The 57,324-nt window shown below is 71.6% G+C and carries 50 protein-coding genes (2 of these 50 only partly in view); 32 read left to right on the top strand and 18 right to left on the bottom strand.

Going from position 1 to position 57,324, the window contains the following annotated elements:
• The 6 genes from menC to Q9R08_RS15310 all read left to right on the top strand — a co-directional run.
• Positions 1-907 carry the 3' portion of an o-succinylbenzoate synthase gene (gene menC / locus Q9R08_RS15335; RefSeq protein ID WP_308868979.1) on the top strand. 227 nt of this gene lie to the left of the window's left edge, so only the last 907 of its 1,134 coding nucleotides appear in the window; its start codon lies beyond the left edge, outside the window; the stop codon is at positions 905-907.
• 5 nt (positions 908-912) lie between these two features.
• Entirely contained in the window at positions 913-1,836 is a 924-nt protein-coding gene (locus Q9R08_RS15330) for a hypothetical protein (protein WP_308868978.1), read from the top strand.
• Between the two features lie 26 nt (positions 1,837-1,862).
• A complete protein-coding gene (locus Q9R08_RS15325) occupies positions 1,863-3,215 on the top strand; it encodes an alpha-hydroxy-acid oxidizing protein (RefSeq protein WP_308868977.1) in 1,353 nt (450 codons plus the stop codon).
• Positions 3,216-3,268: 53 nt separating this feature from the next.
• Entirely contained in the window at positions 3,269-5,143 is a 1,875-nt protein-coding gene (locus Q9R08_RS15320) for a vWA domain-containing protein (protein ID WP_308868976.1), read from the top strand.
• Positions 5,144-5,153: 10 nt separating this feature from the next.
• The gene (locus Q9R08_RS15315; protein ID WP_308868974.1) at positions 5,154-6,185 is read left to right on the top strand and encodes a hypothetical protein; all 1,032 of its coding nucleotides are present in this window, start codon (positions 5,154-5,156) and stop codon (positions 6,183-6,185) included.
• 69 nt (positions 6,186-6,254) lie between these two features.
• A complete protein-coding gene (locus Q9R08_RS15310; protein ID WP_308869110.1) occupies positions 6,255-7,640 on the top strand; it encodes a glycine--tRNA ligase in 1,386 nt (461 codons plus the stop codon).
• 187 nt (positions 7,641-7,827) lie between these two features.
• Here the strand turns inward: Q9R08_RS15310 and Q9R08_RS15305 are convergent, their stop codons facing one another.
• Complete coding sequence (locus tag Q9R08_RS15305; RefSeq protein ID WP_308868973.1) at positions 7,828-8,427, bottom strand: TetR/AcrR family transcriptional regulator; 600 nt, start codon at positions 8,425-8,427, stop codon at positions 7,828-7,830.
• Between the two features lie 62 nt (positions 8,428-8,489).
• Here Q9R08_RS15305 and Q9R08_RS15300 point away from each other — a divergent pair, with 62 nt between their 5' ends.
• The 5 genes from Q9R08_RS15300 (at position 8,490) to Q9R08_RS15280 (ending at position 13,122) form a co-directional block, all read left to right on the top strand.
• Positions 8,490-9,272: an SDR family NAD(P)-dependent oxidoreductase gene (locus Q9R08_RS15300; protein ID WP_308868972.1), complete on the top strand. Its 783-nt coding sequence runs from the start codon at positions 8,490-8,492 to the stop codon at positions 9,270-9,272.
• A 144-nt stretch (positions 9,273-9,416) separates the two neighbouring features.
• A complete protein-coding gene (locus Q9R08_RS15295) occupies positions 9,417-10,175 on the top strand; it encodes an SDR family NAD(P)-dependent oxidoreductase (RefSeq protein WP_308868971.1) in 759 nt (252 codons plus the stop codon).
• A gap of 192 nt (positions 10,176-10,367) precedes the next feature.
• Positions 10,368-11,006 (top strand): TetR/AcrR family transcriptional regulator, encoded by a 639-nt coding sequence (locus tag Q9R08_RS15290; protein ID WP_308868970.1) that lies wholly within the window; start codon positions 10,368-10,370, stop codon positions 11,004-11,006.
• A 281-nt stretch (positions 11,007-11,287) separates the two neighbouring features.
• Positions 11,288-12,304, top strand: coding sequence for an ATP-binding cassette domain-containing protein (locus Q9R08_RS15285; protein WP_308868969.1), 1,017 nt, complete (start codon positions 11,288-11,290; stop codon positions 12,302-12,304).
• Entirely contained in the window at positions 12,301-13,122 is an 822-nt protein-coding gene (locus Q9R08_RS15280; protein ID WP_308868968.1) for an ABC transporter permease, read from the top strand. Before Q9R08_RS15285 ends, Q9R08_RS15280 begins: the two co-directional genes overlap by 4 nt.
• Positions 13,123-13,307: 185 nt before the next feature.
• Here the strand turns inward: Q9R08_RS15280 and Q9R08_RS15275 are convergent, their stop codons facing one another.
• The 3 genes from Q9R08_RS15275 to Q9R08_RS15265 form a co-directional block, all read right to left on the bottom strand.
• Positions 13,308-16,358, bottom strand: a complete 3,051-nt coding sequence (locus tag Q9R08_RS15275; RefSeq protein ID WP_308868966.1) for an ATP-binding protein — start codon at positions 16,356-16,358, stop codon at positions 13,308-13,310.
• 63 nt (positions 16,359-16,421) lie between these two features.
• Entirely contained in the window at positions 16,422-16,844 is a 423-nt protein-coding gene (locus tag Q9R08_RS15270; protein WP_308868965.1) for a DUF1801 domain-containing protein, read from the bottom strand.
• Positions 16,844-17,425, bottom strand: a complete 582-nt coding sequence (locus Q9R08_RS15265; protein WP_308868964.1) for an HhH-GPD-type base excision DNA repair protein — start codon at positions 17,423-17,425, stop codon at positions 16,844-16,846. The genes Q9R08_RS15270 and Q9R08_RS15265 overlap by 1 nt, the downstream gene beginning before the upstream one ends.
• A gap of 61 nt (positions 17,426-17,486) precedes the next feature.
• Here Q9R08_RS15265 and Q9R08_RS15260 point away from each other — a divergent pair, with 61 nt between their 5' ends.
• The 7 genes from Q9R08_RS15260 to Q9R08_RS15230 all read left to right on the top strand — a co-directional run bounded on the left by Q9R08_RS15260 (position 17,487) and on the right by Q9R08_RS15230 (position 22,998).
• Positions 17,487-19,049, top strand: a complete 1,563-nt coding sequence (locus tag Q9R08_RS15260; protein WP_308868963.1) for a protoporphyrinogen/coproporphyrinogen oxidase — start codon at positions 17,487-17,489, stop codon at positions 19,047-19,049.
• 99 nt (positions 19,050-19,148) lie between these two features.
• A complete protein-coding gene (locus tag Q9R08_RS15255; RefSeq protein ID WP_308868962.1) occupies positions 19,149-19,538 on the top strand; it encodes a hypothetical protein in 390 nt (129 codons plus the stop codon).
• Positions 19,539-19,542: 4 nt separating this feature from the next.
• Positions 19,543-19,944 carry a phage holin family protein gene (locus Q9R08_RS15250; protein ID WP_308868961.1) on the top strand — a complete coding sequence of 134 codons (402 nt, stop codon included), beginning with the start codon at positions 19,543-19,545 and terminating at the stop codon, positions 19,942-19,944.
• A complete protein-coding gene (locus Q9R08_RS15245) occupies positions 19,934-20,218 on the top strand; it encodes a hypothetical protein (RefSeq protein ID WP_308868960.1) in 285 nt (94 codons plus the stop codon). Before Q9R08_RS15250 ends, Q9R08_RS15245 begins: the two co-directional genes overlap by 11 nt.
• 184 nt (positions 20,219-20,402) lie before the next feature.
• Positions 20,403-21,248 carry a uroporphyrinogen-III synthase gene (locus Q9R08_RS15240; RefSeq protein ID WP_308868959.1) on the top strand — a complete coding sequence of 282 codons (846 nt, stop codon included), beginning with the start codon at positions 20,403-20,405 and terminating at the stop codon, positions 21,246-21,248.
• A 6-nt stretch (positions 21,249-21,254) separates the two neighbouring features.
• Positions 21,255-22,253, top strand: coding sequence for a 2-phospho-L-lactate transferase (cofD, locus tag Q9R08_RS15235; protein WP_308868958.1), 999 nt, complete (start codon positions 21,255-21,257; stop codon positions 22,251-22,253).
• Position 22,254: 1 nt separating this feature from the next.
• Positions 22,255-22,998 carry a sulfite exporter TauE/SafE family protein gene (locus Q9R08_RS15230; RefSeq protein WP_308868957.1) on the top strand — a complete coding sequence of 248 codons (744 nt, stop codon included), beginning with the start codon at positions 22,255-22,257 and terminating at the stop codon, positions 22,996-22,998.
• 37 nt (positions 22,999-23,035) lie between these two features.
• Here Q9R08_RS15230 and Q9R08_RS15225 read toward each other — a convergent pair whose 3' ends face one another.
• From Q9R08_RS15225 to cofG, 5 genes are all read right to left on the bottom strand, one after another.
• Positions 23,036-23,467, bottom strand: coding sequence for a cupin domain-containing protein (locus Q9R08_RS15225; RefSeq protein WP_308868956.1), 432 nt, complete (start codon positions 23,465-23,467; stop codon positions 23,036-23,038).
• A 53-nt stretch (positions 23,468-23,520) separates the two neighbouring features.
• On the bottom strand, positions 23,521-24,132 hold the full coding sequence (cofC, locus tag Q9R08_RS15220; protein WP_308868955.1) for a 2-phospho-L-lactate guanylyltransferase: 612 nt from the start codon (positions 24,130-24,132) through the stop codon (positions 23,521-23,523).
• Between the two features lie 122 nt (positions 24,133-24,254).
• A complete protein-coding gene (gene fgd / locus Q9R08_RS15215) occupies positions 24,255-25,268 on the bottom strand; it encodes a glucose-6-phosphate dehydrogenase (coenzyme-F420) (RefSeq protein ID WP_308868954.1) in 1,014 nt (337 codons plus the stop codon).
• Positions 25,265-26,830 (bottom strand): flavin-containing monooxygenase, encoded by a 1,566-nt coding sequence (locus Q9R08_RS15210; protein ID WP_308868953.1) that lies wholly within the window; start codon positions 26,828-26,830, stop codon positions 25,265-25,267. Before Q9R08_RS15210 ends, fgd begins: the two co-directional genes overlap by 4 nt.
• Positions 26,827-29,238 (bottom strand): 7,8-didemethyl-8-hydroxy-5-deazariboflavin synthase CofG, encoded by a 2,412-nt coding sequence (gene cofG / locus Q9R08_RS15205; protein ID WP_308869109.1) that lies wholly within the window; start codon positions 29,236-29,238, stop codon positions 26,827-26,829. Before cofG ends, Q9R08_RS15210 begins: the two co-directional genes overlap by 4 nt.
• A gap of 112 nt (positions 29,239-29,350) precedes the next feature.
• Here cofG and Q9R08_RS15200 point away from each other — a divergent pair, with 112 nt between their 5' ends.
• Positions 29,351-29,815, top strand: a complete 465-nt coding sequence (locus tag Q9R08_RS15200) for a hypothetical protein (RefSeq protein ID WP_308868952.1) — start codon at positions 29,351-29,353, stop codon at positions 29,813-29,815.
• 87 nt (positions 29,816-29,902) lie between these two features.
• Here Q9R08_RS15200 and Q9R08_RS15195 read toward each other — a convergent pair whose 3' ends face one another.
• On the bottom strand, positions 29,903-30,721 hold the full coding sequence (locus Q9R08_RS15195) for an ABC transporter permease (protein ID WP_308868951.1): 819 nt from the start codon (positions 30,719-30,721) through the stop codon (positions 29,903-29,905).
• Positions 30,718-32,895 (bottom strand): ATP-binding cassette domain-containing protein, encoded by a 2,178-nt coding sequence (locus tag Q9R08_RS15190; RefSeq protein ID WP_308868950.1) that lies wholly within the window; start codon positions 32,893-32,895, stop codon positions 30,718-30,720. Before Q9R08_RS15190 ends, Q9R08_RS15195 begins: the two co-directional genes overlap by 4 nt.
• A 151-nt stretch (positions 32,896-33,046) precedes the next feature.
• On the opposite strand from Q9R08_RS15190, the gene Q9R08_RS15185 reads away from it, so the two are divergent.
• The 7 genes from Q9R08_RS15185 to Q9R08_RS15155 all read left to right on the top strand — a co-directional run bounded on the left by Q9R08_RS15185 (position 33,047) and on the right by Q9R08_RS15155 (position 40,379).
• The gene (locus Q9R08_RS15185) at positions 33,047-34,120 is read left to right on the top strand and encodes an enoyl-CoA hydratase/isomerase family protein (RefSeq protein ID WP_308868949.1); all 1,074 of its coding nucleotides are present in this window, start codon (positions 33,047-33,049) and stop codon (positions 34,118-34,120) included.
• Between the two features lie 26 nt (positions 34,121-34,146).
• Positions 34,147-34,989 (top strand): LssY C-terminal domain-containing protein, encoded by an 843-nt coding sequence (locus tag Q9R08_RS15180; RefSeq protein WP_308868948.1) that lies wholly within the window; start codon positions 34,147-34,149, stop codon positions 34,987-34,989.
• Positions 34,986-35,537 carry a hypothetical protein gene (locus Q9R08_RS15175; RefSeq protein WP_308868947.1) on the top strand — a complete coding sequence of 184 codons (552 nt, stop codon included), beginning with the start codon at positions 34,986-34,988 and terminating at the stop codon, positions 35,535-35,537. Before Q9R08_RS15180 ends, Q9R08_RS15175 begins: the two co-directional genes overlap by 4 nt.
• A gap of 60 nt (positions 35,538-35,597) precedes the next feature.
• Entirely contained in the window at positions 35,598-36,524 is a 927-nt protein-coding gene (locus tag Q9R08_RS15170) for a J domain-containing protein (protein WP_308868946.1), read from the top strand.
• Positions 36,525-36,718: 194 nt separating this feature from the next.
• Positions 36,719-37,693: an ABC transporter permease gene (locus Q9R08_RS15165; RefSeq protein WP_308868945.1), complete on the top strand. Its 975-nt coding sequence runs from the start codon at positions 36,719-36,721 to the stop codon at positions 37,691-37,693.
• A complete protein-coding gene (locus tag Q9R08_RS15160; protein ID WP_252787570.1) occupies positions 37,690-38,682 on the top strand; it encodes a carbohydrate ABC transporter permease in 993 nt (330 codons plus the stop codon). The genes Q9R08_RS15165 and Q9R08_RS15160 overlap by 4 nt, the downstream gene beginning before the upstream one ends.
• A gap of 62 nt (positions 38,683-38,744) precedes the next feature.
• Positions 38,745-40,379 carry a type 2 periplasmic-binding domain-containing protein gene (locus tag Q9R08_RS15155; RefSeq protein WP_308868944.1) on the top strand — a complete coding sequence of 545 codons (1,635 nt, stop codon included), beginning with the start codon at positions 38,745-38,747 and terminating at the stop codon, positions 40,377-40,379.
• 77 nt (positions 40,380-40,456) lie between these two features.
• Here Q9R08_RS15155 and Q9R08_RS15150 read toward each other — a convergent pair whose 3' ends face one another.
• Genes Q9R08_RS15150 through Q9R08_RS15135 form a run of 4 tightly spaced genes read right to left on the bottom strand, consistent with a single transcriptional unit; the run spans position 40,457 to position 46,165 of the window.
• The gene (locus Q9R08_RS15150) at positions 40,457-41,545 is read right to left on the bottom strand and encodes a mandelate racemase/muconate lactonizing enzyme family protein (RefSeq protein ID WP_308868942.1); all 1,089 of its coding nucleotides are present in this window, start codon (positions 41,543-41,545) and stop codon (positions 40,457-40,459) included.
• Positions 41,546-41,580: 35 nt separating this feature from the next.
• A complete protein-coding gene (locus Q9R08_RS15145) occupies positions 41,581-42,747 on the bottom strand; it encodes an ROK family protein (RefSeq protein ID WP_308868941.1) in 1,167 nt (388 codons plus the stop codon).
• Positions 42,748-42,789: 42 nt separating this feature from the next.
• Positions 42,790-43,767, bottom strand: a complete 978-nt coding sequence (locus tag Q9R08_RS15140) for an acetylxylan esterase (RefSeq protein WP_308868940.1) — start codon at positions 43,765-43,767, stop codon at positions 42,790-42,792.
• Positions 43,757-46,165, bottom strand: coding sequence for a glycosyl hydrolase family 95 catalytic domain-containing protein (locus Q9R08_RS15135; RefSeq protein WP_308868939.1), 2,409 nt, complete (start codon positions 46,163-46,165; stop codon positions 43,757-43,759). The genes Q9R08_RS15140 and Q9R08_RS15135 overlap by 11 nt, the downstream gene beginning before the upstream one ends.
• A 136-nt stretch (positions 46,166-46,301) precedes the next feature.
• Here Q9R08_RS15135 and Q9R08_RS15130 point away from each other — a divergent pair, with 136 nt between their 5' ends.
• Positions 46,302-48,527 carry an alpha-galactosidase gene (locus Q9R08_RS15130; protein ID WP_308868938.1) on the top strand — a complete coding sequence of 742 codons (2,226 nt, stop codon included), beginning with the start codon at positions 46,302-46,304 and terminating at the stop codon, positions 48,525-48,527.
• 105 nt (positions 48,528-48,632) lie between these two features.
• Positions 48,633-51,113, top strand: a complete 2,481-nt coding sequence (locus Q9R08_RS15125) for a X2-like carbohydrate binding domain-containing protein (protein ID WP_308868937.1) — start codon at positions 48,633-48,635, stop codon at positions 51,111-51,113.
• Between the two features lie 102 nt (positions 51,114-51,215).
• Here Q9R08_RS15125 and Q9R08_RS15120 read toward each other — a convergent pair whose 3' ends face one another.
• Positions 51,216-51,896, bottom strand: coding sequence for a FadR/GntR family transcriptional regulator (locus tag Q9R08_RS15120; protein ID WP_308868936.1), 681 nt, complete (start codon positions 51,894-51,896; stop codon positions 51,216-51,218).
• A 74-nt stretch (positions 51,897-51,970) separates the two neighbouring features.
• Between Q9R08_RS15120 and Q9R08_RS15115 the strand changes: the two genes are divergently transcribed.
• The gene (locus Q9R08_RS15115; protein ID WP_308868935.1) at positions 51,971-52,819 is read left to right on the top strand and encodes an amidohydrolase family protein; all 849 of its coding nucleotides are present in this window, start codon (positions 51,971-51,973) and stop codon (positions 52,817-52,819) included.
• A gap of 162 nt (positions 52,820-52,981) precedes the next feature.
• Here Q9R08_RS15115 and Q9R08_RS15110 read toward each other — a convergent pair whose 3' ends face one another.
• A complete protein-coding gene (locus Q9R08_RS15110; RefSeq protein ID WP_308868934.1) occupies positions 52,982-53,740 on the bottom strand; it encodes an SDR family NAD(P)-dependent oxidoreductase in 759 nt (252 codons plus the stop codon).
• On the bottom strand, positions 53,737-54,597 hold the full coding sequence (locus Q9R08_RS15105) for a fumarylacetoacetate hydrolase family protein (RefSeq protein WP_308868933.1): 861 nt from the start codon (positions 54,595-54,597) through the stop codon (positions 53,737-53,739). Before Q9R08_RS15105 ends, Q9R08_RS15110 begins: the two co-directional genes overlap by 4 nt.
• A gap of 135 nt (positions 54,598-54,732) precedes the next feature.
• Between Q9R08_RS15105 and Q9R08_RS15100 the strand changes: the two genes are divergently transcribed.
• The 3 genes in view from Q9R08_RS15100 to Q9R08_RS15090 are tightly spaced (at most 13 nt apart) and all read left to right on the top strand, a layout consistent with a single transcriptional unit that may run on beyond the window.
• Positions 54,733-56,028 carry an enolase C-terminal domain-like protein gene (locus Q9R08_RS15100; protein WP_308868932.1) on the top strand — a complete coding sequence of 432 codons (1,296 nt, stop codon included), beginning with the start codon at positions 54,733-54,735 and terminating at the stop codon, positions 56,026-56,028.
• Complete coding sequence (locus tag Q9R08_RS15095; RefSeq protein WP_308868931.1) at positions 56,015-56,992, top strand: aldo/keto reductase; 978 nt, start codon at positions 56,015-56,017, stop codon at positions 56,990-56,992. The genes Q9R08_RS15100 and Q9R08_RS15095 overlap by 14 nt, the downstream gene beginning before the upstream one ends.
• A gap of 13 nt (positions 56,993-57,005) precedes the next feature.
• On the top strand, positions 57,006-57,324 hold the 5' portion of the coding sequence (locus Q9R08_RS15090) for an RbsD/FucU family protein (RefSeq protein ID WP_308868930.1). It continues 98 nt past the right edge of the window; 319 of the gene's 417 nt are visible here — the first part of the coding sequence; the start codon lies at positions 57,006-57,008; its stop codon lies off the right edge, out of view.

Genomic DNA, 57,324 nt, shown 5'->3' with positions numbered 1-57,324 from the left:
GCTCCGCTTCCTCGTGCCGTCCCTGCTCGATCGGGGCAGTGTGGCGCCCGAGGAGGTCGCGGGTGCTCTCGAGCCCTTCAAGGGCCACCGCATGGCGAAGGCCGGGCTCGAGCTCGCGGTGCTCGACGCCGCGCTGCGAGCCGAGGGGCGCAGCTTCGGCGAGTACGTCGGCGCTGTGCGCGACCGCGTGCCCAGCGGGGTGTCCGTCGGCATCCAGCGCGACCCCGCGGCGCTCGTCGACACCGTGCGCGGCTACCTCGACGAGGGCTACGTCCGGATCAAGATCAAGATCAAGCCCGGCCGCGACGTCGGCGACACAGCCGCGGTGCGCGACGCCTTCGGCACGATCCCGCTGCAGGTCGATGCGAACTCGGCCTACACGCTGGCTGATGCCGACACCCTGGCCGAGCTCGACCGCTTCGACCTGCTGCTGATCGAGCAGCCGTTGCAGGAGGACGACCTCGTCGATCACGCGACACTCGCCCGGCGGCTGCGCACCCCGGTGTGCCTCGACGAGTCCATCGTCTCGGACAAGGCGGCTGCCGATGCGCTCGCGCTGGGCTCGGCATCCGTCGTCAACATCAAGGCCGGGCGCGTCGGCGGGTACCTGGAAGCGGTGCGCATCCACGACCGCTGCCTCGCCGCGGGCGTGCCGGTGTGGTGCGGCGGCATGCTCGAGACCGGCATCGGCCGCGCGGCGAACGCCGCGCTCGCCGCCCTGCCGGGCTTCACGCTGCCCGGCGACGTGTCGGCGTCGAGCCGGTTCTACACCCGGGACATCGTGACCGAGCCGGCAGTGCTCGAGGAGGGCCACGTGCGCGTACCCACGGGGCACGGCCTCGGCGTCGAGATCGACAAGGTCGCGCTCGACGACTTCACCGTCGCGCGCGAGACGCTCACGCGGTAGGTCTCGTGCGGACGTCGCTCGGTCACCGTTCCCGCGCTCCCGCGCGGTCGCGGGCATGGCCCGGGATCGCGGCGGCCGCCATCGCCGTCGTGCTGGGGCTCGTCGGATGCTCGCCCTCGCCGACTGCCGCGCCCAGCGCGGCGCCCGTTCCCACCCTGCCGGCCGGGGTGACCGTCGAGCTCGCGCAGCTGCGTGCCGACGTGGCGCCGAGGCAGGCGCAGCTGCGCGTGATCAACGGGTCCGACACCGCCATCACAGTGGGGGAGGTGCGCGTCGAGGACCCGCGGCTCCACGGCCCGGCGACGCGTGTAGTGCCCGACCGGGTGAGCACGATCCCGGCCCGAGGCTCCGTCGACATCCGGGTGCAGCTGCCGCCGGTGGCCTGCTCGGCGCCGGATAAGGGCGATTCCGAGGCGGTGCTCGAGCTCGTGGGCGAGTCCGAGTCAGCCGAGGTGACGGCACCCGCTCCCGACACGCTGGGCTTCCTCGCGCCGCTGCACTCCCGCGAGTGCCTGCAGGAGCGGATGGCGGATGCTGCGACGCTGGCCTTCACGGACTTCCAGCCGTCGGCTCCCGGCGAGCCCGCGACCCTCGAGCTGACGGTCACTCCCACCGGCGCCGGCGCGGGCACCGTCGTCGGGCTGGAGCGCACGAATCTGCTGGACTTCGCCGGTGCGCCCGCGGAGGACGAGGTGTTCCACCTCGACATCGACGTGTCAGCGGCGGAGGCGGAGCCCGTGGTGGTGGAGGTCCCGCTCGTGCCGTTCCGCTGCGACCCCCACGCCGTGCAGGAGGACAAACGCGGCACCATCTTCGACGTCCGGATCGAGCTCGAGGGCGAGCCCGGCGAGTTCGAGCTCTTCGTCGGCGACGAGCTGCGGGGCCGCATCCTCACGTGGGTCGCCGGCTGGTGCGGCTTCGCAGGCTGAAGTCCGCGCCTGCGTAGGCTGACCGCATGAGCATCGTCGCTCCCGAAGACCCCGCGGCATCGCGCGGCATCTCGCGCCGGACCCAGTCCGACATCTACCGAGCCGGCATCGGCGGCACCCGCCCCCGCGTCCCCGTCGACGTCGAGGCGCTCGAGAGGGCCGCACGCAAGGCGCTCAGCGCCGAGGCCTTCGCCTACATCGCCGGGGGAGCCGGCGCCGAGCGTACGCTGGCCGCCAACCGCGCCGCGTTCGGACGCTGGCAGGTGTGGCCGCGGCCCCTGCGCGATGTGTCGTCGCGCGACCTGTCCATCGACTTCCTGGGCGTGCGCCGCCCGACGCCGCTCCTGCTCGCCCCGCTCGGCGTGATGGAGATGGCGCACCCCGACGCCGACCTCGCCGTCGCGCGGGCCGCGGCATCCCTCGGCGTCCCGTACACGCTCTCGAACCAGGCGTCCGTGCCCATGGAAGAGGTGCGGGACAGCGCGCCGAGCGGATCGCGGCTGTTCCAGCTCTACTGGTCGGCCTCCGACGAGCTGAACGCATCGCTGCTGCGGCGGGCCGAGGCATCCGGCTGCGAAGCGATCGTGGTCACGCTCGACACCCACCTGCTCGGCTGGCGCACCCGGGATCTCGACCTCGCGTATCTGCCGTTCACCCGCGCCATGGGTATCGCGCAGTACACGAGCGACCCGGTCTTCCAGCAGCTCGTACGCGAGCGGTCGCGTGCGGCGGCGGTGTCGTCGACCGCGGGATCGGATGCCGCGGCCGAGGTTGCGCCGCCGGTGCGGCTGACACCCCGGGCGGTCGCCGCCGGCGTGGGCATCGCCCGTAGGGGCGCCGCACTGACGGGCTCGAAGAGCGTGCGGGAGAACCTCCGCTCACCGCTGCCGCGCGCCGCGGTCGAGACCTTCCTCGACGTGTTCTCGACGCCCGCGCTCACGTGGGACGACCTCGCCAAGGTGCGGCAGTGGACGTCGCTGCCCGTCATCCTGAAGGGCGTCGTGCACCCCGACGACGCGATCCGCGCCCTCGATGCGGGCATGGACGGCATCTGGATCTCGAACCACGGCGGTCGGCAGATCGACCAGTCCGTGCCGACGCTCGACGCGCTGCCGGCCATCGCCGAGCGGGTGGCGGCCCGCGCGCCGATCGTCTTCGACTCGGGCGTGCGGCAGGGCTCGGACGTCTTCATCGCGCTGGCCCTCGGCGCGACCGCCGTCGCCATCGGGCGGCCGTACGCGTACGGCCTCGGGCTCGCCGGGGAGGCGGGCGTGCGCGAGGTGACGCGCAACGTCCTCGCCGAACTCGACATCACGCTGGGGCTGTCGGGGCACACCTCGATCGCCGAGGTCGGGCGCGAGGCGCTGCGCGCGGTCTAGCGCCTGTGCGCTCCGCCGTGCACCGCGTCGGCCCGGGGACTTACTCTGTACCCATGGTCCCTCGCCTTCCGCGACCGTCCGCCCCTTCCGCTCCGTCGACGCCGACCGCGAGCGGCCGTCGTGCCGCCCGCGCGACGGGGACCGCGGCGGCGCTGATCGCGGTGGCCATGGCGCTCACCGGCTGCTTCGGCTCGACCCCGGACGGCGGCGAGCTCGGCGACGGCGACTTCGCCGACGACGGCTGCACGAGCGTGGTCGTCGCCACGTCGTCCGAGAAGGTCAACATGCTCGATGCGCTGGCCGACGCGTTCAAGGAGTCGCCGCAGCACGAGCAGCTCGACGAGTGCGCGACAGTGCGGCCCATCAACGTCTCCTCGGGCGATGCGACCCGCTTCCTCACGGCGGGCGGCGACTGGCCCGACGACGACGCGCGCCGCTGGCCCACCATGTGGTCGCCCGCGTCCACCGTCTGGACCGATCGGGTCGCGGCGGCGGCATCCCCGTCGCTCGTCGGCGAGCCCGAGTCGTTCACGCACACGCCGGTCGTGTTCGGAGTGCCCGAGACGATGGCCAAGGCGCTCGGCTGGCCGGACACCGAGATCGGCATCGCCGACTTCGAGGCCCTGTGCCAGGACCCGCAGGGCTGGGCCAGCGTCGGAAAGCCGCTGTGGGGCTCGTTCAAGATCTCGAAGACCAACCCGAACACCTCGACCACCGGGCTCTCGGCGATCCTGATGCAGTCCTACGAGGCGTCGGGCAAGACGTCCGACCTGACGGCGGCCGACGTCGCCGCCGCGGCCGAGTTCTCGCGGGTGTTCGAGGAGTGCGTGATCCACTACGGCGACACCACCGGCAAGGTGCTGACGAGGCTCTACGACGAGACCCAGAACGGCGCGGGCGGCTCGGGCTACGTCTCTGCCGTGGCGCTCGAAGAGACCTCGCTCCTCAACTACAACCAGGGCAACCCCGACTCGCACACGGTGCAGCCCGGCGAGACGCTGACGCCGCCGAAGGAGAAGCTCGTCGCGGTGTACCCGTCGGGCGGCTCGATGTGGTCCGACAACCCGATCACCGTGCTCGGCGCGGACTGGGTGACCGACGTGCAGGCCACCGCGGGCGCCGCCTTCGCCGCCTTCCTGCAGACCGACGCGGCGCAGGAGATCCTGCCCGACTACGGCTTCCGCCCGCTGGATGCCGCCGCACCCCTGGGCGAGCTGTTCACCACCGAGTACGGCGTCGACCCGGCCGGCCCCGCGGTGACGCTCCCGAAGCCCGCCGTCGACGTGGTGTCGGCGGCGATCGATCAGTGGACCCAGATCCGCAAGCCCTCGTCGGTGCTCGAGGTCATCGACATCTCGGGCTCGATGGACGAGGCGATCGGCGACGGCCGGTCCAAGCTCGACGGGGCGATCGAGGGGGCGCAGTCCACGCTGGGCCACTTCCGCTCGTCCGACGAGGTCGGGGTCTGGGCGTTCACGACGGGGGTGGAATCGCAGGCGGGCAAGAACATCGTCGTGCTGCGCGATGTCGAGCCACTCGCGTCCGACCGTGAATCGATAGATGCCTCGCTCGATGATCTGCGGTTCGCCCACCGCGACGGCACACCGCTGTACGACGCGATCGCCGCTGCCTACGACGAGATGATCGCGCGCGCCGAGCCCGGGCGCATCAACGCGATCGTCCTGCTGTCTGACGGCCAGGACACCGACTCGTCGATCTCGCTCGACTCCCTCGTCGCCCGCATCGGGGCGTCCGCGCGCGAAGGCGGCGACGAGGCGCCCGTGCGGATCTTCCCGATCGCCTACGGCGAGGGCGCCGACACGGCCGCGCTGCAGCGCATCGCCGAGGCGACGGGCGGACAGTGGTTCGACGCGTCGGATGCCGCGAAGATCGACCTCGTGTTCGCCTCCGTGATCAACAACTTCTAGGCGTGACCGCATGATCGTGGCGACGGACGGGCAGGGCTACGTCGACGACGCCGTCGACGGCATCGGCGAGGACGGGGTGTACGTCTCCGCCGAGGTTCCGGATGCGGCGGCGCTGCACGACCAGCTCCAGGTGCAGATCGGCGACGAGTCGATCGGCGTCGCGGTGTTCTCCGACAACGCCGGGATCGAGGCATCCGGTCCGGAGATCGTGGCGCAGCTCGCCGCAGCCCATCCCGAGTGCCAGACGATCATCGTGGCCGTCGGCGACGACCTCTCCGCCGGCTCGCGCGTGCTCGAGCAGGGCGAGGCGATGCGGATCGCCAACCAGGCGGAGGGGCAGGCGGGCGACGTCGACGCCGCGCTCACCGAGACGATCCAGGGAGTGATCGCGGCGACGCCGGATGCGCCCGCGGGCTCGACCGACGCCGGGCCGTTCCTCGGCATCGCCATCGGCCTGGCGGTGCTCGTCGGCGCCGGCGGCGCCGTCTTCGGCATCGCCCGTTCCCGCGCCCGCCGACGCAGCCGGCCGGCGGTCGGCCGCCACCCGCTGCCGGAGCCGGTACGCACCCACGTGCAGACCCTGCAGGCGCTGACCGCCGAGTACGCGCGCGCCGGCGCGGCCGGCGTCGCACAGGCGGGGGAGGTCGCCGCGCAGGTCGGACTCATCGCGCAGAACACCACCGAGCTGTTCGATCGCCTGGACCGCAAGGGCGAGGAGGGCCAGCGCGCCACGGCGGCGGTGGAGTACGGCGAGACCCTTCGCAAGCTGACCGGTGCCCTCGACCGCGACTATCTGCTCGACATCCTGACCCATCCCGACCTGTGGGACGACCCGGTCGAGCGCGTCCGCGAGGTGCGCACCGCGCTCTCGTCGTTCTCGACCGAGCTCATCGAGAACATCAAGCAGGTCAACGCGCGACGCGGACTGCACTTCCAGGTCTCGCTCGACGGGCTGATGGGCCGGCGCAAGGAGCTGCAGGAGTGGGACCGTGCGTTCGAGCGGGCGGACGGTGAGACGGGCCCCGTGCCGCACGCCGACTAGAATCGACGGATGCCGCGATCCGTGGCATCCGCACCCTCGTGCATCCCCCTCCCGACCATTGGAGCCACCGTGGCCGAGCAGTCTCGCCTCGACAAAGTCATCGCCCTCGCCCGTCATCGCGGGTTCGTGTTCCAGGCGGGTGAGATCTACGGCGGATCCCGGTCGGCGTGGGATTACGGTCCCCTCGGCACCGAGCTCAAGGAGAACATCCGCCGTCAGTGGTGGCAGACGTTCGTGCGTGGCCGCGGCGACATGGTCGGCCTCGACTCGTCGATCATCCTGCCCAAGCGCGTGTGGGAGGCATCCGGTCACGTCGCGACGTTCACCGACCCGCTCGTCGAGTGCCTGCACTGCCACAAGCGGTTCCGTGCCGACAACCTCATCGAGGAGTTCGAGGCCCGCAAGGGCCGCAAGGCCGAGAACGGCCTCGCCGACGTGCCCTGCCCGAACTGCGGCACCCGGGGCCAGTACACCGAGCCCAAGGCGTTCTCGGGTCTCGTGAAGACCTACCTCGGCGTCGTCGACGACGAGAGCGGCCTGTACTACCTGCGCCCCGAGACGGCGCAGGGCATCTTCGTGAACTTCGCGAACGTGCTCACCGCGAGCCGGAAGAAGCCGCCGTTCGGCATCGGCCAGGTCGGCAAGGCGTTCCGCAACGAGATCACGCCGGGCAACTTCATCTTCCGCACGCGCGAGTTCGAGCAGATGGAGATCGAGTACTTCGTGCCGCCCGCCGACGCGCAGGAGTGGTTCGACCACTGGGTCGAGGCCTGCTGGGACTGGTTCGTCGACCTCGGCATCGACCCCGCCAACATGCGCCGGTTCGATGTGCCCGAGGAGGATCGCGCGCACTACTCCGACGGCACGATCGATGTCGAATACCGCTTCGGCTTCGCCGGCAAGGAGTGGGGCGAGCTCATGGGCGTCGCCAACCGCACCGACTACGACCTCGGCAGCCACAGCGAGGCGTCGGGCCAGAGCCTGTCGTACTTCGACCAGGCGTCGGGGGAGAAGTACATCCCCTACGTCATCGAGCCCTCGTTCGGTCTGACGCGCGCCATGATGGCGTTCCTCGTCGACGCGTACCACGAGGAGGAGGCGCCGAACGCGAAGGGCGGCACCGACACCCGCACGGTGCTCAAGCTCGACCCGCGCATCGCGCCCGTCAAGGCCGCGGTGCTGCCGCTGTCGCGCAACGAGCAGCTGTCGCCGATCGCCCGCGAGGTGGCTGAAGACCTCCGCGGAGAGTGGAACATCGACTTCGACGACGCGGGCGCGATCGGCCGCCGCTACCGTCGCCAGGACGAGATCGGCACGCCGTTCTGCGTCACGGTCGACTTCGACTCGCTCGACGACCGGGCCGTCACGGTGCGCGACCGCGACACGATGGGCCAGGAGCGCGTGCCGCTCGAGGGCCTGCACGCCTACCTCGCGGAGCGCCTCGCCGGCGCCTGACCCGCAGAACGACGGATGCCGCGACCTGGCCGGGTCGCGGCATCCGTCGTCTTCGGTCTCAAAGCGGGGCGTTCGCCGAGCTGGCGCGGTCTGCCGAAAACAGGTGATCCGGCGAGCGTAGGCCGATGCCACCCGGATCGTCCTGTTCTCGTCAGCTCACCTGGTGTCGTCGGCTGAGCGCGGGCCGTCAGCCCGCCGGCGGCGAGACGAGTCCGCGCCACACCGCGGCGATGGTCGCGGCTGTGGCGTCTTCCCACGGCACGCCGTCGAGGAGGTCGTCGGTCGCGAGGGTTGCGACGCCGTGCACCGCTGCGAACGCGACGAGCGCGGCCTCCTCGGCCGGCCGGGGCGGCAGCTCCCCGGCGTCCTGAGCGGCACGGAAGAGGGCGACCAGCGCGGGCATCGCGACGTGGCTGACCTCGATGAGCTCGGCGGATGCCGCCGGGTGGTGCTTGGCCGAGTACATCGTGCGGAGGATCGCCGGATGCCGCACCGCGAAGCCCACGTAGGCGTCGCCGGCGGCGTGGAAGCGGTCGGCGAACGGCCCTGCGGTGCCGACCGCATCGGCCAGCGCCGCGTTCAGGCGCTCGAACCCCAGCACGGCGAGTGCGTCGAGCAGGGCCTGCTTGTCGCGGAAGTGCCGGCCGGAGGCCCCGTGGCTGACGTCGAGGTCGCGGGCCAGCTGCCGCAGCGACAGGGCGTCGGCACCCTCGGCGTCGACGACCTCCCAGGCGCGGTCGAGCAACGCCGCGCGCAGATTGCCGTGGTGGTACGAGCGCTCGGTCACGGTCACCACCCTAGCGCGATGTTGGCATTGACAACAATGCTGTCACTGTCTACATTGGCGACATGACCATCACGTATCGCGGCACCACCGCCCTCATCACCGGAGCCAGCGCCGGGCTCGGCACCGAGTTCGCCGAGCAGCTCGCCGCACGCGGCGCCGATCTCGTGCTCGTCGCCCGGCGCGAGGAGCGCCTGCGCGAACTCTCGGAGCGGCTCGAAGCGGCGCATGGCATCACAGCGACGGTGATCCCGCTCGATCTCGCGCGGACGGATGCCGCCGCCGCCCTCCGCGCGGCGCTCGACGAGCGCGGCATCCGGGTCCAGACCCTCGTCAACAACGCCGGCTTCGGCATGAAGGGCGCGTTCGCCGACGCCGATCCCGGCCGCATCGCGGAGATGGTGCAGGTCAACGTCGCGAACCTGGTCGCGGTGACGCGCGAGCTCTTGCCGGACCTGGTCGCCGACGGTCGGGGAGCGCTGGTGAACATCGCGAGCACGGGCGCCTACCAGCCCTGCCCGAACATGGCGGTGTACGGCGCCACGAAGGCCTTCGTCCTGAGCTTCACCGAGGCGCTCGCGTACGAGACCCGCGACAGCGGGCTGCGCGTGCTGGCACTCAGCCCGGGCGCGACGCGCACCGAGTTCTTCGACGTGGTCGGCACGGAGGACGCCGCGGTGGGGCGCTTCCAGACGCCGGCGCAGGTGGTCGGCCTGGCGGTGCGCGAGCTCGATCGCGGTCGGCGCGCGAGCGTGGTGTCGGGCTGGGCGAACGCGGTGAGCGCCAAGCTCGCCGGCTTCATGCCGCGGGGGCTCACGCTGGCGGTCAGCGGGCGCGTGCTGCGCTGAACCGCCCGATCGATGTGGAGGCCGGGGGAATCGCGAGCCGCGCGGTCGCTGCTGCTAACTGTTGCCCCGGCTGCGGGTTGAGATAACCCGTATGCTCATATACTGTTTATCTCTCTACTAGTTAGCACCTGCGAGGAGTATGAGATGACCGAGTTCCCGACACGCCGCTTTCACGGCCGGACCGCCATAGTCACGGGTGCCGGCTCAGGCATCGGCCGCGCCGCCGCCCTGATCTTCGCCACCGAGGGTGGCACGGTGATCGCCTCGGACATTGCGGCCGACCGACTGAGTGAACTGAAGAGAGACCTGACCGGCTGCGATGTGCGTACGGTCGTCGGAGACGTGACTCGAGAGGAGACCGTTCGCGACCTCATCGACGCTGCGGCGGGCAGGGTCGACATCCTGGCCAACATCGCGGGCATCATGGACGGCGTGCTCCCCGCCGACGAGGTTGACGATGCGACGTGGCAGCGAGTCTTCGACGTCAATGTGACCGCCGCGCTCCGTACGACGCGAGCAGTCGTCCCGCTCATGCGCGAGCGCGGAGTCGGAGCGATCGTCAATATCGCCTCCGAGGCTTCCTTTCGAGGGTCGGTGGGCGGCGCCGCGTACACGGCGTCCAAGCACGCCGTGGCTGGACTGACGAAGAGCAGCGCATTCATGTATGGACCAATCGGAATCCGCACGAATGCCGTTGCCCCGGGAGCGGTCGTCACAGCGCTCGATGTCTCGTGGCGATCCGATTACGGTGCAGCGCGGACAGGCCCCGTGCTGCAGGCCACAATGACACCGCCCGCCTCTGCTGAGCAGATCGCGGCGACGGTGGCATGGCTCGCGAGTGACGAGGCGGCCAACATCAACGGCGTCATCCTTCCTTCGGACGGCGGTTGGTCCGCGGCCTGAAGAACGGCGTGGTGCCCGGACCGACGCGTGATGCACACCGACCGGGGCGCCTAGGCTGACTTGGATCGAGCGGAAGGGGCGGCAGTGATCGATGAGGCGGCGAGTACGGAACTGCCCAGGGCCATCGCGTTGGCGTGGGGCGCAGTGCCGTCGCCGCAGCGTGGACCGAAGCGGGAGTTCAGTCTCGACCAGGTGCTCGACGCGGCCGTTGAACTCGCCGATACCGGAGGCATCGATGCGGTGACGATGCCGGCGCTCGCTCAGGCCCTCGGCCTCACCGCGATGTCGCTGTACCGATACGTGGCCTCGAAGGACACCCTCCTGCTACTTCTCCAGGAACAGGGCATGGGCCCTCCGCCCGCGTCGATCGCCAAGGCGAAAGACTGGCGGGCAGGCCTTGAGTCTTATGCCGCAGCATCCGGCGATGTATACCGACGGCACCCGTGGATGCTGGACATCACTATCACGGGTATTGCGAGCACCCCGAACAATCTTGCCTGGATCGAAGCAGGGCTCGCAGCTCTCGCGGACGTAGCCCTCACCCGCGAAGAGCGGCTCGCTGTCGTGCTGCAGGTCAGCGGCCATGCCAGGTTTCGTGCACTCGTCGAGCGAGGTTACACCGACCGTGCTGACGCGACCGGAGACCAGGTCTCCAGTGTCGTCCTCGCCGAGGCGAGATTGCTCGGCAGGCTCGTCACCGAGGGGCGATTCCCCCATCTCCACGCCACTCTCGAGAGCGGCGTGCTCACTGACGACTCGTTCAACAACTTCGACTTCGGCCTCACCCGGCTGCTCGACGGCGTCTCCGAGTACGTCGACCACCGGTCCTGAGGCTGCTCGCATGCATACCTCTCCCTGTCCGCCGGGAACGCAGCCCGCGGGGAGACCGACGCCATCAACTACCCCCGGCGCACCCCTTCGGCCAAGACCGATTGTTCGCCGCTCACCCACGACGTGATCGGCGTAGCCGGCTGCCGTGCGGACGTTGAGGGACCATCGCCCGCAGAGCGCCCGACAGCGCCGTGACAGCGTTCTGACAGCGAGGGGGCGGGGACGGCAGGGGTGTGACAGTGGGCGCGGCGCACTCTGGGTGACGTCGAAAGGCGGATCCCATGACCATCACCAGTTCCCCATCCCGCACCCCCGCGGTCCGCGCCGAAGGGCTCGTGAAGAGCTTCGGCAGCAACCGTGCGGTCGACGGCGTCGACCTGACCGTCGAAGCCGGCACCGTCTACGGTGTGCTCGGCCCCAACGGCGCGGGCAAGACCACCACCATCAGCATGCTGGCGACGCTGCTGCGTCCCGACGCCGGCCGGGCAGAGATCTTCGGCTACGACGTCGTGCGCGATCCGCAGATCGTGCGCCAGCTCATCGGCCTCACCGGCCAGTTCGCGTCCGTCGACGAGACCCTCTCGGCCACCGAGAACCTCGTCATCTTCGGCCGCCTCCTCGGGCTCTCGCGCGTCGACGCGAAGCGCAAGGCGACCGAGTTGCTCGAGGAGTTCTCGCTCACCGAAGCCGCCACCCGCCCGCTGGCCAAGTTCTCCGGCGGCATGCGCCGGCGCCTAGACCTGGCGGCATCCCTCATCGCCCAGCCTCCGCTCATCTTCCTCGACGAGCCGACCACGGGCCTCGACCCCCGCACCCGAGGGCAGATGTGGGACACCATCCGCCGTCTGGTCGCGACCGGCTCGACGGTGCTGCTGACGACGCAGTACCTCGACGAAGCCGATCAGCTCGCCGACCGCATCGCGGTCATCGACCGCGGCACGGTGGTGGCCGAGGGCACCGCTCTCGAACTGAAGTCGTCGGTCGGCCAGGCGTCGCTGCTGCTGCGGCTGCGCCCCGGCTCCGACATCGACGACGCCCAGCGCGAGATCGTGCGCGTGCTCGGCGTTCCCGCGATCGTCTCGCCCGAGGCCGCCCGCCTCACCGTGCCGATGAGCGACCCCGACCGCGTGGCCGACCTCCTCGTCGCCTTCCGCGAGGCCGGCCTGCATCTCGAAGAGCTGAGTGTCCAGCAGCCGACGCTCGACGAGGTCTTCCTCACCCTGACCGGCAAGGGCGTGCCGGATGACGACGAGGCCGCCCACGCGACGGCCGATGAGATCGAAGGAGTGCACGCATGACCGCCATCGCGACCCCCATCGTGCCGGTCGCCGACCGGCACCTCTCCAACCGCGCGGGCCTCGGGCTCACGGTGCGCAACACGCTCACCATGGCCTGGCGCGGCATCCTCAAGATCCGCCGCACGCCGGAGCAGCTCATCGACGTGACGGTGCAGCCGATCATCTTCACGCTGATGTTCACGTACATCTTCGGCGGCGCGATCGCCGGCGACGTGCAGAGCTACCTGCCCATCATCATCCCGGGCATCCTCGTGCAGACCGTGATCACGACCTCGGTCGTCACTGGCGTGCAACTGCGCGAAGACATGGATAAGGGCGTGTTCGACCGGTTCCGCTCGCTCCCGATCGCGCGCATCGCGCCGCTGTCGGGAGCGCTGCTGGCCGACACGCTGCGCTACACGATCGCCACGACGCTCACCTTCACGATGGGCTACATCATGGGCTTCCGTCCCGGCGGCGGACTCGGCGGAGTCATCGCGGCCGGTCTGCTCGTGATCGCCTGCTCGTGGGCGATGAGCTGGATCTTCGCCTTCTTCGGTGTCATCGCCCGCACCGCGTCGAGCGTGCAGGGCATCTCGATGCTCATCCTGTTCCCGCTCACGTTCCTCTCCAACGCCTTCGTGCCCGCCGACACGATGCCCGACTGGCTGCAGTGGTTCGTCGACATCAACCCGGTCTCGCACCTGGTCACCGCGGTGCGCGGTCTGGTGAACGAGGGCGCGGTCACCACGGACGTCTTCACCGCCCTGCTCGGCGCCGCCGTGATCGTGGCGGTGTTCGCACCGCTCACGGTGCGCGCGTACATGCGCAAGGCATGATCGGATGCCGCCGCCGGCGCGGCGGCCCGAGCCTCCGGACGCGTGGGCTCAGCCGCCGCTCGCAGCGGTGACGAGGGAGCCGGGATGGCATGAGCCGCCCCGGCTCCCTCGTGCGTCGGCAGCCGGCGGGACCGCCGCTCCGCTCACCGGGGCTGCCGACAGGTCAGCCAGGGACCGCCGACCGGTCAGCTCAGGAGCGCCGCCAGGACGGCGAGCTCGTCGGCGCTGTCGGAGTCGTGTCCGGCTCCGTCCGTCGCACCGGGCACGAGGACGTCGGTCTCGAACCGGGCGCGCATGACGCGGAGGAACGGGTCGGTGGCGTCGACGCCGCCCCGCAGGCGCGCCGCTGCGACGAGCGCGCGCCGCGCGTCGGCATCCCGTCCCGCCAAGGCGAGCCAGCCGGCGATCGACACGGCGACGTCCGAGACGATCGGGTGGTCGCCGCTGTGCGCCGCCGAAGGGTATGCCTGTCGCAGGGCGTCGAGCGCCTCGTCGGCACGCCCCTCGAGCAGCAGCGCCTGCGCACGGCGGGACTGGGACCAGGCGGTCAGCTGGTCGGGGAACGCCGGCAGCATCTGCGCGTCGATCGCGTCCAGGTGGCGGAGCGCCTCGGCACCGTCCCCGACGGCGATCTCGATCATCGCCGCATCCATGTCGGTCTGCGCGAGCGCACGCGGCGACTCGAACGACCGGGCGAGCTCCCGGCTGCCGGCGAGCCGCTCACGCGCCTCGTCGATGCGGCCGAGGCGCAGCAGCAGTCCGATGCTCTGAGAGCGCTGCTGCACGAGGTCGGTGGTCGAGGTGAGCCCGGCGAGCCCCTCGGTCGAGGCGTCGGCGACGGCGAGCGCCTCCTCGAGCCGCCCTGCCAGCTGCAGCCACTCGGAGCGCATCTGGCTCGCGAACGCGGTGCCCCACACATCGCCGAGCTCGAGGAACATCGACAGCGCCCGGTCGCTCTCGGCACCGAGAGTCCGGGTGTCGCCGGTGTTCTGCGCGAGCGCCGAGCGCATCATGCTCAGGAACGCGTGCGTCCATGCGGGGGCGTCCTCGAGACCGTCATCCCGGATCGTGAAGCTCCGCGTCCACGGGGCGCCGGGCACGTGCTGCCGCGCCTCCTCGAGGAGGCCGTGAAGGAGCGGAGGGACGGCGGCCGAGAGCTCGCTGCGGTGCACGGCCGCGGCCGCGACGACGGCCGGAGCCTCCCGCTCGAGACGTGCGAGACCGCTCGGTGTCGGCACGCCCGGGCGGGCTGCGGAGTCCTCGGCCGGAGGTATGCCCCCGGTGGCGGCATCCCTCGCGCCGCCGTCGTCCGTCGCCGCCATCGGGACCGCAGCGGGGTCCGGCTTCCCGGCCTCGGGAGCGAAGGCGAGGCCGAGGAGGGCGATCGCCCGCACCACCACGGCGGGCTCGGAGTCGAGCGCCGCGGCAGCCTCGCCGAACCGCCCGATGCCGGACTGCAGCTCGGTGAAGCGCTCGCGCATGATCCAGGTCCAGAAGCACGCGCGCACGAGCCGGATGCCGATGTCTTCGAGGCCCGGCTGCTCCGCACACGTCCGCAGCGCGGCGGTGAGGTTCTCCTCGTCGGCGTCGAACCAGGCGAGGCCCTCGCGCACGCGCGGGCCGCGCAGCAGCGCGTCCTGCCGAGCCGCGAGCTCGCTCATCGCCCGCGCCTCCCGTGCGCGGAACGCCGCCTCACGACCTTCGGTGCGAAGGCGGTCCACCCCGTATTCGCGCACGGTCTCGAGCATGCGCAGGCGCCCCTCCGACCGTCGCAGCAGAGACTTGTCGACGAGGCCCTCGAACGATTCGCCGTCGACATCGAAAGCGGCGGCGACGGCGGGCACATCTCGAGCATCGATGCCGTCGGGGAACACCGCAGCAGCGAGCAGGGCTGTGCGCTCGGCATCCGTCAAGGTCTCCCAGCTCCAGTCGATGAGGGCTCGAAGGGTCTGGTGGCGTGCTTCGAGGGCACGCGGACCCGTGGCCAGGAGCGCGAACCGGTCGTCGAGGCCGCTGTCGATCTCGGCGATCGTGAGAGTGCGGGACTTCGCAGCGGCGAGCTCCAGCGCCAGCGGCAGGCCGTCGAGCCGGCTGACGATCCGTTCGACCGCCGCCGCTTCGTCGCCTGCGGGTGGAGTCCCTCGCGCCGCCCGGACGCGGCGGGTGAAGAGCTCGCGCGCATCGTCGCCGGGGAGCGGGCCGAGATCGACAAAGGCCTCGCCGGCCAGTCCCAGCGGCTCGCGGCTGGTCGCCAGGATGCGGGATCCCGGCGCGCTCCCCAGCAGATCGAGTGCGACACCCGCGGCCTCGGCCGAGACGTGCTCGCAGTTGTCGAGCACGACCAGGACCGATCGTCCGGCCAGCGCCTCCACGACCCGGTCGCGGGCGCTCGTCGACACCAGCTCACCGACACGGATGCTGCGACCCACCGCTCCTGCGACAGCAGCCCACACTTCGCCCGGGGCGGCAGGAGCGAGCTCGACGACGATCGAGCCCGGCGTGCGGCGCGCGGTCTCGAACGCGAGCGTGGTCTTGCCGGCGCCGCCGGGTCCGATGAGGGTCACGAGGCGCTCCGAGCGCAGCTGGGACTCGATCAGCTCCAGCTCACGGGTGCGCCCGATGAGCGGCGTGAGGCTCGCCGGAACGCTCGTCGCGACGGCGGCCGCGGGCGATACGCCTGCGGGCGGTTCGGGCGCGGGCGCGATGCTCGCCGTCGCTGCGGCCGCCCCCGGCGAGGCCGAGGCGCCGGTGCTGATCCCGACGCCGGCGCCGGCGATCCTTTCGGCGTGGGCGCGATCCTCCAGCAGGTCGCGAACCACCCAGTCGAAGCCCTCGCCCGGCGTCCAGGGCTCCCCGCGCCACAGCGCGAGCGCAGCACGTGCGTCCGCGACGGCGGCCGCCGGATCGTCGGCGTGCCGGGCGCGATCGACGAGGTCCTGGAACAGCGCGATGTCGACGTCCTCGCGCGCCATCGCCAGCCGATACCCGCCCGGCACGGCCTCCAGCGTGCCGGCGGGGACCACCCGGCGCAGGCGAGAGGCCAGCGACTGCAGCGAAGCGCGCGGGTCTTCGGGGAGGTCGTCCGGCCACACGTCCTCGGCGAGCGAGCGGTAGGCGACCGTCGTGCCTGCGTCGAGCGCGAGGCGGAAGAGGAGGGCCTCCTGGCCACGACCTCGGATCTCGACCGGGGCGTCGTCCGCCTCCGCCTCGAGTCCACCGAAGAACCTCAGCCGCACGTCGTCAACCTTAGGACCCGGCGCCGCCGGCCCCGCGGATCGGGTCGGCGCAGGCGACGCGCGTCAGCCGGTGACGGTGAGCGTCGCCGAGCCGGTGTCTCCGTCGATCACGCGCCGGTAGTCCTCGGCAACGATCTCTCGCAGCACCTCGGCGTCGATCGCCTCGAGATCCTTGAGGTACAGGCAGCCGACGCCGATCTCGTGCGGGCCCAGCCTCGCCAGCCGCTCGCCGTGCGCCCCGGCGTCGAGCAGGTAGACCGTCGTCGCCTGGCGGCGCGGGGCGAACGCGCTGATGGGGGCGTCGCCCTCAGTGCCGGTGGGGTAGTGGTAGTGGCACGACCCGAAGCCGACGATCGTGCCCCACAGCTCGGGCTCGCGTCCTGTGACATCCCGCATGAGGGCGACCATCGTCGCGGCATCCCGGCGCCGCTTCGGAGAGCCCACGGCCGCGAGGAACTCGTCGACGTCACCGCCGGTCTTCTTCATCAGACGCCCCCGCCACCCGACTTCGCGGCCGCTTTCATGGCGCGCTTGTGCTCGCGCACCTTCGTCAGAGACTCCGGCGAGACGATGTCGGCGACGCTGCGGAACGAACCTTCCTCGCCGTAGGGCGCTGACGCCTCACGCCATCCGTCGCCGGTGTAGCCGTACTGCTTGCCGAGCAGCGCGAGGAAGATCTTCGCCTTCTGCTCCCCGAACCCCGGCAGGGCCTTGAGTCGCTTGAGCACCGTGGGTCCGTCCGGCTCGTCGCGCCTCCAGATCGCCGAGGCGTCGCCGCCCCAGTCCTGGCCGATCGCAGTGCACAGCGCCTGCACCCGCGCGGCCATCGATCCCGGGAACCGGTGCACCGCGGGCGTCGCCGAGAACAGTGCGGCGAACGCCTCCGGATCGAAGCTCGCCAGGGCAGCGGCATCCAGCGTTCCCGCTCGTTCCGAGATCTTGAGCGGACCGGCGAAAGCGGTCTCCATCGCGACCTGCTGATCGAGCAGCATGCCGATGAGCAGGGCGAGCGGGTCGTCGGTCAGCAGGCGATCGGCGTCGTCGTCGCCCGTGATGTGGAGCGTCATGGCCCCAGTCTCGCACTCGCGGCCCCCGGCGCGGCAGTGCGCGAATGGGAGTATGGATGCCGTGACCGACCCCATGCCCTCTCCAGACGCCGCCGGCGCGCCGCCTCGAGCGACCGGGGATATCGGCCCCGCCGCCGAACCGCTCCAGGACCTCGTGGATCATGCCCGCCAGACGCACGTGGTGGTGATCGGCGGGGGCATCGCCGGGCTCGTCGCGGCTTGGGAGTGCGCCAAGGTCGGTATGGGCGTCACGCTCGTGGAGGCATCCGATCGCCTCGGCGGCACGATCGGCTCCGCACGCATCGGCGGCCACGATCTCGAGATGGGCGTCACCTGCTGGTCGACCCGCGGCGGCGCCGTACGGCGGCTCGTCGACGAGGTGCTGCCGGGCGCCCCCGTCGTGACCCCGCGTGACGACCGCGAGTGGATCGCCGGCCTCCCGAAAGGGGGTGGTGCGCCCCTGCCGGCGGAGCAGGTGCTCGGCATCCCGGCGAACCCGTGGGACGAAGACGTGCGCCGGCTGATCGGCTGGGATGGCACGTGGCGTGCCTACCTCGATCGCCTGCGTCCGCCGCTCACGATCGGCGCCCAGCGCAGCCTCGGCCGCCTCGTTCGGAGCCGTGTGGGCGCCAAGGTGCGCGACCGCCTCGTCGCACCGCTTACCGTGGACCGCTTCGGCCTCGACCCCGACGACGTCGACGTCGAGATCGCGGCGCCGGGACTGAGCAACGCGCTCACCCGCACCGGCTGGCTGGGCGGCGCCGTCGCCGACGTCCGCGTGGGTGCGACCGGCGCCGGGATCGAAGGACTGGACGGCGGGATGCCGCAGCTCGTGGCCGCTCTGGCGGGACGGCTCGCAGAGCGCGGGGTCGTCGTCCACACGGACGCACGGGCGACGAGAGTCGTGCGCACCGGCGAGACGTGGACGGTCGCTCTGGAGACCGCGACCAGTTCGGCCGTGACGAGTGGCGAGGCGGATGCCGGCCCCCCGGCCGACCTCCTGGCCGACGCCGTCGTCATCGCGACGGACGAAGCCGCCGCGCGTGCACTCCTGGCCCCGGCGCTCGGCGCCCCCGAGTTCGCCGGCGTTCCGCCCGCGGGCATCCCACGGGAGGTGGTGACGCTGGTCGTCGACGCCGCCGAGCTCGACGCGGCTCCGCGCGGCGCGCACGTCCACGCCGTGGCCGGTGCACGCGTGGCGACCGGACTCGTACACGAGACCGCGCGCTGGGACTGGCTCGCCCGGGAGCTCGGGCCTGGCCGCCACGTCCTCCGCGTCGCCTTCGGCGCGCCGAGAGGTGTGCCCGCCACCGCGCCACTGACCGACGCCGATGCCGCCGCGCTCGCGGTGGCGGAGGCATCCGCCCTCCTCGGCGTGACCCTCGGCGCGGACCGGATCGTCGGCGCGCACCGTGACGCGTTCACCCTCGCCCCGCCCGCCTCAGCCCTCGGCCACCGCGATCGCACGGCCGAGGTGCGCGCTGCGGTCGAGCGTGCGCACGGTCTGGCGACGGTCGGTGCGTGGCTCTCGGGAAGCGGGCTCGCCCAGGTCGTCGCCGATGCGCGCGAGGAGACCGACCGGATGCGCCGCCAGGTGCTGTGGGGCGCGGCTGCGACCGAGTGAGCACGCCGTGACGACCGGTGTCAAGGGTGGATGCCGGAATCGGCATACAGGGCTACCCTGGGAGAGTCGTCAGGTGCACACCGAGCGTGAGGAGACCTCATGAAGGGCAAGGCAGGACTGGTCGTCGGACTTGCGATCGGGTACGTCCTCGGTACGCGGGCGGGCCGAGAGCGGTACGAGCAGATCAAAGGGCAGTGGCTGAAGGTGTGGAACGCCGAGCCCGTGCAGACGCAGGTCGACAAGGTGAAGGACTTCGCCAAGTCGCAGGCGATGGCGCTGCCGTCGACGCTGTGGGAATCGGCGGTCAAGGTCACCCAGGCCGCCGGAGCGAAGGGCACGCCCGGGCAGAAGCTCGACGCCGCCCTCAAAGTCGGCGAGGACTCGGCCGACGACGTGGAGAAGGCGGCGCAGACCTCGGCGAAGGCGGTGAAGGACGCCGTCGACGACGCGATTGACGACGCGTCGGAGAACGGCCGCGGCGGGGCCTGACGTGATGACCACGCCGCGTGGCTTCCGCGACCGCGCGGACGACAGCCTGCTCACCCTGATCGGCGAGATCCCGGAGCTGATCCGCAACCTCGTCATCGCGGAGATCGACGCCGCCAAGGCCTGGCTCTCCCGCACCGCGAAGGACGGCGGGTGGGGTGCGCTGTGGGCGTTCGCCGCGCTGTTCGTCCTTTTCTGGTCGGTGCCCGTCCTCGGGACCTTCGTGATCGCAGGGCTGTCGTCATGGTGGCCGGTGTGGCTGTCTGCGCTCGTCGTCTTCTTCGCGATGCTCGTGATCACGGCGGTGCTGGCCTGGCTGGGCATCCTCCGCTTCAAGAAGATCGGCGAGCGTCAGAACCCCGTGCAGTCGATCGCCCTGGATGTGAAGGAGGTGCGCGATGAGCTCTGACGCCGTCGTGCCCGTACCCGTGCCCCGCACCGCCGTTCCGCTCGGCATCGGCGACCCCGTCGTGCAGGCGCGCACCGAGCTGAAGGCCGCGCTCGCCGCGATCGAAGAGAAGGCCAACGTGCCACGGCGCGTCGGCCGGGCGGTGGACGACGGTGTCGAGCAGGCTCGCGCCTTCCAGCGCCGCAAGCCCGCGCTCGCCGCCGCAGCGGTCGTCGTGGGTGCCGTAGCGATCGGCGCCGCCGTCTGGGGTTTCGTCCGCCTGTACACCCGCTGACCCCGCCGCTCGCCGCGCTCTCCACAGGGCAGGGGCACTGCTTCCGGGATGAGGGGTATGCTCGGGAGGCAAGGCAGTGCAACGGTGCGTATGCTGCCGATCGCGCGAACCCGATTCGAATCGCGCATCGGCTGCTCGAACGTGGTGAGCGGCCGACTGAGCACCATCGAGAGTCGACCCCCTTATGAACACCGCCGCAGCTCAGCACCAGTCCGTCAAACCATTGACCGGCTGGCGCGTTCTCGTCCCCCGGGGCGGCCCTTGGGGTGACGGCGTCGCGGCCACTCTCCGCCGTCAGGGCGCGACCCCGGTCATCGCGCCTCTCATCAACTTCGCGCCCACGAACGATCAGGCCACGCTCGAGCAGGCGCTCGCCGACTTGGCGGCCGGCAAGTTCGACTGGCTCACCGTCACCAGCGCTACGACCGTCGATGTGCTCTACGCGTATCGAGCCGTCGTCCCGCCGACCACGAAGGTCGCGGCGGTCGGCGAGACCACCGCGGCGGCGCTCCTCGCCGTCGGCTATCGCGTCGACCTCGTCCCCGAGCGCGACAACTCCGCGGCCGGCATGGCCGAGCAGCTCATCGGCCTCGAGCCGCAGGCCCGCGACATCCTCACCCTCCGCAGCGAGATCGCGAAGCCGGTCCTCACGCGGATGCTGACCGATGCCGGTCACCGCGTCCGCAGCGTGGTCGCGTACCGCACCGTCGGGGTGCCGGTGACCGATCGCATCGCCGAAGACGTCCGATCCGGGCGCATCAACGCCATCCTCGTGACCAGCGGCTCGGTCGCCGAGCAGGTGCACGAGCAGTTCCCCCACATCCCCGCCACCACCCTGATCGCCGCGATCGGGCCGCGCACCGCCAAGGATGCGCGCCGGGCCGGTCTCGACGTCGACGTCATCGCCGACGCGCAGACCGTCGACGCGCTCATCGACGCGGTCGCAAAGTTCTCGCTGCCGCACGCGGCCGACGAGTTCGCGCCCCGCACCGGCGTGCTCCCGCGGCTCGGCATGGACAGCCGGGGCTGACGTCGGATGACCGGCACGCCGCGCATCGTCGTGCTCGCGGGCGGCGTCGGCGGCTCCCGCTTCGTGCTGGGCGTCCGCGGAGCGCTCCGTGGGCGCGGCATCGACGACACCACGTCGGCGCTCACCGTCGTCGTCAACACCGGTGACGACCTGTGGCTCTCCGGCGTCCGTCTTCAGCCCGACGTCGACTCGATCACCTACGCGCTCGCCGGCGTGAACGACGCCGAACGCGGCTGGGGGCGTCAGGGCGACAGCGAGCGCGTCAACCACGAGCTGCAGGAGTGGGGCGCCGGCTGGCCCTGGTTCACGCTCGGCGACCTCGACCTCGGCACCCATCTCGCTCGCACCGGCTGGCTGCGCGACGGCCTGACGCCCACGCAGGTGCTCGAGCGGATGTCGCATCGCTGGGACCTCGGCGCACGCCTGCTCCCGATGACCGACGCCGAGGTCGACACCATCGTCGTACTCGAAGACGGTTCACGCCTGCACTTCCAGGAGTGGTGGACGCGCCACCGCGCCACTCTCGCGCCCGCGCGGTTCGAGAACCCCGGCATCGACGCCGCGGCTCCCGCGCCCGGCCTGACCGAGGCCCTCGCGGCAGCCGACGTCGTGCTCCTCGCGCCCTCGAACCCCGTCGTGTCGATCGGCCCGATCCTCGACGTGCCCGGCATCCGTCAGGCGCTGCGCGACACCGCGGCGCCGGTCGTCGGCGTCTCGCCGGTCATCGGCGGCAAGGTCGTGCGCGGCATGGCCGACGTCTGCCTCACGGCGATCGGCGTCGAGACCTCCGCCGCCGCGGTGGCGGGTCTGTACGGTGCGCGCGCGGACGGCGGCCTGCTCGACGCGTGGCTCATCGCCGAGGAGGACGAGGCCGCGGCCGACGAGGTGGCCGGGCTCGGCATCCGCTCGCTCGTGCGTCCGCTGTGGATGACGGACGATGCACGCCGGACCGCGCTGGGCGAGGCGGCGCTGACCGCCGGCCTGGCCGACGATCGAGCTCTCTGACGTGCCCGAGCTGGCGTGGTGGGCGTGGGCCCTGCTCGGCGTCGGCGCGGTCGTGGTGGGGCTGTCGAAGACCGCCGTTCCGGGAGCGGGCACCATCGCCGTCGCGATCTTCGCGGCCGTCCTCCCGGCGAAGCAGTCGACCGGCGTGCTCCTGCTCCTGCTGATCGTGGCCGACCTGTTCGCCGTGACCATGTATCGCCGCCACGCGGACTGGCGCACCCTGCTGCGGCTCGCCCCCGCCGTCGTCGTCGGCGTGCTGCTCGGCGTCGTGTTCCTCTGGTTCGCCGACGACCTCTGGGTCAAGCGGTCGATCGGCGTCATCCTGCTCGCGGTGATCGCCATCACGTTGCTGCGCCGCCGGTTCATGTCGCAGGTCGACACCGCGGGCCCGCACCGCATCGCCGCCGCGACCTACGGGTCGCTCGGCGGCTTCACCACGATGGTCGCGAACGCCGCCGGGCCGGTGATGTCGATGTACTTCCTCGCGGCGCGCTTCGAGGTGAAGGCGTTCCTCGGCACCGCGGCGTGGTTCTTCGCCATCGTCAACCTCTTCAAGGTGCCGTTCTCGATCGGCATCGGCATCATCACAGTGCCGGGGCTGCTCGTCGACCTCGTGCTCGTGCCGCTCGTCGTCGCATCCGCCTTCCTCGGCCGCTGGCTGGCCGACCGCTTGCCGCAGTCGGTGTTCGAGAAGCTCGTGATCGCCTTCACCATCGTCGGTGCGGTGTACCTGCTCGTCGGCTGACCGTCGCGCGACCGCGCTGGGATCCCGGCCCGCCGGGTCAGGTCCAGGGCGAGGCGCGGTCGGGGGCGCGCTGGCTGTCGTCGGGCAGCTGAGGCAGTTCGCGGCCGCCGGCGCGGATGCACAGCCAGCGCAGCTCCTCGGGGCTGTCGGGCAGCGCACGCCACGTGCGCAGCACCCCCTGACCCACCCGCACCACGGTGCCCGGACCGACGTCGATGATGTCGTCGTCGAGCGCCATCTGGCCACGGCCGGCGAGGAACACGTAGGCCTCCTCCACGCGCGAGTGCACGTGCCAGTAGCCCGCTTCCTCACCCGGCTCGTACGCGTTCGCGGTCATGCCGATGTACTGCAGATTCAGCTCGTGATCGACCACTCGGCGCCCGTCGCGCGAGCTGTCGGGCCGGAACCCGCCGTAGTGCGCCCGCCACTCGTCGAGCCCGCCGATCTCCAGCACCTCGTAGTCGCTCATCACGCCAGGCTAGCGCCGTGGCGGTCGACCGGCGCCATCCCTGGGCCGAGGCGTCAGGTCTCGGCGTGCGCGGCCAGCAGTGCGGCGGTGCGGGGGCCGAGGCCGAGCGCGGCGGCGGCCGTCAGCTGCGCGGCGGTGTCGACGTCGCGACGCAGCGTGGAGGCATCCGCGATCGGGAGCGCCTCACACCCCAGCGCGACGTGCCGCGCGAACGAGCCGTCGCCGAACGACGTCTCCCACGCGACGCCCGCGCGTGCGGTCACCAGCGTCGATCCCGTGCCCTCCGCGTCGGGCACGACGGTGCGGTCGACGGATGCCGCTGCCCGCAGCGCCTCGGCGAGATCCTCGGGTCGCAGAGCCGGGAGGTCGCCGAGCAGGGCGGCGCGCGGCATCCGTCCCCCCGGATCGATCGCAGCCACGCCTACAGCCACGGCGGCGTCGAGCCCGCCCGCGTCGCCCTCGGGAACGAACCGCAGCGCCGGGATCAGCGCCGCTTCGCGTGCGAGCGTCGCGTCATCGGTGACCACGACGACCTGAGCGACGAGCTCGCAGGCGCTCGCCGCGGCGAGCGTGTCGAGGGCGATCGCGCGGGCAAGATCGGCGCGGCCGACGCCGTCCACCTCGAGGCGGGACTTGGCGCGCGCCGACGGCTTGACCGGGACCACTACGATCCACCGCGGCGTGCGCGACTCAGGCGGATCGGCCGACGGGGCCTCGACACGTCGGGCGGACGGCGGATCCGCCTGAGCTGTGCGCGCTTCGCGCCGACGCCGACCGAACAGCGGGGTCACGCGCCGAACCGCGCGCGCAGCCGCGGCAGGATCTCCTCGCCGTACAGCCGCAGGAACGCGCCCTGGTCGTGGCCGGGGTCGTGGAACACCAGGTGGCGGAAGCCGAGCTCGATGTACCACCCGATGCGCTCGACGTGCTCGTCGGGGTCGTCAGACACGATGAACCGCGACGCCGCGCGCTCGATCGGAAGCTGCTCGCCGAGGCGCTGCATCTCGATCGGGTCGTCGACGCCCATCTTCTCCTCGGGGGTGAGGGCGAGCGGCGCCCAGAACCGCGTCTTCTCCTGCGCGGCCTCGAGCGTCGCGTCGAGCGACACCTTCACCTCGATGAGCGTGTCGATCGCGTCGGCCGCGCGGCCCGCCTTCTCGAGGCCCTCGTGCAGCGCCGGCAGGAGCGTGTCGGTGTAGAGCTCGCGCTTCTTTCCCGACGTGGTGATGAACCCGTCGGCGATACGACCGGCGAGGCGGGTCGCGGCGGGTCCGGCGGCACCGATGTAGATCGGCACCGGCTCGGGCAGCTTGTCGTAGATCGTGATGTTGTGCGCGTGGTAGTAGGTGCCGTCGAAGTTGACGCGGTCCTCGGACCACAGCCGGCGGATGAGGCCGATCGCCTCCTTGAGGCGCTGGAACCGCTCGGGCGGGTCGGGCCACGCGATGCCCAGGTTCGCCTCGTTGAGCGCTTCGCCGGTGCCGACGCCGAGGATCACGCGCCCCGGGTACATGACGCCCAGGGTCGCGAAGTCCTGTGCGACGACGGTCGGGTTGTACCGGAACGTCGGGGTCAGCACGGAGGTGCCGATGAGCACGCGCGAGGTCTTCGCGCCGAGCGCGCCGAGCCACGGAACGGATGCCGGAGCATGCCCGCCCTCGTGCAGCCAGGGCTGGAGGTGGTCCGAGATGAACACCGAGTCGAATCCGGCCTCCTCTGCTCGGATCGCGTAGTCGAGCAGCTCGGCCGGGCCGAACTGCTCGGCGGACGCCTTGTATCCGAAGCGCAGCGGAACGGTCATACGGGGCTCCCTTCGAGAGCAGGTTCGCGATCGGGGCCCGGGAGTTCCCGGCCGCGGTGTGCGGCGTCGGGCGCGGGCAGGAACTCCGAGCCGTCGGCCCGGGCGAGCCGCTCCCGGAAGGCGTCGACGGTCCCCGGCCACAGCAGGGCGAGCCGGCCCGAGCGCTCGTCGACGTACCAGTTGCGGCATCCGCCGGTCATCCAGCGAGTGGATGCCGCAGCCTGCGCGATCTCGTCGGAGTACTGCCGTTCGGCGTCGGGGTCGACGCGAAGCACCCGGCCGGAGCGGCCGTCGAGGACACGTGTGACGTATCCCGCCTGCTCCTCGATCATGAGCACGGACGACGAATGGCCGAGCGAGGCGTTCGGGCCGTTGAGCACGAAGAGGTTGGGGAAGCCGGCGACGACGGTCGAGGCGAACGCCGTCATCCCACCGGACCAGTGCTCGGCGAGCGTCTGGCCGTCCTCGCCGGCGACGAGGTCGGCGTAGGGCTGGCGGGTCGAGGCGAAGCCGGTTGCGAGGACGAGCGCGTCGATCTCATGGCGCGTGCCGTCGGAGGCGACGAGCGTCGAGCCCTCCACCGCAGCGAGCGCACCCGGTACGAGCGACACGGCGTCGGACGCCACGGCGGGGTAGAACTCGTCGGAGAGCAGCACGCGCTTGCAGCCGAACGCGTAGTCCGGGGTGAGCGCGGCGCGCAGCGCGGGGTCGGCGACCTGCCGTTCGAGGTGCGCGAGCGCCACGGCTTCGGCCTCCGCCGCGGCGGCGGAGTCGCCCGAGCGCGACGCGAAGCGCGCCTCGCCCTCGGCGTACAGATCGGCGCGCAGCGCTTCGAGCGACGAGGGATCCGCGACGAACCGGGCGCGGTCGGCGTCGGAGTACGCGTCTCCTCCTCGCGGCACGATCCATGCGGGCGTGCGCTGGAAGAGCGTGACGTGCGCCGCCACGCGCTTGAGCTCGGGCACGATCTGTACGGCGCTGGCGCCGGTGCCCACGACACCGACGCGCAGTCCGGTGAGATCGGCGGAGTGATCCCACCGTGCAGAGTGGAACAGCGGCCCCGGGAACTGCTCGAGGCCGGCGATCCGGGGGATCGTCGGCTCCGTGAGCCGCCCGCACGCGAGTACGAGCACGTCGGCGACGATGACGTCGTCGCCGACGCCGACGCCGCCGTCGTCTCCGGATGATGCGCCCGTCCCGGAGGAGGTGCCGATGCGCCAGACCCTGCCCCCGGCATCCCATTCCGCGTCCCGCATCGTCGTGCGCAGGCGCAGCCGGTCGCTCAGGCCCTCGACTTCCACGACGTGCTCGAGGTAGGAGTGGATCTCCGCGCCCTTCGCGTACGTCCCGGACCAGGTCGGGTTCGGATGCGCGGCGAAGCCGTACAGGTGCGACGGCACATCGCACGCGACGCCCGGGTAGGTGTTGTCGCGCCAGGTTCCCCCGACGGATGCGCCGCGCTCGAGCACGACGAAGTCCTCGCGGCCGGCGCGGCGCAGCGCCATGGCCATGCCGATGCCCGCGAACCCGGCGCCGACGATCGCGACCTCGACGCGGGTCATCGCGTCGCCTGGCCGTACGTCGTCGTGCGCCGGCGGAACGGCCGGAACAGCCGCGCGACCATGGCTGCGGCATCCGTCACCGGCAGTTCGAGGCCGTGCTCGATGCCCGCCTCGGGCCTGACGCGGCCGTCGAGCAGCGTGCCGCCGAGATCGTCGCCGCCGGACTGCAGCAGCACCGCGGACGCCTCGCGCCCGACGCGCGTCCACGGGATCTGCACGTGCGGAATGCTGCCCGACAGCAGCAGGCGCGACACCGCGACCATCGCGCGATGCTCGTCGAGCGACGCCCTGCCGGGAACGAGCGGCACACCGCCGGCGGGGCCGGGAAGGGGGATCGGCACGAACTCGGTGAACCCGCCGGTCTCGCCCTGGATCGCGCGCAGCCGCCGAAGATGGGCGACGCGCTCGGCGGCGGTCTCGACGTGTCCGTAGAACAGCACGCTCGTCGAGCGGAAGCCCGCGCGGTGCGCGGCGGTGATGCCCTCGATCCAACCGTCGATCTCGAGGTCGCCGGGGGCGACGAGGCCCCGGACCCGCTCGCTCAGCACCTTGACGCCGGTGCCGGGAACGGTGTCGACGCCCGCCTCGCGCAGGGCCGCCAGGGCGGCGTCGAGTCCGAGACCGGAGCGGTCGGCGAGATCGCGCACGTCCTGCGGGCGGTACGCGTGGAGATGGATGCCGGGCACCGCCGCCTTCACCGCACGCGCGATGTCGAGGTAGGCCGACGCGTCTTGCTCCGGCGGCAGGAGACCCTGCACGCACAGCTCGGTGGCGCCGAGGTCCCACGCGTCGGCGGCGATCGCGCCGACGTCGTCGAGCGTGAACGTCGCCGGGTCGTCGGTCGGCGCGGAGCGGAGCCCGGAGGACGTGAGGTTGCGGTTGACGACGAGCGTGACCGCTTCGCCCACCGTGTAGCGGCGCACGTCGTCGGCCGCCGCCGCGAGCACGTCGAGGTCGTCGCCGGTCGCCTCGAGCAGGGCGATCCACTCGGCGTCGTCGAGGGCGAGCGGATCCGCCGCCGCCGCTTCGGCGAGCCGTCGGGAACTGCCAGAGGGTGCATTTCCGCCGGCCGATGTGCGCTGACCTGCCCGCTCGCGGATCGGGTCGGCGGCGGGTGTGCGGAGATCTGCCCCCTCGCGATTCCGGGGCGCCGGTGTGACGGCCAAGCCCGTTGAGGGGTCGGCGAGCGCGGCGACGGAGGGACGCAGGGCGGGGTCGATCCAGGTCCCGGCGTCGAGCACGAACTCGGGCTGGGCGGTCAGGCGCTCGCGCAGCTCGAAGCCGAGCTCGGCCGTCATGCGGGCGAGATCGTCGAGGTGCGGCCACGGACGCTCGGGATTGACGTGATCGGCCGTGAGCGGCGAGACCCCGCCCCAATCGTCGGCGCCGGCGCGCACGAGCAGGCCGAACTCGGTGGGATCCGAGAGGTTCGGCGGCACCTGGATGCGCATGCGCGGCCCCATCACCAGGCGCGCCACCGCCACCGCGGCGACGTACTCGAGCAGATCGGCGTCGGGCGCCCCCTGCATCGCGGTGCGGGGTTTGGCGCGGAAGTTCTGCACGATCACTTCCTGCACGTGGCCCTGACCGTCCACCATGTGGCGCTCGTGGGCGTCGCGGATCGCGACGAGGGACTCGGCGCGGTCGGCGGTGGTCTCGCCGATGCCGACGAGGATGCCGGTCGTGAAAGGCACGCGCTCGCGCCCGGCCGCGTCGATCACCTCGAGTCGCACGGCCGGGTCCTTGTCGGGCGAGCCGAAGTGGACCTGCCCGGGCTCTTCGAACAGCCGGCGCGAGGTCGTCTCGAGCATCATGCCCATCGACGGAGCGGTCGGCCGCAGCATCCGCAGCTCCTCCGCGCTCATGACGCCGGGGTTCGCGTGGGCGAGCAGCCCGGTCTCGGCGGTCACGAGCCGGGCGATGTGGGTGACGTACTCGATCGTGGACGAGAATCCGTGCTCGTCGAGCCACGCCCTCGCCTCGGGCCAGCGATCCTCGGGGCGGTCGCCGAGCGTCAGCAGCACCTCTTTGCAGCCCATCGCCTGTCCCTGGCGCACCACCGCGAGCACCTGCTGGGGCGACATGTACGCGGGCTTGCGCTTCTTCAGCAGCTGGCCGGGGGTGTCGACGAACACGCAGTAGTGGCAGCGGTCGCGGCACAGTGTCGTCAGCGGCACGAAGACCTTGCGGGAGTACGTGATCACGCCGGGGCGACCGGATGCCGCGAGCCCGGCATCCCGCAGCTCGCCGGCGATCGCGAGCAGCCGCTCGAAGCGCTCGCCCGTCGCGGAGAGCAGCGTCCCGGCGTCGGCGGCGTCGAGCCGTTCGCCCGCAGCGGCGCGCGCCAGCGCTGCGTCGACGGCGGCGGGAGAGGCCGCTGCGGGGGGCGCGGTGACGGAGGGGGACATGACTGTCACCGATCCAGTCTTGCACCGAGCGGAGACGTCGGGGTCGCGGATCGTTGCCCTCCCGTAAGCAAATGAGCCCGGTTCCCGGGCGACCCGCTGGCAGACTAGTCGCATGGTGACGCTGCTGCTCGACTCGACGCAGCTCGAAGTGGTGCTGTCGGTATCGGAGCGCGCGCTGTCATTCCGCAAGGGGAATGTCGTCATCGAACGGTCCACGATCACCAAGGTGCAGCTCACCGATGACGCCTGGACGTGGCTGCGGGGCGTCCCCAGCCCAGGCACCCACCTGCGCGGCGTGATCGCGATGGGGACGTGGCGCTCGGCGGGCGGCGACGACTTCGCCGTCATCCGTCGTCGACGGCCCAGCGTCGTGATCGACCTCGAGGGGCACCCCGAGTTCCAGCGGATCATCCTGACGACCCGCCACGGCCTCGCGCTCGTGCAGGCGCTGCGCGTCGAGGTCGCCGCAGAGGCTGCCGACGTCGCCGAGATCGCGGCCGAGACGGGCACCATCCCCGTCGTGCCCGAGAAGAAGCCGCGCAAGCGCAAGACTCCCGCGCCCGCTCCCGCCGTCTGAGACCGCCGTAGGCCGCGTGTGCCCGGTCCGGGACTACCAGGTTCACGGGTGCCGGAACCTGCCTGTCCTGGACCGGGACCGGCTGCGTCAGCTGACGTCTCGGCGCCAGCTCACCAGGTGGCCGACCACCACGAACACCACGGCGTAGCCGAGCAGCACGAGGCCGCCCACCCACCACTCGAGCGGTTCGGCCGAGCCCTGCGGCATGCTCGCCGACAGCACGCTCGCTCCGACCAGGGCGTCGCTGGCGGCGCCGGGGAGGAACCGCGTGAAGTCCGACAGCCCCTCGACGAACGCCGCGGCGGTGCGGCCGATGGGCTCGACGAACTGCGTGAAGACCAGCACGCCGACGACGGCGCCGACCTGGTTGCGCACCAGGGCGCCGACCCCGACGCCGATGAGCGTCCAGAGGACGTAGGCGAGCAGCATCCGACCGAGCATCGTCCAGGTGTCGACCGACGTGATCGCGGTCTCGAGCCCGAAGCCGGCGAGGAAGGCGGCCGACGTGCCCAGCGCTGCCACGATGCCGATGACACCGAGCACCACGCCGATGAGGACGCCGACCGCGAGCTTCGCGGCGAGCACCCGGCCGCGGCGCGGCGTCGCGAGGAACGTCGGGGTCAGCGTCTTGTGCCGGAACTCCGCGGTCACCATGAGCGTGCCCACGAGGAGGGGGAAGACGTAGCCGACGGCGGTGGCCGTGCTGTAGAGGGTCGCGGCCAGCCCTTCCTCGGGGAGCGGGGGCGCGTCCCCGGGGAGCGAGCCCGACGCCGCCGCAGCGAACACGAAGCCCAGGGCGGCCGCGGTGAAGGCGACGTAGGCGAAGAGGACGATGGCGAGGATCCACCAGATGCTGGTCGAGAACAGCTTGGTGGTCTCGGCGCGCGTCGCTGCGGTCAGGCTCATCGGTCGCCCCCTTCCTGGTCGACGGACTCGCGGTCCTCGGCGGCCACGTGCTCCTCGTCACCCTCGGACGAGGGGGCGGATGCCGCGTCCTGCGTCGCCGCGACCGGCTCGGCTGCGTCGTCTCTCGCGGCCTCGGTGGGACTGGATGCCTCGGTCGCCGGGGCGGCTTCGTCGTGCGCGGCTTCCGGGCTCTCGGCCGCCGAGGCTGCCTCGTCGTGGGCGTCCTCGAGCGCCCCGGCCTCAGGCGGGATCCACGGCTCGGGGTCGGGTTCGGGATCGGCGTCTTCTGCCGGGGCACGCTCGTCCTCGGCTGCGGTGCCGCCGAGGGTCTCGGGATCCGCGCCTGCGTTCGCGCCGAGGTCGGTCGGGCCCGGTTCGGTGGGTTCGGGGTCGGTGGTGTCGGAGTCGGCGCCGGGTTCGCCGTCCTCCGCGGTCTCCGATTCCGGATCCGCGGCCGCGGATCCGGTGGGGGCCGCATCGGCCTCGCCGCCGGGAACGGCGCGCGGATTGCCGTCGGCGTCGAACGCCGCGAAGAAGGCGTCGGCCTCGAAATCGGAATCCGTCTTGACGTAGTGCTCCCACGGGCGGTCGTCGTCCGCGTCGGCGGGCTCGGGTGTCGAGAGCTCGTCGTCGATCTCGCCGAGGGCTCCGACGTCGGGATCGGCGTCCTCGGGTGCCCATGGATCATCGCCGGCGTACTCGGTCTCACCGGTCTCCGAAGGCGCCTCGGCGGCGGGCTGGGCGGCGGCGTACCCGTCGGACTCCACGGCGGTCACTGCCGGCTCCCGCTCGGCGTCGTCCTGCAGGCGGTCGATCGGCTCGGGCTCCGCCGGCTCCTGCCCGGCGGCGGGAACGATGTCGATCACCCCGGTGCCGGCGACCGCGTACAACGACGGCGCCGACGCCGTCGGCTCGGCAGTGGCCGGCAGATCTTCGCCGGCGACCGCGTCGTGCGCGCTCTCGACGGATTCGGCTTCGCGGGAGTCGCCGGCCCACGCGGCGCCGGCGGCCGCGGCCAGAGCGGCGGCGGCACCGGGTGCTCCCGTCGCCTCGGCGTCGAGCGCGGCCGCGCTGAGCGCCGACTCTTCGGCCTGATCCGCCTCCGAGCCTTCTTCTTCAGGAGAGTCCGCCGCAGCGGCCGGCTCCGCTAGGGCAGCCCCCGCCGCCTCGGCCGAGGCCGCAGCCGCGGCGACACCGGAGGTGGCCGCGGCGGCGGGCGCGGCATCCGTTCCCGGCACCTGTGAGAGCGAGCCGACCCCCCCTGTCGCGCTGGCGTGCACGCGGGCGCCGTTCACGAGGTCGAGGAAGACCTCCTCGAGCGCCGGTCCCCGGCGGTGCAGCGACGATAGCGCGACGCCGCCCGCCGCGGCGGCCGCACCCACGGCGGCCGGATCGAGGCCGCGCACGGTGAGGCCTGAGCGGAGGACCTCGAACGGCACGCCTGCCGCCCGCAGCGCAGCCGCGAGGGCTGCGCGGTCGGGCGCATCGACGACGGTGGCGTGCTCGTCGGGGTCGGTGAGCTCGTCGATCGAGCCCTGGAACACCAGGCGTCCGCGCGAGATGATCAGCAGCGCGTCGACGGTCTGCTGCACCTCGGCGAGCAGGTGCGACGACACGAGCACGGTGCGGCCCTCGGCCGCGAGCCGGCGGAGGAAGCCGCGCATCCAGCGGATCCCCTCGGGATCGAGTCCGTTCGCCGGCTCGTCGAGCACGAGCACGCCGGGGTCGCCCAGCAGCGCATACGCGAGTCCGAGGCGCTGGCGCATGCCCAGCGAGAATCCGCCGACCTTGCGGCCGGCGGCATCCGTCAGCCCCACGAGGTCCAGCACCTCGCCGACGCGCGTCTTCGCGATGCCGGCGGCCTGCGCGTAGATGGTGAGGTGCGCCGCGGCCGTGCGGCCCGGATGGAAGCTGGATGCCTCGAGCACGGCGCCGACGGTCTGCAGCGGCCGGTCGAGCTCGGCGTAGCGCTTGCCGCCGATCGTCGCGTGGCCGTCCGTCGCGCGGACGAGACCCAGCAGGATCCGCAGGGTCGTGGTCTTGCCGGCGCCGTTCGGGCCGAGGAATCCGGTCACCTGCCCGGGTTCGACGCGGGCGGTGAGCCCGGAGACGGCCGTGACGGCGCCGAAGCGCTTGGTGACACCTGAGAACTCCAGCGACTGGCCGTGGGGCATGCCGAAACCTTCCCGTGGACGTGAGCGAGACACCCCGGGGGGCACAGGTGGGGGCCGCTTCATTGCGGATTCCTTGCGGAACCGAGTCCCATCCTGGCGGAAATCCCGCTCCAGCGTGGGAGAACTTCACCCGGCCGGTAACGTTGCGCTCGTGACCGACCTCGCCGCCGACGCCGCAGAGCCCACCGTCCTCGTGAGTGCGAGCGGCGGCCTCGGGCGCCTTACCCTGAACCGTCCGCGCGCGATCAACGCGCTCGACCTCGGCATGGTCCGCCGGCTGCACGAGGCGTTGGATGCGTGGGAGCACGACACCGAGGTCGACGTCGTGCTGCTCGACGGCGCCGGCGAGCGGGGTCTCTGTGCCGGCGGCGACGTTCGTGGCCTCGCCGAGCAGGTGACGAGCGGCCGCGCCGAGGACGCCGGGGTGTTCTTCCGCGAGGAGTATGCGATCAACGCCCGCATCGCCGAGTACCCGAAGCCGTTCCTCGCCTTCGCCGACGGCATCACGATGGGCGGAGGCATCGGCGTCGCCGGGCACGCGGCGATCCGCATCGTGACCGAGCGATCGCAGCTGGCGATGCCCGAGACGCGCATCGGCTTCACCCCCGACGTCGGCGGCACGTGGCTTCTTGCGCACGCGCCGGGCCGCCTGGGGGAGTATCTCGGACTCACCGGGGCCGTGATGGATGCCTCCGACGCGATCTACGCCGGATTCGCCGACCACTTCGTGCCCCATGAGAACCTCGACGCCGTCCGCGATGCGCTCGAGACGCGCGCGGATCCCTCGACGCCGACCGAGCTCGTGCTGCTCTTCGACGAGACGCCGGTGCGATCGAAGCTCGAGGCGGCACGCGCGTGGATCGACGACGCCTTCGCCGCCGACACGGTGCCCGAGATCGTCGAGCGGCTGCGCGCCCGCCCGGAGTCCGAGGCATCCGCCACCGCCGATCTGCTCGGCGAGCTCTCACCCACCGGCCTCGCGGTGACGCTGGCGGCCGTCCGCCGCGCGCGCGAGCTGCCGGGCCTGCGCCACGCGCTCGACCAGGAGTACGGGCTCGTGATGTGGTTCGCCACGACCCAGCCCGACCTCGCGGAGGGCATCCGGGCGCAGGTCATCGACAAGGACCGCTCGCCCCGCTGGCAGCCGGCGACTCTCGCCGACCTGCCGTCCGACCTCGGCGCGACCGCACTGGCGCACCGACCCGACATCCCGCTCTGGGGCTGACACAGGTCGGCGGACGAGGACGGATCATGGCAGCCCGGCGCCGCGCGTACTCGATCGGTGTGGCGATCGACTGGTTCTTCTTCGTCTTCGCCGGGCTCGCGGCGGTGTGGCTGGCATATCTCAGCTTCACCGAGACGTTCCGCGTCGGCTGGTGGGGCGTCCCCTTCTTCCTGGCGTTCTGGCTGCTGCTCGCCTATCTCGTGCTGCCCCGCCTGCACCGCATCCTCACCACCGTCTACGTGCCCGAGTACTTCATCGGGCGCACCCGGACGAGCGACGGACTCCTCGGCGATCCGGTGAACCTGGCGTTCCAGGGCAGCGGCGAGCAGATCCGCGCCGCGCTCGAGGCAGCCGGCTGGACCCGCGCCCAACCGGTCACCCTCGGGTCGTCGTGGCGGATCGTCGCGTCGACGCTCTCGCGGCGCAGCTACGATGAGGCGCCCGTGAGCCCGCTGTTCCTCTTCGGACGCCAGCAGGACTTCGCGTACCAGCAAGAGGTCGACGGCAACCCGGCCCAGCGCCACCACGTGCGGTTCTGGCGCTGTCCGGACGACTGGCTGCTGCCCGGCGGGCGCCGCGTCGAGTGGCTGGCGGCGGGCACCTTCGACACGAGCGTCGGCCTGTCGCTGTTCACACTCCAGGTCACGCACAAGATCGACGCCGACACCGACGTCGAGCGCGACCACATCGTCCGGACGGTGACGGATGCCGATCCCCGCGTCGTGGTCGACGTCATCGCCGACTTCGCCACCGGCTACCACGCCCGCAACGGCGGCGGCGACAGCATCCGCACCGACGGCGACCTGCCGATCGTCGACGTGCGGGCGGTCGATCCCCGCGTCGACGCCTCCGGGGAGGTGACGCCGTGAGCGCAGAGACGCCCGCCCCGCGGAAGCGGGCCGCGTACGAGCCGGCCGCGCGACTGCTGAAGCCGCCGCGGTACGACCCGAACATGAAGCGGCCGATCTCCACCACCGCCGGCGCAGCGCTGATCCTGCTGCGCGTTCTCGCCGGTGTCGCCGTGCTCGTCGGCATCGCGACGGGGTGGGACGACATCCTCGCCGATCCCGACTCCGTGCTCGAGGGCTTCGACCCGAGCCCCGAGGGGACTCAGGCGGCGCTGGCGCTGGTGCTCGTGACGGGCTCGGTGGTGCTGCTGCTCGACCTCGCGCTGGCATTCCTCGTGTACCGGGGCGTCAACTGGGCGCGCGTGGTGGTGATGCTCATCTCGGTGCTCTCGATCAGCACGTCCTTCACCGCGTGGTGGGCGCAGGGGCAGGAGATCGAGATCAACGGGACGTACGTCTCGCTGAGTCTCGACATCCTGGTCCTCCTCGCCCTGTCCAGCCGCAGCGCCGCCGCCTACGCGCGCCGCAACGAGCGGCGCGACGCGCCCGACGACCCGGCGGTGACGTAGCCTGATCTGCGGTGTTCCGCGCGGCCGGTCCGGGCGGCAGAAGCTCCCCGGGGAGGGTGCGTGTTCGACAGTCCGCTCTCGGCATCGGCCTACGAGGTGCTCGCGGTCGACCCCGCTGTCGACGACGAGACCCTGCGCAAGGCCTACCGCCTGCGGCTGCGGCAGACGCACCCCGACACCGGTGGCGACGCCGCCGTGTTCATCCAGGTGCAGCGGGCGTGGGAGCTGGTCGGCACCCCCGACGCGCGCGCGGCGTACGACCGTGGCCACGGCTTCGGCGAGGCGGCGGCGCCCGAATGGTCGGGGTGGCGACCGCCGGCCGCTCGCACCGACACCCGGCCGCGTGCGCGCTCGTACGGGCACCCGGGCGGCTGGCGCCGCGAACGGTATCTGACGCTCATCCGTGAGTGGGCCGGCCGCGGCGTGACCCTCGACGACCCCTATGATCCGGCGCTCGTGCGCTCAGCCCCCGTGGCGCTGCGGCGTCTACTCGCGGACGCGCTCGCCGAAGAGGCGACGGCGCGCATCGTGGCCGACCTCGGCATGGGCTACACCGTGTGGCACGACGTGGCGGCGTCGGGACGGGATGCCGACCCCGATGCCAAGATCGACCACATCGTGCTCGGCCCGAGCGGCCTGTACGGGCTGCTCTCCGAGGACTTCGGCGGTCCGGCGCGCCTGCGCCGCGGCGAGTTCGTCGGCGACGGCGTGCCCGGGGCACCGCTCGCCGAGCTGCTCGCGCGCATGCGGGTCATCTCGCGCGCAGCGGGCGTCCGCTTCAGCGGCGCGATCGTGGTGCTCCCCGACGAAGACGTGGTCGACCCCATCCAGGAGCTCGGGCGGGTTCGCGGGCTGCGTGTCGCGGTGACCTCGCGCAGCGCGCTGGCCACCGTGCTGCGCCGCGGCATCACAGGCGCGCGCGACATCGGCGGCAACGAGGTCTTCGACGTCCGCACGCGGCTGCAGCAGACGGTCCGCTTCGCGTAGCGGCGCCGCTCGCGCCGCGTCGACACCGTGTGCTCTCGCCGAGAGCACCCGCCCTTCACGTTCGTGACGTGCGCTCTCCGCGAGAGCACACGTCGGCGGAGAGATGCCGAAATCGCAGACATCGGATGATCCAGTAGCGGAATCGCGATCGACAACATAACATTACGTCGTAAAGTAATCCCTGGAGGATCCGGATGACGCTCGACGTTGAGCATGCAACACCCGCCGCGGCGGTGATCCCGCAGCCGCGAAGGCTGACCACCCGCGCACGGTTCTCCCGGAGCGTGCGGCGGTACTGGCAGCTCTACCTGCTCCTGCTGCTGCCCATCGTGTGGTTCATCGTGTTCCGGTACGTGCCCATGGCGAACGCGATCATCGCGTTCAAGAACTACAACCCGATCGACGGCGTGTGGGGGAGCCCCTGGGTCGGCTTCGACAACTTCGAGCGGCTCTTCAGCAACCCCGTGTTCCCGCGGCTGGTCGCCAACACGTTCATCCTCGCCGCGTACACCCTGATCGCCAGCCTGCCGCTGCCGATCATCCTGGCGCTGGCGCTGAACGAGGTGCGGCTGCGCTTCTTCAAGCGCACGGTGCAGCTCATGACGTATGCGCCGTACTTCATCTCGACGGTCGTGATCGTGTCGATGACGATCCTGCTGCTGTCGCCTCGCGTCGGCCTGCTGGGGCGCACGTTCAGCTTCTTCGGCGCCGGCCAGGTCGATCTGCTGGCCGACGCCGACTTCTTCCGCCACATCTACGTGGCCACCGACCTGTGGACGACGACCGGGTACTCCGCGGTCATCTATCTCGCGGCGCTCGCATCCGTCGACGTCTCGCTCTACGAGGCGGCGAAGATCGACGGCGCATCGCGTCTGCAGAAGATCCGGCACGTCGATCTGCCGGCGCTGATGCCGACGGCGACGATCATCCTCATCCTGGGCGTCGGCAACATCATGGCCATCGGGTTCGAGAAGGCGTTCCTGCTGCAGAACGCGCTCAACCTCTCGACGTCGGAGATCATCCCCACGTACGTCTACAAGACAGGCATCCTCAACGCGAACTTCAGTCTCGGAGCGACGATCGGCCTCTTCAACGCCGTGATCAGCCTGGTGCTGCTGCTCGTCGTCAACGCGGTGTCCAAGCGGGTCACGGGAAGCGGGCTGTGGTGAGCAACGTCATCAGCAAGGAGGCCGTCCTCGCCGAAGAGGCCGCCGTCGGCGCCGTCGCCGCACGATCCCTTCCCAGCGTCCGGCGCAGGCGATCGGAGCCGCGCGGCGTGAAGATCCGAGAGACCAGGGGAGACCGCGCCTTCGTCGCGGTGGCCTACGTGCTGCTCGCGATCTTCCTGCTGGTGGTGCTGCTGCCGCTCCTGAACATCGTCGCCAGCTCGCTGTCCAGCCCGCACGCCGTCTCATCGGGCCAGGTGCTGTTCTGGCCGGTCGACATCACCTTCCGCGGCTATGTCGAGGCGCTCGGCAATCCGGCGATCGTGCGGGGCTTCGCGAACTCGGTCTTCTACACCGTGATCGGCACGCTCATCAGCGTGGCCGGCACGGTCGCGATCGCGTACCCGCTCTCACGCCAGAACCTGTTCGGCCGCAAGGTGATCACCGGCGCCGTCGTCTTCACGATGCTGTTCAGCGGCGGCGTGATCCCGATGTACCTGGTCGTGCAGTCGCTGGGACTCCTCGACACCCGCTGGTCGATGCTGCTGCCGAACGCGATCGGCGTCTGGCAGGTCATCATCGCGATGGTGTTCTTCCGCGCGTCGATCCCCGACGAGGTGTACGAGGCGGCGCAGCTCGACGGAGCGAGCGAGCTGCGCATCCTCTGGTCGATCGTCCTTCCGCTGGCGAAGCCGCTGATCGCCGTCATCGCGCTCATGTACGCGATCATGCAGTGGAACTCGTACTTCGACGCACTGCTCTACCTCCGCAACGCAGACCTGCAGCCGCTGCAGCTCGTGCTCCGCGGCCTTCTCGTGCTCAACGACGCCGGCGGCGGCGGCGATGTCGGCGAGCAGCTCCGGCGACGCGAGCTGGCCGACCTGCTCCGGTACTCGACGGTCGTCATCGCGACCGTGCCGATGCTCGTCGTGTACCCGTTCGTCGCGAAGTACTTCAACAAGGGGATCATGGTCGGCGCCGTCAAGGGCTGATCAGGCTTCCCTCCACGAACCCACCACCACGCAAAATGACCCGGGCAAAGGAGATTCCGGCAATGAGACACAGCTTGATGAGGGGAGCGGTCGCAGCGATCGCGATCGCGGCGACAACGCTCGCGATGGCGGCGTGCACGCCCTCGGCCGACGACGACAACGGGCAGCTCGTCGCCTTCGGTCCGCAGGGCGACAACGGCACGCTCGAGGACAACAGCTTCACCAAGGAGGTCGAGAAGAAGTTCGACATCGACTTCGACTGGCAGACCACCACCTACGACGGCAGCGTTGCGGGCGAGAAGCGGCAGGTCTCGCTCGCCAGCGGCGACTACCCCGACGCGTACTTCCTCGTACCGTGGGTCGACGCCTTCTCGCGCAGTGAGATCCTCAAGTACGGCCAGCAGGGGGTGCTGCTGCCGCTCGAGGACCTCATCGACGAGTACGCGCCGACGCTCAAGGAGCGCTTCGAGGAGAAGCCGGACTGGAAGGAGTCGGTCACGGCTCCCGACGGCCACATCTACGCGATCACCCAGTGGAGCGAGTGCTACCACTGCAGCTTCCCGTCGAAGCTGTGGATGAACACCACGTGGCTGGAGAACCTGGGCCTCGAGCAGCCGACCACCACGGAGGAGTTGCGCACGGTTCTGCGGGCGTTCAAGAACGACGACCCGAACGGCAACGGCGTGCAGGACGAGGTGCCGCTGAGCGGTTCGGCCACGCAGCCGATCATCAACTACCTCATGAACGCGTTCGCCTATGCGCCGGTCGCCGGACCGTCCAGCCCGCCCCCGATGGTCATGGAGGACGGCGAAGTGCAGCTCGCCGCCGCGTCCGACGAGTGGCGTGAGGGCCTCGCGTACATCAACTCGCTCGCCTCGGAGGGTCTGCTCGACACCGCGGCGTTCACCCAGAACGGCGACGCGCTCAAGGCGCTGGGCGACAACTCCGGTGCCGAGATCCTCGGCTCCGCGGTCGACCTGCATCCGTACGACTTCGTGACGGCCGAGTCCCCGGACGGGCGCGACAAGAACTACGACGCGGTCGCGCCGGTCGCCGGTCCCGACGGGACGCAGCTGGCCACGTGGCGGTCGCCCGTGAACCCGCTCGGCATCTTCGCCCTTACCAACAAGTCGACCGAGGACGAGCGCATCAAGGCGATCAAGCTCATCGACTACCTGGTGACGGACGAGGGCGACAAACGGGGCGCCATGGGCCCGGAGGGCGAGGCGTGGGTCCCGGCGGAAGACGGCGACGTCGCGCTCGACCCGGAGCTGGAGCCGACCTTCAAGCCGCTCACGTACGACGAGACCTCGAACGCCGCGTGGCGCTCGATGGCTCAGTACTGGGACTCGCTGGAGTACCGCAACTCGCAGGTCGTGCCCGAGGACGTCTACTCGCCGGACGGCTATGAGCGGCGCCTGCTCATCGCGTCGAAGGAGTACGAGCCGTACGTGCCGGACGAGAGCATCCTGTTCCCGTCCGAGAAGCTGTGGCCCGACCCCGACACGTCGGCCGAGCTCGCCGACCTGCAGACGAACATCGCGAACTACGTCACCCAGGCGCAGGCGGAGTTCGTCACCGGCCAGCGTGACATCACCGACGACGGCGCCTGGCAGGCGTACCTCGACGACCTGGACGGACTCGGTCTCGCGCAGTTCCTGCAGATGGAGCAGGACCTGTACGACGCGCTGAAGTAGGACGCAGCGGGGCGCAGCACCCACGAAGATGCCCGGCGGTCGCGAGACCGCCGGGCATCTTCGCGTCGCGGCTCCGGCTAGAGCACGCGCAGGTTCTCGAGCGCGTCGTCGTCCCACGAGATGCCGATGCCGGGCTCGTCGGGAGCGGTCGTGCGACCGTCGGTCACCACGAGGTCGGCGGTCGTGACGGCGCGCAGCTGCGGGATGTACTCGACGATGCGACCGTTCGGCACTGCGGCGACGAGGCTGACGTGCAGCTCCATGAGGAAGTGCGGGCACACCGGCACGTTGAACGCCTCGGCGAGGTGCGCGATCTTCAGCCAGGGCGTGATGCCGCCGACACGCGCGACGTCCGGCTGGACGATGGTGGCGGCATCCCGTGCGAGGTACTCCTTGAACTGCCCGACCGAGTACAGCGACTCGCCGACCGCGATGGGGATGGATGTCGATTCGACGAGGCGGGCGTGCGCCGACACATCGTCGGCAGGCAGCGGCTCTTCGAGCCAGGAGATCTCCGACGGCTCGATCGCGCGGGCGAGGGCGCGCGCATCGGCGAGCGTGAGCCCCTGGTTCGCGTCGACCATGAGCGGGTAGCCCGCGCCGACGGCCGCACGCACCGCGGCGAGGCGCTCGACGTCACGGCGCGGCTCGGGCGAGCCGACCTTGAGCTTGGAGCCGTGCCAGCCTCCGTCGCGCGCGGCCACGGTGTTGGCGACGAGGGTGTCGGCGTCGATGTGCAGCCAGCCTCCCTCGGTGTCGTAGAGTTGCACGTCTGGGTCGCCGCCCCCGGCGGCGCGCCAGAGCGGCTCGCCGTTGCGCCGGCATCCGGCATCCCACACCGCCGTGTCGATCGCCGCGAGCGCGAGAGAGGTGATGGCGCCCACGGTGGTGGCGCGGGTCTGCGAGAACGCGTGCCGCCAGACCGCCTCGGGGCGGCGCACGTCCTGACCGATGATCGCGGGCAGCAGATGGTCTCGCAGCATCGACAGCACGGCGCGGCCGCCGGTGCCGATCGTGTACGAATAGCCGCGGCCGGGCGTGCCGTCGTCGGTCTCGAGGTCGACGACGATCGTCTCCTGCTTAACGAACGACTGCACCGCGTCGGTGCGGACGGTCTCGACGGGGATGTCGACGAGCATGGCGCGAGCGCGCGTGATGACGGGCATGGCTTCTCCGGGAGGACGGATGCCGCGGTGCGGCGTCAGCGGACGAGCGACTGGATGGCGGCCGCAGCGGCGCCGCGGGCCCAGTCCTGGAAGGTGTGCGGCCGCGTCACGATGCGGCACCGGGCGGCGGCGCCGAACGCGTGGGCCTCGAAGGCGTCGCGCAGGTTCTTCTCGAAGAGGTCGAAGTTCGACACGCCCTCGCCGCCGATGATGACGAGCTCCGGGCCCGCCAGGTTGACGAGCGTGGCGATCGCGGTGCCGATGAGGCCCGCTGCCTCGCGGAACGCGGCCTCGGCGGCCGGATCGCCCGCGTGCGCGAGGCGGACCGCCTCCTCGATGTCGACGTCGCGGCCGAGCGCGGCCGACACGGTGGCCGCGATCGCGGCCGTGGAGGCCACCGCCTCGACGCAGCCGCGGCGGCCGCACGAGCAGATGCGCGCGGGGTCGGCGAGCGGCAGGTGGCCGATCTCGCCCGATACCCCGAAGGCGCCCGTCACGACCTGCCCGTTCAGGTGCAGGCCGCTGCCGATGCCGCGGCCGATGGTGACGATCGCGAACGATTCCATGCCGAGGCCGACGCCGAACCAGTGCTCGCCGACGGTGAGGGCGTGGACGTCGTTCTCCAGCGTCACGGGCCGGCCGAGCCGCTCTTGCAGCAGCCCGCCGAAGTCCTCGTCCGCCCACCCCATGATCGCCGACTCTCGGACCACGCCGGTGGAGGTGTCGACGTCGCCCGACACCGAGACGCCCACGCCGGCGATGGCGTCGCGCTTGTCGCCGAGGCGTTCTTCGAGCCGGCGGACCACCTCGATGATCGCCTCCGCCGCCGACCCCGGATCGTGGGCGGCGAGCGGCCGGGTCTCGGCGGCGAGCACCGTGGTGGCGAGGTCGGTGGCGACCCCGATCACCTCGTCGACATTCACCTTGATGCCCAGCAGCACCATCGCGTCGGGGACGATCGACACCGGAGCCGCGGGGCGACCGGGATTGCCGTCTCGGTGCGTCGCGGGCGGGGCGTCGACGAGACCGGCCGCGACGAGCGGAGAGACCGCCTTGGTGACGGCGGCCTGCGACAGCCCGGTCTGGCGGGCGATGTCGATGCGGCTGATGGGGCTGCGGGTCAGGATGGTGGCGAACACCCTCGATCCTGCTTCCGACGCCGAACGGATGAGCGTCGTGCGCGCAGCGGTGTCGTGATCCATCGGTTCCTTCGGTCTCAGTCGATACGGTAGCGAGTCCGCGTGTCAGGCGCTGGGGCGACCGGCCGTGAGTCGGCGTGGCGCGAGGTGCGCGGCGGCGAACTCGAGCGCGTTCTCCTCGTCGAGGTCGCCGCCGGCTTCGTGGCCGTTGTACGGCCACAGCACGACCTGCTTGGGCCCGGCGTAGGCCGTGAAGGCGGGCAGGACGGATGCCGGCGGCGCGATGCCGTCTCGCAGTCCGGTGCTCAGCAGGGCCGGCGCCGTGGCGCGCTTGGCGTGGTTCACGCCGTCGAAGTACCGCAGGGTGTCGAGGGCGGTGGCCGTGTCGAGGCGCCGGTCGGCGAAGTGCTGGGTCAGCAGAGCGTACGGGTGCTCGTCGCTGAGCTGGGCGGCCCGGTCGAGCTCGCACAGGAACGGCGCCTGGACGATCGCGACCGCCAGGTCGGGCACCAGCCCTGCGATCGCCAGCGCGATCCCGCCGCCCTGGCTCGCGCCGACGGCTCCGACGCGGGCGGGATCGACGACGTCCAGAGAGCGCAGCGCCTCGACGGCCCGCACGGCATCGGCGTACACCCGCCGGTAGTAGTACTCGTACGGCGAGCGGATGCCGCGGGTGAGGAACCCGCCCGCGGAGGGTCCGCCGTCCGCGTGGTCGTCGTCGGTGTCGCCGTGGCCCTGGCCGCGGGCATCCACGACGAGATGCGCGTAGCCGGCGGCCGCCCAACGCAGATCGCGGAGCGCATGGCCGCGGCCGTTGCCATAGCCGAAGAACTGCACGAGCCCCGGAAGCGGCGCTGCCGCGCCACGCGGGACACGCAGCCACGCGTGGATCCGTGTGCCCCCGAAGCCGCGGAACGTGACGTCGAACACGTCGATGACCGCGAGGCCCGTCTCCCGCGGCTCGACGGTGACGTCGAGCGGGTGGCGCCGGGCCTCGGCCAGCGTGTCGGCCCAGAACCCGTCGAAGTCCGGTGGCTCGGTCTGCGTGGTGGGCTCGTCGACGAGGGCGAGCTCACCGCGCACGGGACGCCCCGATCGCAAGACCGGCGGCATCGGTGAGCGCGGCCACCGGCACGTCGACACTCCCGCCGGCCGGCACCGGGACCACCACGCGGTGGCCGGCGGACTCGACGATCACGTCCCGCGCGCCGCCGCGGATGCTGTGCAGCGTCGCCGACGCCAGCGCGCCGTCGCGCCACGCCAGGTCGACCACGAGGCCGGTCCGTGCGCCGAGGCCCTGTGCGTCGCCGTCGGTCCAGGTGGACGGCAGGGCGGGGAGCAGCCGCACGATGCCGCCGTGGCTCTGCACCAGCATCTCGGCGATGCCGGCGGGGAAGCCCAGATTGCCGTCGATCTGGAACGGCGGGTGCGTGCTGAAGAGGTTGGGCAGCAGCCCGCCCCACTCCGAGCCGTCGACGGGTCCGTGGCGGGTCGCGTCGCCCTCGAACGGGGTGAGCGCCTCGTCCAGGAGCGCCGCGGCGGCATCGCCGTCGCCGATGCGGGCGCGCAGCGCGATCTTCCACGCCCATGACCAGCCCATCGCTCCGGGGCCGCGCGCGTCGAGCAGACGGACGCCGGCGTCGAACAGCCTGGGGTCGCGGGCGGGCGTGAGGGTGTCGAGCGGATACATGCCGACGAGGGGTGACAGGTGCCGGTGCAGCGGTTCGACCTCCACGACCTCCGCCGACCATTCGCTCAGCCGGCCGTCGGAACGGATCCCCACCGGGGCGAGCACGGCCAGCGCCCGGTCGATCTCGGCCGCGAGGGGGTCGTCGACGCCGAGCGCCGAGATGGCCGTGAGTGCGCGTTCGAACAGCGCCTGGATCAGGAAGACATCGGATGCCGCCGTCAGTCCGATGGCGGTGGACCCGCCGTCGGGACCGATGAAGGAGTTCTCGGGCGCCGTCGAGGGTGAGGTGCGCAGCGTCCCGTCGGGCGCGGGCACCAGCCAGTCGAGACAGAACTCGACGGCGCCGCGCATGACCGGCCAGATCCGCGAACGGAGCAGGTCGACATCGCCGCCGAACTCGTACGCGTCCCACAGATTGTGGGTGAGCCACACGCCGCCCATCATCCAGATCGCCCAGCTCGGCGCGCCGTGGCCGCCGCCGACGGGAAGGCTCCAGCCCCACACATCGGAGTTGTGGTGCGCCACCCAGCCCCGCGCGCCGTACAGCTCGCGCGCGACGTCGGCGCCGGTGCCGGCCAGCCGCTCGACGAGCGCGAGGAGCGGCTCGGACGCGTCGTCGAGCCCGAGCACGGGCGCGGCCCAGTAGTTCATCTGGGTGTTGATGTTGATCGTGTAGTTGGACGACCACGCGGGACGAAGCTGGTCGTTCCAGATGCCCTGCAGATTCGCGGCCGGTCCCCCCGCCCGAGACGACGAGGCGAGCAGGTACGCCCCGAACTCGGCGGCGATCGTCGCCTTCAGCTGGGCGTCGCCGCTGTGGAGGATGTCGCGGTCGAGGTCCCACGTGCCTTCCCGTCGACCGCCGATCGCGAACCGTGCCCGAGCGTGGCGCCGACGATCGGCGATGTGCTCGGCGAGCAGCGCGGACGGTGCGCGGTGTGCCGCGGCATCCGCCCGCTCTCTGGCCCGGTCCCGGATCGCCTCGCGGGAGGCGGTCCGCCACTCCCCGTCCGCGTCGGCCCACCAAAACTCGGCGCGGGACGATGTGGAGAGGGCGATCAGCAGCCGGCGAGCCCCGTGGACGGCCGCGCGTGCAGGCGCGGCATCCACGAAACCGTCGGTGTCCAGCGCGACCGCGGCGGCCGCGAAGGCGTCGAAGTCGGTGTCGGCCTCGGCGTACCGCAGGGGCGGCTCGGCCGAGGTCTCGTGCAGGGGGGCGCCGTCGACGGGGATCTCGATATCGAGACCGAGACCGTTCGCGGTACCGCGGAGGGGCGTCGTGAGAGAGACGGATGCCGCGAACTCGACGTCCGCGGTGAGCTCCACGATCAGCGCCTGTGCGGGTGCCGACACCCAGGAGCGCCGGCGGACGGTGCCCCCGGCAACCTGCAGCGTCTCGATCAGCACAGCCTCGTCGAGGTCGAGGATGCGCGCGGGGGTCACAGCGGTCGCGCCGGCGATCTCGACAGTGAGGTCGCCCAGCGGGAGGAACTCCTGGGAGTAAGGACCCTCGAACGACATGAGCAGCGCCTCGGCCGTGCGGACGTCGTCGGCGTCGAGCGCGGTACGGATCTCCGCGAGCCGCTCCGGTCCGGCGCCGCCGGCCAGCACCTCAGCGAGCGCCGCCGCGGGGCCGTCGGGGGTTCCCGACCAGACGGTGGCGTCGTTGAGCGCGTATCGTCCGGTCGCGCCACCGAACGCCATGGCGCCGATGCGGCCGTTGCCCAGAGGTGCGGCCTCCTCCCACCGATCGGCGGGTGCGCTCCACGACAGTCGCAGGGTGTCGCTCATCTCGATCCTCGGTCGTCGGTGTCCGAGATCGCGAGTGTCCGCGGCGACTTCGCCTGCAGACCTCGGATCTTTGCTTGCGACGCCAGCGTAAACGTGATTAATTACCGATGTCAAGAAACTCGATGGAGGAGTTCGAATGGTCAACGGTGAAGGCGCCGTCCAGACGTTGCCGGCGACGAGAGCCGTGCCGGCAGCCGTCCATACGCTGCGAGCGGCAGGGGCTGCGCTGGTCGTGGATCTTGCGGGCGCCATGCCCCGCGTGCTGCACTGGGGCGCCGATCTCGGCGCTCTGGACGCGCGGGGGATCGATGCGCTGCGTGCGACATCCGTGCCCGCCGTGCTCAACAACTCGCCCGACGTCCCACGCCTCTTCTCGGTGTGGCCGACGGAGCAGGACGGCTGGGCAGGGACGCCCGCGCAGGCCGGTCACCGCGGCGGCACCGCCACCACTCCGCGCCCACGGCTCGTCGACGCGGACATCGAGACCGCACCCGACGGCGGCGGACGCATCGCGCTCCGCTTCGACGACGACGTCGCCGGCACCCTCGCCCGCCTGACCTACCGGTTGGATGCCGCGGGCGTGCTGTCGGTCGACCTGTCGGTGGAGAACCCCGCGGAGGCGGCATCCGCGTATCTGGTCGACGGGCTTCGTGCACTCGTGCCCGTGCCGGACCGCGCGGGGGAGCTGCTGGACTTCACCGGCAAGTGGTGCCGCGAGCGCGCGCCGCAGCGGCTGCCGTTCTCGTTCGGCACGCACGCCCGCCGTGCGCGCCGCGGAAAGCCCGGCCACGACACGCCGTTCCTGCTGGTCGCGGGCACGCCCGCGTTCGGCTTCGCGCACGGCGAGCTGTGGGGCGTCCATCTCGCCTGGAGCGGTGACGGCGAGTACCTCGCCGAGCGGCTTCCGGAAGGTGCAGGGGCCCAGTCCCGTGTCATCGGCGCCGGCGAGCTGCTGCGCTCGGGCGAGGTGGTGCTGCAGCCCGGTGAGCGCTACGACGCCCCGACCACGCTCTTCACCTGGTCGGACCGCGGGCTCGACGGGCTCTCGGCCAGGTTCCACCGCCGGCTCCGCGCTCGGCGCGGTCACCCCGCCACCACGCGCCCACTGGTGCTCAACACCTGGGAGGCGGTCTACTTCGACCACGACCTCGACCGCCTCGTCGAGATCGCCGACCGCGCCGCCGAGGTCGGCGTCGAGCGGATCGTGCTCGACGACGGGTGGTTCCGCGGTCGCCGGGACGCGAACGCCGGGCTCGGTGACTGGCTCGTCGACGAGCGTGTGTGGCCCGACGGACTGGGGCCGTTCGTCGACGCCGTGCGCGAGCGCGGCATGCAGTTCGGCCTGTGGTTCGAGCCCGAGATGATCAGCCCCGACTCCGACCTCGCCCGCGACCACCCGGAGTGGGTGCTCGCGCCCGGCCAGGGCGCCGGAGCCACCGCCCGCAACCAGCACGTTCTCGACATCGCCAACCCCGACGCCTACGCGCTGGTGCTCGAGCGCATCAGCGCACTGGTCGCCGAGTACGACATCGACTACCTCAAGTGGGACCACAACCGCGACCTCGTCGAGCCCGTCGCTCGCCGCGACGGCGGCGACCGGCCGCTCGTGCACGAGCAGACGCTCGCCCTGTACCGGCTGCTCGACGAACTGCGCGCCCGCCACCCGCGCCTCGAGATCGAGACGTGCTCGGGCGGAGGCGGTCGCGTCGACCTCGGCATCCTCGACCGCACAGACCGCGTGTGGGCGTCGGACTGCAACGACCCGGTGGAGCGGGCGCGCATCGAGCGCTGGACGCGGCTGCTGGTTCCGCCCGAGCTCATCGGCTCGCACCTCGGCGCCCGCCGCTCCCACACCACCTCCCGCGAGACCGACCTGTCGTTCCGGCTCGCGGTCGCCCTCACGGCCCACGCCGGCATCGAGACCGACCTGACGGTGTCGGGTGCCGAGGACCTGCAGACGATCACGGCATGGGCGGCGCTGTACCGCGAGCTGCGCGAGCTCATCCACACCGGCGACGTCGTCAACGCCGACCTCGCCGACGACGCGACGATGCTCACCGGCATCGTGGCGGCGGGCGGGGAGCGGGCGCTGTTCACCTGGACCCGCCTGGCCACGTCGCCCGACGGGCAGAGCGGCCGGGTGCGCTTTCCCGGGCTCGACGCCGGAGCGGTCTATCGCGTGCGCGTGAGGTCGGAGCTCGGCCCGGCCAGCCGGCACGAGGTGTCGGATCCGGACTGGATGCGCCTGGCCCTCGACGGGGGCATCGAGCTCCCCGGGTCGGTACTCGGCGTCGCGGGCGTGCCGCTTCCCACCCTCAATCCGCAGCAGGCGCTGCTGTTCGACGTCGAGAGGCTGCCATGAGCCGCTGACGTCCCCTCCACCTTCTGGAACCTGCGCGTTCAGCCGCCACTGGGGCCTGGGCACGCGCGCGGGGTTCACCGTCGAACCCACCGCAGAGAGGAAACCATGGACACCTACGATCGCCATGCCCGCCGGCCACGCTGGCTCGCGGCATTCGCCGCCGTGGCGCTGACCCTCGGGGTCGGCGCCACGGCGGCGTACGCGGCGCCGCCGGCGGAGGCATCCGTCTCCCCGGCGACGACCGCACCCGCCGCCATAGCGCCCGCCGCCACAGCGCCCGCGCCCGAGGAAGAGCTCGGCGCCCGCCCGTACATGGGCTGGAGCAGCTACAGCATGCAGGTGTACTCGGGCAGCGGATCGACCTGGATCACCGCCGACCAGATCATCGCCCAGTCCGACGCCATGCACGAGAAGCTGCAGTCGGCGGGGTACGAGTACATCAACATCGACGCCGCGTGGAACGGCGGCACCGATGAGTATGGGCGTCCGACGCCCAGTACGACGCTGTTCCCGAACGGGCTGCAGGCCGTCATCGACCACATCCACGGCAACGGCCAGAAAGTCGGACTCTACGCGATCCCCGGCATCTCGCCCGAGGTGTACGAGGCCGACCTGCCGATCTACGGCGCCCCCGACTGCTCGACGGGCGACATCGTCAAGCAGCCGATCCAGCAGGCGGACTACTGGAACATCGGCTACCGCCTCGACTTCGCGAACCCGTGCGCGCAGGCCTACGTGGACTCGATCGCCGACATGTTCGGCGAGTGGGGCATCGACTTCCTCAAGTTCGACAGCGTCACGCCCGGGTCGGGAATCGGCGACCTCTCCCTCGATGCCCGCGACGACGTCGCTGCCTGGTCGCAGGCGCTCGAGCGCAACGGCATCTGGTTCGAGCTGTCGTGGGCGCTCGACATCCGCTATGCCGACTACTGGGCCGAGCACGCCAACGGCTGGCGCGTCGAGTGGGATGTGGAGTGCTACTGCGGCGACGAGGCCCTCACCACGTGGGACAACATCGCCCGGCTCTTCCCGCGCGCGGCCGACTGGTGGCGCTTCGCGGGCCCCGACCGCGGCTGGAACGACTTCGACTCCCTCAACGTGGGCAACGGCTCGATGGACGGTCTGACCCGCGACGAGCGGCGCACGGCGACGACCCTCTGGGCGGTCGCGGCCGCGCCGATGTACGTCGGCAACGACATGACGCGGCTCGACGACTACGGCATCGAGCTGCTGACGAACCCCGAGGTCATCGCCGTGAACCAGGCGGGCCGTCCGGCCCACCCGGTGTCGACGGCGACGAAGCAGCAGACCTGGTACGCGATGAACCCCGACGGCTCGGTGACCGTCGCGCTGTTCAACCTCGGTCGCACGGACGCCGACATGAAGGTGTCGTTCGCCGACCTGGGCCTCCAGGGATCGGCGAAGGTGCGCGACCTCTGGGCGCAGAAGAACCTGGGCAGCTTCGACGGAGAGTTCACCGCCGACGACGTCCCGGTGCACGGGACACGCCTGTTCACCGTCACGCCGGCCAAGGGCGGCGAGATCGCGCTCAACGACGACGACGCCCGACTGTCGTACGAGGGTGCATGGTCCCGCAACGCCGGCAAGGAGATCGTGGCGACCTCGCAGGCGCTGACCGTGTCGTCGTACGACTCGTCGCAGGGCGGGACGGCACCCGAACCCGGCGCATCGAACGTGGTGGCCGTGAACGACAGCGACCCGGCCATCGCCTACAGCGGCAATTGGGGCCACAGCACGGGCCGCGGGCTGGGCGACCACCAGGATGACGTGCACTACGCGGAGGCCGACGGCGCCGCGTTCGAGTACACGTTCGTCGGCACCGGGATCGACTGGGTGACCGAGACCCACTCGTCGCAGGGCGAGGCCGAGGTCTACCTCGACGGCGTGCTGGTCGACACCGTCGACACGTATCTCGACCCGGCACAGGGGCGTGGGGTGCAGCAGGCGGTCTACAGTGTCCGCGACCTGGCCGACGGCAGTCACACCATCCGGGTGGTCAAGAAGTCGGGACAGTTCATGCTGCTCGACCGGCTCGACGTGGTGCAGCAGAGTCTGATCGATGTCGGCGCGGTCGTGTTCGACCGGGCGGCGCCCGCCGACGCGACGGTCCACGTCCTGCGTGACCTGGGCGAGCTCGAAGGCATCTCCCGCGACGGCACCGCGCTGAAGAGCGGGACCGACTACACCGTGGAAGCGGATGCCGTCACCTTCAGCGCCTCGTACCTGTCGACGCTGCCTGACGGCGACACGGCCCTCGACTTCCGGTTCCGCGGCGACCTGCGCGACGACGTCCACTGGACCGAGGACGACGGCGCCGCCGTGGAACTGACCTTCCAGGGGACGGCCGTCACCGTGACCGGACCGACGGCGCCCGACCAGGGCGACGTCGAGGTCTATCTCGACGGTGCGCTCGTCGACACGGTCGACCTGCACAGCGCCGCACGGCTCACGCAGCGCGAGATCTTCTCGCAGGACGGTCTCGGCAAGGGCGAGCACACCCTGCGGCTCGTGAAGGCGTCGGGCGACGTGCTGCGCGTCGACGCCCTGTCGTACGTGACCCGCTGACGCCGGCCTCGGGCGGCGGGGTGAGAGCCCCGTCGCCCGGGCGCGGTCGTCGGGTGCGCGGGCTCAGGCGCGGCCGTCCAGCCTTGTGCGTGGTCCGCGGGCTCAGGTGCGGTCGCGCGCCTGACGCAGCCACCGTTCGATGCCCGCGATGTGCACCTGGGCGATCGAGGTGGCGAGCTCCATGTCGTGGTCGGCGATCGCGTCGAGGATCGCCCGGTGCTCGGCGAGGGTGCGCTCGACGGCGCCCGCCTGCGTGAGCCCGCGCCACACACGCGCCCGCACCGTCTGGCTGGTGAGGCTGTCCAGCAGGCTGGCGAGGTAGTCGTTGCCGGCCAGCCGGGCGATGGCGCTGTGGAAGCGCACGTCGTGCTCGACGAGGGATTCGATGTCGGTGTCGGGGGCGACACCGCTGATCTCGGCATCAAGCGCCGCGACGTCGTCCTCGCCCGCCTGCTGTGCCGCCAGACCCGTCGCATGCGACTCGAGCACGCGGCGCACAGAGAAGATCTCGAGGAGCGAGTCGTCGTCGTGGAGGTCGACGACGAACGAGATCGCCTCGAGGAGGAGCTTCGGCTCGAGGCTCGTGACATACGTGCCGTCGCCGCGCCGCACGTCGAGCACTCGGATGACCTCGAGAGCCTTGACGGCCTCCCGCATCGAGCTGCGCGAGAGGCCCAGGCGTTCGGCGAGGTCCTTCTCGGGAGGCAGGCGCGACCCCGGGGCGAGCTCGCCTCGCACGATCATGTCCTTGATCTTCTCGATCGCTTCGTCGGTGACGGCCACGGGCCCATCTTAGACATCGGATGTCAGGGAGGAAGGTTGCGGCGGCCGGCGCGCGTCGGCGGCACAATGGAAACATGCGAGTCGTGGACGGACACCTCCATCTCTGGGACCCCGAGGTCCTTACCTACGAGTGGCTGGAGGGGTCGCTGCTCCGACCTTTCGGGCCGGACGAGCTCGATCTCGCCCTGCAGGATGCTCCCGACGACGACTTCGGCTTCGTGTTCGTACAGGCGGAGTGCGCGGCGGAGCAGTCGGTCGCCGAGGTCGACTGGGTGGCGGCGCTCGCGCCGCGTGTGCCCTTGCGCGGCATCGTCGCGCGCGCACCGCTGGAAGACCCCGCCGCGACCGACCAGCATCTCGCGGCATACGAGAGCAGGCCCCTCGTGGTCGGGGTGCGCCGTCTGTTGCAGTCCGAACCCGACGGCTTCTCGGCGTCGCCCGGCTTCCGTGACGCCGCGCGGGCGGTGGCGGCGGCCGATCTCACGTTCGACGCCTGCGTGCGCTGGAGCCAACTCTCCGACGTGGTCCACCTCGCCGACGCGGTGCCCGAGCTCACGATCGTGCTCGACCACCTCGGCAAGCCGCCGGTCGGATCGGCGGATGCGGCGGCCCCCGCCGACGACACGCCATGGGCGACGGAGCTCCGCAGGCTCGCCCGGCGCCACAATGTCGTCTGCAAGCTCTCGGGGCTCCCGGCGGAGTCGGAGGGGGAGTGGACCGCCGCACAGCTGCGCCCGTTCCTCGACGTCGCGCTGGACGCCTTCGGCCCGCATCGGCTGCTGTTCGGCGGGGACTGGCCGGTCTCGGGCCCTTACGGCCGCTGGGTCGAGACCGTGTCGTCGTGGCTCATGGATCGGCTCGGTGAGCACGACCGCGCGGCCGTGCTCGCGGGGAACGCCGAGCGCGTCTATCGCCTGGCCTGACCGATCCGCTCCCCGCCTGCTTCCGCGGCGCTCGCTCACCAGGTCGACCAGCGTTCTCCAGGAGGAATCCGACCCCGACGTCCTGTGGAGGCGCGGTCGACCCGTTGAACGGATGCCGCGGCCGGGCGCCCACGCATGCCGCGGACCTGCCCGGCACGCTCCTCAGGAGCCGGCGGGGCGGAGGCGCAGGGGCGACATCCCGCCGTCCACCTCGATGTAGGTGCCCGTGGTCGAGCCCGCGCGGGGGCTGACGAGGTAGAGCACGGCGCCGGCGACCTCGTCGGCCGACACCAGGCGGCCGTGCGGCTGCCGAGCCTCGAGCGCGGCGCGCTCAGCCGCGGGGTCGGGCGCGCTGGCGAGCAGGCGGCCGATCCACGGGGTGTCGGCCGTGCCCGGGTTGACGGCGTTCACGCGGATGCCCTCGCGCAGGTGGTCGGCGGCCATCGCCCTTGTGAGCGACAGCACAGCCCCCTTCGACGCGCTGTACAGCGCGCGCTGCGGGAGCCCCGCGGTGGCGGCGATCGACGACGTGTTGCAGATCGCCGCCGCGGGCGACTGCCGCAGCCACGGCAGCGCGGCCGCGCTCACACGCGCGATGCCGGTGACGTTGACCGAGAGGACGCGCGCCCACTCGTCGTCGTCGTTGGCGGCGATGTCGCCCTGCGCACCGATGCCGGCGTTGTTGACGAGGATGTCGATGCGGCCGAAGCGCTCGGCCACCGCGGCGATCGCGTCCTCGACGCCGGCGCGGTCCGACACGTCGGCGGCGAACGCAGCGAACCTCGGGTCGGCGCCGGAGGTGTCACGGTCGAGCACGGCGACCTCGGCACCCTCGTCGGCCAGGGCACTCGCGATCGCGGCGCCGATGCCCGAGGCGCCCCCGGTCACGACGGCGACCAATCCGTCCAGCTGTCCGCTCATCGTGCTGCCTCCCACGCCACGAACTCCTGGCGCTGCGCGCCCAGGCCCTCGATCTCGATGTCGACGACGTCGCCCGCGGTGAGATACGGGAACTTGCCGCCGAAGGCCACGCCCTGCGGGGTTCCGGTGAGGATGAGATCGCCGGGCTCGAGCGTCACGAACTGCGAGAGGTGGTGCACGATCGTGCGCACGTCGAAGATCATGTCGCTCGTGTTCGAGTCCTGACGGGGCTCGCCGTTGACGAAGCTCTTCAGATCGAGGTTCTGCGCGTCGACCTCGTCGGGGGTGACCAGCCAGGGTCCGGTGGGGTTGAAGCCGGGGGCGATCTTGCCCTTCGACCACTGCCCGCCCGAGACCTCCATCTGGAAGGTGCGCTCCGAGACGTCGTTGGCCACGACGTAGCCGGCGATGTGCGCGTCGACCTCGTCGATGCTGTCGAGGTACGCCGTCCGGCGCCCGATCACGACGCCGAGCTCGACCTCCCAGTCGGTCTTCTCGCTTCCCCGCGGGATCGTCACGGCGTCGTTCGGCCCGACCACGGTGTTCGGGGTCTTCAGGAAGATGATCGGAACAGTCGGCGGCTCGGCGCCGGATTCCCGCGCGTGCGCGGCGTAGTTCTGTCCGATGCAGATGACCGCGCTCGGACGCGCGATCGGGGCGCCGATGCGGAGTGCGTCGGCTCCCGGCAGCTCGGGGAGGAGCCCTGCGGCGATCGCGGCGGACGTGCGGCCGACGGGATCGTCGGCGAGGAAACTGCCGTCGACATCGGATGTGAGCGGGCGCAGATCGAGGCGACGATCGCCGTCGAGGACGACGGGGATCTCGCTACCGGACTCGCCGAGGCGCGCGAACTTCATTGCTCTCCTGGATTCTCCGTGCGGGGCGGCGTCGGTGCCGTCGCGGCCCGCGGGGCGTGATTGACAGTATAGACATCGGATGTTTACACTGCGAGCGGTTCGACTTCCGGACCGCGAACTGCAGGAGACCGCCCCGTGAGCCGCATCGTCGCCTTCGAGACGACAGACATCCGATTCCCCACCTCGCTCAGCCTGGACGGCTCCGACGCGATGAATCCCGATCCCGACTACTCCGCCGCCTACCTGCGGATCGTGACAGACGGCGCCGACGGCATCGACGGGCACGCCTTCGTGTTCACGATCGGCCGCGGCAACGACGTGCAGGTCGCGGCCCTCGACGCGCTCGCCGGGCACCTGGTGGGCCGCGAGGTGGAGCCGCTCCTCGACGACATGGGGGCGACGAACCGCGAGCTCATCGGCGACTCGCAGCTGCGCTGGCTCGGCCCCGAGAAGGGCGTCATGCACATGGCGATCGGCGCGGCCGTGAACGCGCTGTGGGACATCAAGGCCAAGCGCGCCGGGCTCCCGCTCTGGCAGCTGCTCTCGCGCATGAGCCCCGAGGAGCTCGTCGCCCTCGTCGACTTCCGCTACCTCACCAACGCCCTGACGCCTGAGGATGCTCTCCAGATCCTCCGCGACGCCGAACCGGGCCGAGCCGTCAGGGAGCAGGAGCTCCTCGCCACGGGCTTCCCGGCCTACACGACGAGCCCCGGCTGGCTCGGATACTCGGACGAGAAGCTCGCGCGGCTGTGCCGCGAGGCGATCGCCGACGGCTTCGGCCAGATCAAGCTCAAGGTGGGCGCCGACCTCGACGACGACATCCGCCGCCTCCGTGTCGCCCGCGAGGTGTGCGGGCCCGACTTCCCGATCGCCATCGACGCGAACCAGCGCTGGGAGGTGTCGGAGGCGATCGCGTGGGTGAACGCACTCGCCGACTTCGGCATCGCCTGGATCGAGGAGCCGACGAGCCCCGACGATGTGCTGGGCCACGCCGAGATCGCCCGGGGCGTCGCTCCGGTGCGCGTGGCGACGGGCGAGCATGCGCAGAACCGCGTCATCTTCAAGCAGCTGCTGCAGGCCGATGCCATCGCGGTCATGCAGATCGACGCCGCGCGCGTCGGCGGCGTCAACGAGAACATCGCGAACCTGCTGCTCGCGGCGAAGTTCGGTGTGCCGGTGTGCCCGCACGCCGGTGGCGTCGGCCTCTGCGAGGCGGTGCAGCACCTGTCGATGTTCGACTTCGTGGCCGTCAGCGGCAGCCGCGAGGGCCGAATGATCGAGTACGTCGACCACCTGCACGAGCACTTCGTCGTGCCGACCGACGTCCAGGGCGGCGCCTACCGCGCCCCGCTCGCGCCGGGTATCGGCATGGAGATGAAGGCGGCCAGCCGTGCGGCATACGAGTTCGGGAGCACGGATGCCGCGGCCTGACCGGACCGGCGTCGAGACTCCCGCGCTGACGCGCCTCGGCTACGGCGCCGCGAACGTCGGGAACCTCTTCCGCGAGCTCACCGACGATCAGGCGTGGGCCATCCTCGACGCGGCCTGGGAGAGCGGCATCCGCTACTTCGACACCGCCCCGCACTACGGCCTCGGTCTCTCGGAGCGCCGGCTCGGGGCGTTCCTGCGGACGAAGCCTCGCGATGAGTTCGTGATCTCGACGAAGGCCGGGCGGCTGCTGCGCCCCAACCCGGACGACGACGGCGGATTGGACCTCGCCGCCGACTTCCACGTGCGCACGACGCTGCGCCGCGAATGGGACTTCTCGGAGGCCGGCATCCGAGCGAGCCTCGACGAGTCTCTCGATCGACTCGGGATCGATCGCGTCGACATCCTCTACCTGCACGACCCCGAGCGCCACGACCTCGACCTCGCGCTGCGGGAGGCCTTTCCGGCCCTCGAGCGGCTCCGCGCGGAGGGCGCCGTCGACGCGGTCGGCATCGGCTCGATGACCGCCGACGCGCTCGCCGCGGCCGTGCGCGGCGCCGACCTCGACCTCATCATGGTCGCCGGGCGCTACACGCTGCTCGAGCAGCCGGCCGCCGACGACGTGCTGCCGGCGTGCCACGAGCGCCGGACCGGCGTGGTCGCGGCATCAGTCTTCAACTCCGGCCTGCTGGCGAAGGACGAGCCCTCCCGCGACGACCGCTATGAGTACGGACGGATGCCGGAGCCGCTGTGGGCGCACCTGCAGCGCATCGTCGCGGTCTGCCGCGCGCACGACGTGCCGCTGCCTGCCGCGGCGGTGCAGTTCGCGCTGCGGGATCCGGCCGTGCGCTCGGTCGTCGTGGGCGGGAGCCGCCCCGAGCAGCTGCGGCGCAACGCCGAGCTGATGGCGGTCGACATCCCCGTGGGACTGTGGGACGATCTGGCCGCCGAAGGCCTCATCCGCTGACGAAGGGAACCCCATGCTCGAGGGCATCCACCCGCTGCTGACGGGGGAGCTGCTGCTCCACCTCGACCGGATGGGCCACTCCGATGCCGTCGTGATCGCCGACGCCCACTTTCCGGCGTGGGCGATCGGCGCGCGCGTCGTGGACCTGCCCGGAACGACCACGCCCGAGGTGGTGGCCGCCGTGCGCACGGTGCTGCCGCTCGACGATGCGCCCGCGCTCGACCTCATGGCGTCGGCTGACGGCGAAGCGCTCGACGTGCAGCGAGAGCTCGCCGCCGCGGCCGGCACCGATGCGCCGCGCTTCATCGACCGGTTCGAGTACTACGAGCAGG

Origin of the sequence: Microbacterium psychrotolerans (genome assembly GCF_031085295.1) — a bacterium.
In the GTDB taxonomy this organism is placed as follows: Bacteria; Actinomycetota; Actinomycetes; order Actinomycetales; family Microbacteriaceae; genus Microbacterium; species Microbacterium psychrotolerans.
The sequence above is the reverse complement of the archived record's forward strand: the minus strand, read 5'-3'. Positions and strand labels throughout refer to the sequence as shown.

Bases quoted from the DNA above. Each gene is read 5' to 3' on its own strand.
- Q9R08_RS15155 (WP_308868944.1), top strand. From the start codon at position 38,745: ATGAGACACAGCTTGATGAGGGGAGCGGTCGCAGCGATCGCGATCGCG.
- Q9R08_RS15250 (WP_308868961.1), top strand. From the start codon at position 19,543: ATGACCACGCCGCGTGGCTTCCGCGACCGCGCGGACGACAGCCTGCTC.
- Q9R08_RS15125 (WP_308868937.1), top strand. From the start codon at position 48,633: ATGGACACCTACGATCGCCATGCCCGCCGGCCACGCTGGCTCGCGGCA.
- cofG (WP_308869109.1), bottom strand. From the start codon at position 29,238: ATGTCCCCCTCCGTCACCGCGCCCCCCGCAGCGGCCTCTCCCGCCGCC.
- Q9R08_RS15195 (WP_308868951.1), bottom strand. From the start codon at position 30,721: ATGAGCCTGACCGCAGCGACGCGCGCCGAGACCACCAAGCTGTTCTCG.
- Q9R08_RS15225 (WP_308868956.1), bottom strand. From the start codon at position 23,467: ATGAGCGACTACGAGGTGCTGGAGATCGGCGGGCTCGACGAGTGGCGG.
- Q9R08_RS15095 (WP_308868931.1), top strand. From the start codon at position 56,015: ATGCCGCGGCCTGACCGGACCGGCGTCGAGACTCCCGCGCTGACGCGC.
- Q9R08_RS15130 (WP_308868938.1), top strand. From the start codon at position 46,302: ATGGTCAACGGTGAAGGCGCCGTCCAGACGTTGCCGGCGACGAGAGCC.
- Q9R08_RS15300 (WP_308868972.1), top strand. From the start codon at position 8,490: ATGACCATCACGTATCGCGGCACCACCGCCCTCATCACCGGAGCCAGC.
- Q9R08_RS15210 (WP_308868953.1), bottom strand. From the start codon at position 26,830: ATGACCCGCGTCGAGGTCGCGATCGTCGGCGCCGGGTTCGCGGGCATC.
- Q9R08_RS15280 (WP_308868968.1), top strand. From the start codon at position 12,301: ATGACCGCCATCGCGACCCCCATCGTGCCGGTCGCCGACCGGCACCTC.
- Q9R08_RS15145 (WP_308868941.1), bottom strand. From the start codon at position 42,747: ATGGATCACGACACCGCTGCGCGCACGACGCTCATCCGTTCGGCGTCG.
- Q9R08_RS15105 (WP_308868933.1), bottom strand. From the start codon at position 54,597: ATGAAGTTCGCGCGCCTCGGCGAGTCCGGTAGCGAGATCCCCGTCGTC.
- Q9R08_RS15295 (WP_308868971.1), top strand. From the start codon at position 9,417: ATGACCGAGTTCCCGACACGCCGCTTTCACGGCCGGACCGCCATAGTC.
- Q9R08_RS15135 (WP_308868939.1), bottom strand. From the start codon at position 46,165: ATGAGCGACACCCTGCGACTGTCGTGGAGCGCACCCGCCGATCGGTGG.
- Q9R08_RS15180 (WP_308868948.1), top strand. From the start codon at position 34,147: ATGGCAGCCCGGCGCCGCGCGTACTCGATCGGTGTGGCGATCGACTGG.
- fgd (WP_308868954.1), bottom strand. From the start codon at position 25,268: ATGACCGTTCCGCTGCGCTTCGGATACAAGGCGTCCGCCGAGCAGTTC.
- Q9R08_RS15115 (WP_308868935.1), top strand. From the start codon at position 51,971: ATGCGAGTCGTGGACGGACACCTCCATCTCTGGGACCCCGAGGTCCTT.
- Q9R08_RS15265 (WP_308868964.1), bottom strand. From the start codon at position 17,425: ATGACGCTCCACATCACGGGCGACGACGACGCCGATCGCCTGCTGACC.
- Q9R08_RS15190 (WP_308868950.1), bottom strand. From the start codon at position 32,895: ATGCCCCACGGCCAGTCGCTGGAGTTCTCAGGTGTCACCAAGCGCTTC.
- Q9R08_RS15165 (WP_308868945.1), top strand. From the start codon at position 36,719: ATGACGCTCGACGTTGAGCATGCAACACCCGCCGCGGCGGTGATCCCG.
- Q9R08_RS15320 (WP_308868976.1), top strand. From the start codon at position 3,269: ATGGTCCCTCGCCTTCCGCGACCGTCCGCCCCTTCCGCTCCGTCGACG.
- Q9R08_RS15255 (WP_308868962.1), top strand. From the start codon at position 19,149: ATGAAGGGCAAGGCAGGACTGGTCGTCGGACTTGCGATCGGGTACGTC.
- Q9R08_RS15325 (WP_308868977.1), top strand. From the start codon at position 1,863: ATGAGCATCGTCGCTCCCGAAGACCCCGCGGCATCGCGCGGCATCTCG.
- Q9R08_RS15240 (WP_308868959.1), top strand. From the start codon at position 20,403: ATGAACACCGCCGCAGCTCAGCACCAGTCCGTCAAACCATTGACCGGC.
- Q9R08_RS15245 (WP_308868960.1), top strand. From the start codon at position 19,934: ATGAGCTCTGACGCCGTCGTGCCCGTACCCGTGCCCCGCACCGCCGTT.
- Q9R08_RS15150 (WP_308868942.1), bottom strand. From the start codon at position 41,545: ATGCCCGTCATCACGCGCGCTCGCGCCATGCTCGTCGACATCCCCGTC.
- Q9R08_RS15270 (WP_308868965.1), bottom strand. From the start codon at position 16,844: ATGAAGAAGACCGGCGGTGACGTCGACGAGTTCCTCGCGGCCGTGGGC.
- Q9R08_RS15285 (WP_308868969.1), top strand. From the start codon at position 11,288: ATGACCATCACCAGTTCCCCATCCCGCACCCCCGCGGTCCGCGCCGAA.
- cofD (WP_308868958.1), top strand. From the start codon at position 21,255: ATGACCGGCACGCCGCGCATCGTCGTGCTCGCGGGCGGCGTCGGCGGC.
- Q9R08_RS15200 (WP_308868952.1), top strand. From the start codon at position 29,351: ATGGTGACGCTGCTGCTCGACTCGACGCAGCTCGAAGTGGTGCTGTCG.
- Q9R08_RS15110 (WP_308868934.1), bottom strand. From the start codon at position 53,740: ATGAGCGGACAGCTGGACGGATTGGTCGCCGTCGTGACCGGGGGCGCC.
- Q9R08_RS15315 (WP_308868974.1), top strand. From the start codon at position 5,154: ATGATCGTGGCGACGGACGGGCAGGGCTACGTCGACGACGCCGTCGAC.